Source organism: Arthrobacter sp. PsM3 (assembly GCF_030433895.1).
Lineage (GTDB): Bacteria > Actinomycetota > Actinomycetes > Actinomycetales > Micrococcaceae > Arthrobacter.
This window is the reverse complement of sequence record NZ_JARUXE010000011.1, coordinates 56,391-114,061: the sequence shown is the minus strand read 5'-3', so window position 1 is coordinate 114,061 and position 57,671 is coordinate 56,391. Positions and strand designations below refer to the sequence as shown.

General features: G+C 64.8%; 54 protein-coding genes, 1 pseudogene and 2 riboswitches (2 of these 57 cut by a window edge). Of the genes and pseudogenes, 30 read left to right on the top strand and 25 right to left on the bottom strand.

The genetic code is table 11. The annotated features are described in order from the left end of the window. The 7 genes from lgt to QCD75_RS08105 all read right to left on the bottom strand — a co-directional run. Positions 1-194: the beginning of a prolipoprotein diacylglyceryl transferase gene (lgt, locus tag QCD75_RS08135; protein ID WP_301227435.1), read on the bottom strand. The gene continues 712 nt to the left of window position 1, outside the view; 194 of the gene's 906 nt are visible here — the first part of the coding sequence; its start codon is at positions 192-194; its stop codon lies beyond the left edge, outside the window. Positions 195-205: 11 nt separating this feature from the next. Continuing rightward, positions 206-1,798 (bottom strand): multicopper oxidase family protein, encoded by a 1,593-nt coding sequence (locus QCD75_RS08130; RefSeq protein ID WP_301227433.1) that lies wholly within the window; start codon positions 1,796-1,798, stop codon positions 206-208. A gap of 41 nt (positions 1,799-1,839) precedes the next feature. After that, positions 1,840-2,589: a cytochrome c biogenesis CcdA family protein gene (locus QCD75_RS08125; protein WP_301227431.1), complete on the bottom strand. Its 750-nt coding sequence runs from the start codon at positions 2,587-2,589 to the stop codon at positions 1,840-1,842. A 4-nt stretch (positions 2,590-2,593) separates the two neighbouring features. Further along, a complete protein-coding gene (locus QCD75_RS08120; RefSeq protein WP_301227429.1) occupies positions 2,594-3,463 on the bottom strand; it encodes a F510_1955 family glycosylhydrolase in 870 nt (289 codons plus the stop codon). 71 nt (positions 3,464-3,534) lie between these two features. Further along, positions 3,535-4,131 carry a DUF305 domain-containing protein gene (locus QCD75_RS08115; protein ID WP_301227427.1) on the bottom strand — a complete coding sequence of 199 codons (597 nt, stop codon included), beginning with the start codon at positions 4,129-4,131 and terminating at the stop codon, positions 3,535-3,537. 142 nt (positions 4,132-4,273) lie between these two features. Continuing rightward, on the bottom strand, positions 4,274-4,741 hold the full coding sequence (locus QCD75_RS08110; protein ID WP_301227425.1) for a hypothetical protein: 468 nt from the start codon (positions 4,739-4,741) through the stop codon (positions 4,274-4,276). A 277-nt stretch (positions 4,742-5,018) separates the two neighbouring features. Then, positions 5,019-5,336 (bottom strand): heavy-metal-associated domain-containing protein, encoded by a 318-nt coding sequence (locus tag QCD75_RS08105; protein ID WP_301227423.1) that lies wholly within the window; start codon positions 5,334-5,336, stop codon positions 5,019-5,021. Positions 5,337-5,611: 275 nt separating this feature from the next. Then, positions 5,612-5,777, top strand: a riboswitch (cyclic di-AMP (ydaO/yuaA leader). A gap of 4 nt (positions 5,778-5,781) precedes the next feature. Here QCD75_RS08105 and QCD75_RS08100 point away from each other — a divergent pair. Beyond that, positions 5,782-6,555: an NlpC/P60 family protein gene (locus QCD75_RS08100; RefSeq protein WP_253033834.1), complete on the top strand. Its 774-nt coding sequence runs from the start codon at positions 5,782-5,784 to the stop codon at positions 6,553-6,555. A 106-nt stretch (positions 6,556-6,661) separates the two neighbouring features. Here QCD75_RS08100 and QCD75_RS08095 read toward each other — a convergent pair whose 3' ends face one another. From QCD75_RS08095 to QCD75_RS08085, 3 genes are read right to left on the bottom strand one after another with little or no spacing between them, the layout of a single operon-like run. Then, entirely contained in the window at positions 6,662-8,989 is a 2,328-nt protein-coding gene (locus tag QCD75_RS08095) for a heavy metal translocating P-type ATPase (protein ID WP_441005449.1), read from the bottom strand. 2 nt (positions 8,990-8,991) lie between these two features. Beyond that, a complete protein-coding gene (locus tag QCD75_RS08090) occupies positions 8,992-9,219 on the bottom strand; it encodes a heavy-metal-associated domain-containing protein (RefSeq protein ID WP_301227419.1) in 228 nt (75 codons plus the stop codon). A gap of 20 nt (positions 9,220-9,239) precedes the next feature. Beyond that, complete coding sequence (locus QCD75_RS08085; RefSeq protein WP_301227417.1) at positions 9,240-9,563, bottom strand: metal-sensitive transcriptional regulator; 324 nt, start codon at positions 9,561-9,563, stop codon at positions 9,240-9,242. 314 nt (positions 9,564-9,877) lie between these two features. On the opposite strand from QCD75_RS08085, the gene QCD75_RS08080 reads away from it, so the two are divergent. From QCD75_RS08080 to QCD75_RS08015, 14 genes are all read left to right on the top strand, one after another. Beyond that, entirely contained in the window at positions 9,878-10,327 is a 450-nt protein-coding gene (locus QCD75_RS08080; RefSeq protein ID WP_301227415.1) for a hypothetical protein, read from the top strand. A 421-nt stretch (positions 10,328-10,748) separates the two neighbouring features. Next, a complete protein-coding gene (gene glgX / locus QCD75_RS08075) occupies positions 10,749-12,896 on the top strand; it encodes a glycogen debranching protein GlgX (RefSeq protein WP_301227413.1) in 2,148 nt (715 codons plus the stop codon). 786 nt (positions 12,897-13,682) lie between these two features. Further along, a complete protein-coding gene (locus QCD75_RS08070) occupies positions 13,683-16,157 on the top strand; it encodes a heavy metal translocating P-type ATPase (protein ID WP_253033830.1) in 2,475 nt (824 codons plus the stop codon). A gap of 49 nt (positions 16,158-16,206) precedes the next feature. Further along, positions 16,207-18,639, top strand: coding sequence for a phosphoketolase family protein (locus tag QCD75_RS08065; RefSeq protein WP_301227411.1), 2,433 nt, complete (start codon positions 16,207-16,209; stop codon positions 18,637-18,639). A 1-nt stretch (position 18,640) separates the two neighbouring features. Then, the gene (locus tag QCD75_RS08060; protein WP_301227410.1) at positions 18,641-21,901 is read left to right on the top strand and encodes a beta-phosphoglucomutase family hydrolase; all 3,261 of its coding nucleotides are present in this window, start codon (positions 18,641-18,643) and stop codon (positions 21,899-21,901) included. After that, complete coding sequence (locus QCD75_RS08055) at positions 21,894-22,958, top strand: type II glyceraldehyde-3-phosphate dehydrogenase (RefSeq protein WP_301227408.1); 1,065 nt, start codon at positions 21,894-21,896, stop codon at positions 22,956-22,958. The genes QCD75_RS08060 and QCD75_RS08055 overlap by 8 nt, the downstream gene beginning before the upstream one ends. Next, positions 22,955-23,254, top strand: a complete 300-nt coding sequence (locus tag QCD75_RS08050) for a DUF2933 domain-containing protein (protein WP_301227406.1) — start codon at positions 22,955-22,957, stop codon at positions 23,252-23,254. Before QCD75_RS08055 ends, QCD75_RS08050 begins: the two co-directional genes overlap by 4 nt. After that, entirely contained in the window at positions 23,244-23,927 is a 684-nt protein-coding gene (locus QCD75_RS08045; RefSeq protein WP_301227462.1) for a methyltransferase family protein, read from the top strand. The genes QCD75_RS08050 and QCD75_RS08045 overlap by 11 nt, the downstream gene beginning before the upstream one ends. Positions 23,928-24,244: 317 nt before the next feature. Then, on the top strand, positions 24,245-24,445 hold the full coding sequence (locus QCD75_RS08040; RefSeq protein ID WP_301227404.1) for a hypothetical protein: 201 nt from the start codon (positions 24,245-24,247) through the stop codon (positions 24,443-24,445). Positions 24,446-24,492: 47 nt separating this feature from the next. Continuing rightward, on the top strand, positions 24,493-25,353 hold the full coding sequence (locus QCD75_RS08035; protein WP_301227402.1) for a DMT family transporter: 861 nt from the start codon (positions 24,493-24,495) through the stop codon (positions 25,351-25,353). Between the two features lie 78 nt (positions 25,354-25,431). After that, entirely contained in the window at positions 25,432-27,117 is a 1,686-nt protein-coding gene (locus QCD75_RS08030; RefSeq protein WP_301227400.1) for an ABC1 kinase family protein, read from the top strand. 136 nt (positions 27,118-27,253) lie between these two features. Beyond that, positions 27,254-29,419 (top strand): NUDIX domain-containing protein, encoded by a 2,166-nt coding sequence (locus tag QCD75_RS08025; protein ID WP_301227398.1) that lies wholly within the window; start codon positions 27,254-27,256, stop codon positions 29,417-29,419. A 201-nt stretch (positions 29,420-29,620) separates the two neighbouring features. Continuing rightward, the gene (locus QCD75_RS08020; protein WP_253033820.1) at positions 29,621-30,094 is read left to right on the top strand and encodes a universal stress protein; all 474 of its coding nucleotides are present in this window, start codon (positions 29,621-29,623) and stop codon (positions 30,092-30,094) included. Continuing rightward, positions 30,084-30,530: a hypothetical protein gene (locus QCD75_RS08015; protein WP_301227394.1), complete on the top strand. Its 447-nt coding sequence runs from the start codon at positions 30,084-30,086 to the stop codon at positions 30,528-30,530. The genes QCD75_RS08020 and QCD75_RS08015 overlap by 11 nt, the downstream gene beginning before the upstream one ends. A 244-nt stretch (positions 30,531-30,774) precedes the next feature. On the opposite strand, the gene QCD75_RS08010 is transcribed toward QCD75_RS08015, so the two are convergent. The 9 genes from QCD75_RS08010 to QCD75_RS07970 form a co-directional block, all read right to left on the bottom strand. Next, positions 30,775-31,008, bottom strand: coding sequence for a heavy-metal-associated domain-containing protein (locus QCD75_RS08010; RefSeq protein WP_301227392.1), 234 nt, complete (start codon positions 31,006-31,008; stop codon positions 30,775-30,777). A 459-nt stretch (positions 31,009-31,467) separates the two neighbouring features. Beyond that, positions 31,468-31,632: an ATP-binding protein gene (locus tag QCD75_RS08005; RefSeq protein ID WP_274708203.1), complete on the bottom strand. Its 165-nt coding sequence runs from the start codon at positions 31,630-31,632 to the stop codon at positions 31,468-31,470. A 600-nt stretch (positions 31,633-32,232) separates the two neighbouring features. Next, a complete protein-coding gene (locus QCD75_RS08000; protein WP_301227390.1) occupies positions 32,233-32,454 on the bottom strand; it encodes a hypothetical protein in 222 nt (73 codons plus the stop codon). A 112-nt stretch (positions 32,455-32,566) separates the two neighbouring features. Next, on the bottom strand, positions 32,567-32,902 hold the full coding sequence (locus tag QCD75_RS07995) for a DUF202 domain-containing protein (protein WP_301227388.1): 336 nt from the start codon (positions 32,900-32,902) through the stop codon (positions 32,567-32,569). A gap of 3 nt (positions 32,903-32,905) precedes the next feature. Beyond that, positions 32,906-33,304, bottom strand: a complete 399-nt coding sequence (locus QCD75_RS07990) for a YidH family protein (RefSeq protein ID WP_301227386.1) — start codon at positions 33,302-33,304, stop codon at positions 32,906-32,908. Between the two features lie 198 nt (positions 33,305-33,502). Continuing rightward, positions 33,503-34,948 (bottom strand): MFS transporter, encoded by a 1,446-nt coding sequence (locus tag QCD75_RS07985; RefSeq protein ID WP_301227384.1) that lies wholly within the window; start codon positions 34,946-34,948, stop codon positions 33,503-33,505. Between the two features lie 79 nt (positions 34,949-35,027). Then, positions 35,028-36,314: an MFS transporter gene (locus QCD75_RS07980; protein WP_301227382.1), complete on the bottom strand. Its 1,287-nt coding sequence runs from the start codon at positions 36,312-36,314 to the stop codon at positions 35,028-35,030. Between the two features lie 44 nt (positions 36,315-36,358). After that, positions 36,359-37,285, bottom strand: a complete 927-nt coding sequence (locus QCD75_RS07975; RefSeq protein ID WP_301227380.1) for an MBL fold metallo-hydrolase — start codon at positions 37,283-37,285, stop codon at positions 36,359-36,361. Between the two features lie 30 nt (positions 37,286-37,315). Further along, a complete protein-coding gene (locus QCD75_RS07970; protein ID WP_301227378.1) occupies positions 37,316-38,695 on the bottom strand; it encodes an aldehyde dehydrogenase family protein in 1,380 nt (459 codons plus the stop codon). 158 nt (positions 38,696-38,853) lie between these two features. Between QCD75_RS07970 and QCD75_RS07965 the strand changes: the two genes are divergently transcribed. From QCD75_RS07965 to QCD75_RS07950, 4 genes are all read left to right on the top strand, one after another. Further along, on the top strand, positions 38,854-39,654 hold the full coding sequence (locus tag QCD75_RS07965; RefSeq protein WP_301227376.1) for an SDR family oxidoreductase: 801 nt from the start codon (positions 38,854-38,856) through the stop codon (positions 39,652-39,654). Between the two features lie 137 nt (positions 39,655-39,791). Beyond that, positions 39,792-40,634 (top strand): IclR family transcriptional regulator, encoded by an 843-nt coding sequence (locus QCD75_RS07960; protein WP_301227374.1) that lies wholly within the window; start codon positions 39,792-39,794, stop codon positions 40,632-40,634. Between the two features lie 166 nt (positions 40,635-40,800). Next, complete coding sequence (locus QCD75_RS07955; RefSeq protein WP_301227372.1) at positions 40,801-41,766, top strand: PDR/VanB family oxidoreductase; 966 nt, start codon at positions 40,801-40,803, stop codon at positions 41,764-41,766. Between the two features lie 92 nt (positions 41,767-41,858). Then, positions 41,859-43,058, top strand: a complete 1,200-nt coding sequence (locus tag QCD75_RS07950) for a cytochrome P450 (RefSeq protein WP_301227371.1) — start codon at positions 41,859-41,861, stop codon at positions 43,056-43,058. A gap of 115 nt (positions 43,059-43,173) precedes the next feature. Here QCD75_RS07950 and QCD75_RS07945 read toward each other — a convergent pair whose 3' ends face one another. After that, positions 43,174-43,566 (bottom strand): hypothetical protein, encoded by a 393-nt coding sequence (locus tag QCD75_RS07945; protein ID WP_301227369.1) that lies wholly within the window; start codon positions 43,564-43,566, stop codon positions 43,174-43,176. 366 nt (positions 43,567-43,932) lie between these two features. Here QCD75_RS07945 and QCD75_RS07940 point away from each other — a divergent pair, with 366 nt between their 5' ends. The 3 genes from QCD75_RS07940 to QCD75_RS07930 all read left to right on the top strand — a co-directional run bounded on the left by QCD75_RS07940 (position 43,933) and on the right by QCD75_RS07930 (position 46,619). Continuing rightward, complete coding sequence (locus QCD75_RS07940; RefSeq protein WP_301227367.1) at positions 43,933-44,733, top strand: TIGR04255 family protein; 801 nt, start codon at positions 43,933-43,935, stop codon at positions 44,731-44,733. 37 nt (positions 44,734-44,770) lie between these two features. Then, the gene (locus QCD75_RS07935) at positions 44,771-45,631 is read left to right on the top strand and encodes a hypothetical protein (RefSeq protein ID WP_301227365.1); all 861 of its coding nucleotides are present in this window, start codon (positions 44,771-44,773) and stop codon (positions 45,629-45,631) included. A gap of 175 nt (positions 45,632-45,806) precedes the next feature. Then, complete coding sequence (locus tag QCD75_RS07930) at positions 45,807-46,619, top strand: hypothetical protein (RefSeq protein ID WP_301227363.1); 813 nt, start codon at positions 45,807-45,809, stop codon at positions 46,617-46,619. A gap of 581 nt (positions 46,620-47,200) precedes the next feature. Here QCD75_RS07930 and QCD75_RS07925 read toward each other — a convergent pair. Beyond that, positions 47,201-48,358: pseudogene (locus QCD75_RS07925) on the bottom strand (MFS transporter); the annotation flags it as partial. Positions 48,359-48,360: 2 nt separating this feature from the next. Beyond that, positions 48,361-48,909 (bottom strand): Chromate resistance protein ChrB, encoded by a 549-nt coding sequence (locus QCD75_RS07920; protein ID WP_441005448.1) that lies wholly within the window; start codon positions 48,907-48,909, stop codon positions 48,361-48,363. A 131-nt stretch (positions 48,910-49,040) separates the two neighbouring features. Here QCD75_RS07920 and QCD75_RS07915 point away from each other — a divergent pair, with 131 nt between their 5' ends. Continuing rightward, a complete protein-coding gene (locus tag QCD75_RS07915; protein ID WP_301227359.1) occupies positions 49,041-49,889 on the top strand; it encodes a hypothetical protein in 849 nt (282 codons plus the stop codon). Between the two features lie 145 nt (positions 49,890-50,034). On the opposite strand, the gene QCD75_RS07910 is transcribed toward QCD75_RS07915, so the two are convergent. Continuing rightward, a complete protein-coding gene (locus QCD75_RS07910) occupies positions 50,035-50,715 on the bottom strand; it encodes a plasmid pRiA4b ORF-3 family protein (RefSeq protein WP_301227357.1) in 681 nt (226 codons plus the stop codon). A gap of 327 nt (positions 50,716-51,042) precedes the next feature. On the opposite strand from QCD75_RS07910, the gene QCD75_RS07905 reads away from it, so the two are divergent. Beyond that, positions 51,043-51,756, top strand: a complete 714-nt coding sequence (locus tag QCD75_RS07905; protein WP_301227355.1) for a hypothetical protein — start codon at positions 51,043-51,045, stop codon at positions 51,754-51,756. Positions 51,757-51,848: 92 nt separating this feature from the next. Here QCD75_RS07905 and QCD75_RS07900 read toward each other — a convergent pair whose 3' ends face one another. Further along, positions 51,849-52,151, bottom strand: coding sequence for a DUF4193 domain-containing protein (locus QCD75_RS07900; RefSeq protein WP_301227353.1), 303 nt, complete (start codon positions 52,149-52,151; stop codon positions 51,849-51,851). 217 nt (positions 52,152-52,368) lie between these two features. Continuing rightward, positions 52,369-52,590, bottom strand: coding sequence for a hypothetical protein (locus QCD75_RS07895; protein WP_301227351.1), 222 nt, complete (start codon positions 52,588-52,590; stop codon positions 52,369-52,371). 383 nt (positions 52,591-52,973) lie between these two features. Here QCD75_RS07895 and QCD75_RS07890 point away from each other — a divergent pair, with 383 nt between their 5' ends. From QCD75_RS07890 to eno, 6 genes are all read left to right on the top strand, one after another. Continuing rightward, the gene (locus tag QCD75_RS07890) at positions 52,974-54,080 is read left to right on the top strand and encodes an ATP-binding protein (protein ID WP_301227349.1); all 1,107 of its coding nucleotides are present in this window, start codon (positions 52,974-52,976) and stop codon (positions 54,078-54,080) included. A 280-nt stretch (positions 54,081-54,360) separates the two neighbouring features. Next, positions 54,361-54,753 carry a hypothetical protein gene (locus QCD75_RS07885; RefSeq protein WP_301227347.1) on the top strand — a complete coding sequence of 131 codons (393 nt, stop codon included), beginning with the start codon at positions 54,361-54,363 and terminating at the stop codon, positions 54,751-54,753. 3 nt (positions 54,754-54,756) lie between these two features. Next, positions 54,757-55,374: an RES domain-containing protein gene (locus QCD75_RS07880; protein ID WP_301227345.1), complete on the top strand. Its 618-nt coding sequence runs from the start codon at positions 54,757-54,759 to the stop codon at positions 55,372-55,374. A gap of 391 nt (positions 55,375-55,765) precedes the next feature. Then, positions 55,766-56,551, top strand: a complete 786-nt coding sequence (locus QCD75_RS07875; protein WP_301227343.1) for a hypothetical protein — start codon at positions 55,766-55,768, stop codon at positions 56,549-56,551. A 42-nt stretch (positions 56,552-56,593) separates the two neighbouring features. Further along, a riboswitch (Fluoride riboswitch) is annotated at positions 56,594-56,683 on the top strand. Positions 56,684-56,704: 21 nt separating this feature from the next. After that, positions 56,705-57,460, top strand: a complete 756-nt coding sequence (locus QCD75_RS07870) for a 2,3-bisphosphoglycerate-dependent phosphoglycerate mutase (RefSeq protein ID WP_301227341.1) — start codon at positions 56,705-56,707, stop codon at positions 57,458-57,460. A gap of 30 nt (positions 57,461-57,490) precedes the next feature. After that, a protein-coding gene (eno, locus tag QCD75_RS07865) for a phosphopyruvate hydratase (RefSeq protein ID WP_301227339.1) crosses the window boundary here: on the top strand, positions 57,491-57,671 show its 5' end (the start). Its footprint extends 1,115 nt past the window's final position; the window shows 181 of its 1,296 coding nt (coding positions 1-181); it begins with the start codon at positions 57,491-57,493; its stop codon lies beyond the right edge, outside the window.

The window sequence follows — 57,671 nt, the reverse complement described above, 5'->3', positions numbered from 1 at the left end:
GCCCAGGCGATGATGTCCAGGGTCTGGGACGTGGTGCCGCCCCGGAACCGGAGCCGGCGGGCGGTGAGCCAGACGCCGACGAGGATGCCGGCCAGGATGGCGAGGGCGTAGAAGCGTATGGTCAGCGGCCCGAGCTGGAAGGCACTGACGGCCGGGGAGGGGAAGAACAGTTCTGTCGCGACAGGGGCGTTCATGGTCGTGTCCCTTATTTGACGTAGGAGAAGACGCCCATCATGCCGCGTTCGGCATGGTAGGCGTTGTGGCAGTGGGTGAGCCACTGGCCGGGGTTGTCGGCATCGAAGATTACCGTGACGGTTTGTTTGGCACGGACGATGACGGTGTCTTTGCGTGCCCCGCCGTCCCCGACCTGGAACGTGTGGCCGTGCAGGTGCATGGGGTGCCACATGTCGGTGTCGTTGATAAATTTCACCGCGACGCGTTCGCCGGCTTTGATCTCAAAAGCGTTCTCGAACGGCTTGTCCATGTTGAAGCGGTACCCGTTGATGCCCCAGTCGTACTTGGCCATGCCGCCGGTGAGGTGTAGTTCGTGGGTGCGGTCCGGGGTTTTAGCCGCCAGGGTGACGGCGGGGTCAGCTTTGAGCTGCCCGCCGTCCACGACGGTGCCCTCCAACTTGCCCGGCAGGGTGGCGGGAAGGGGCTGTTTGCCGGTACCGGTGCTGATGAAGCCCAGTCCCTGCCCGGCTTTGCCTTCGGGGAGCGCCATCACGGGGGTGAAACCTTTTTTGACGGTGAGGAGGGCGTCGATGCGTTCACCCATGCCGAGCACGACAGCGTCGACGTCCTGGTGTAGGACCGGGAACCCGTCGGTGTGGGTGAGGGTGATTTTCTGGCCGGGGATTCCGACGCGGTAGGCGGTGTCTCCTGCGGCATTGATGATCCGCAGCCGGATGACCTGCCCCGCCGTGGCCGTCAGGATCTCCGCTTCGTCCGGGGCCTTGGCGTTGAAGAGGTGGAACGGGTAGCTGACGTCGCCGGCGTCCCCGCCGAGGAAGTCGCTGCGGGAGCCCATCAGCATATGCTTCATCCCCGTCCCCATCGATCCGCCGGAGGGGGAGGGAGACGCTGATCCCGCGGACCCGGACATGGACCCGTTGTCCATCCCGGGCATGGACATTCCGGACATCGACATGCCACCGGAGAGTTCCTTCAGGACTTCATCCGGGGTGCCGGTGATGCCGTCCATCCAGTCGTCGAGCACGATGACCCAGTCCCGGTCGTAGACGAGTTTTTCTGCCGGGTCCTCGATGATCAGGGCCCCGTAGAGTGCCCGTTCGCGCTGCATTTCCACGTGGGAGTGGTACCAGTAGGTGCCGGGGTGGGGGAGACGGAAATCGTAGCTGAACCCGGCGCCGGCTGCGACGGCGTCCTGGGTAACGTTGGGGACGCCGTCCTGATCGTTGCGCAGCGCGAGTCCGTGCCAGTGGATACTCGTCGGGTCCTTGAGCTGGTTGGCCAGCGCAACCTGGAGCCGGTCACCTGCGGTGGCACGGATGGTGGGTGCGCTGATTCCTCCGTTGTAACCCCATGTGGAGACGGGCTTCCCGGCGACAGTTGCCTGCAAGGATCCGGCGGTCAGGGCCTGGGAGACGGTTTTTCCGGTGAACGCCCTGCCGGCTTCGTGCTCGGCGACGAGCGGGTCGGTGGGCATGATCCTGTCGGGCATGCCGGGGGCGCTCTGGGTGTTCGAACACGCGGCGAGGCCCGCAGCGGCGGCCGTGGCCAAGGACAGTCCTAAGAAGCTGCGACGGTCAAGGTGGTGGCGGGTGTAGGTGGTCATGTTGGATTCCTTAATGAGTGGCCGTGAGCCGGCTGAAGGTTTCAGATGGGGGTGAGGAAGGTGCCGGAGAGGTTCTGGAGCTGATAGATCCACTTCACCCAGAGCCCGGAAACCATGAGCACGCCCAGGATGATGAGCATGGAGGCACCGGCAACGTTGACGACGCGGATGTGGCGTCGGACGAGGGCCAGAGCTGAACTGACCCAGTTCAGGCCCATGGCCGTCAGGGCGAAGGGGATGCCCAGGCCCAGGCAGTAGGCAAAGGCCAGCAGCGCCCCGCGTCCTGCGCTGGCGGTCGTGACGCTCAGGGACAGAACAGCACTGAGCGTTGGACCCATGCAGGGGGTCCAGCCGAGTCCGAAGACGACGCCCAACAGGGGGGCGCCGGCCAGCCCCGTCCTGCGGCCGAGGCTGAGCTTACGGTTCTGCTGCAGCCAAGGGACCATGCCCAAGAGAGCCAGTCCCATCAGGATCACCACGGCACCGAGGCCGCGCATCAGGACATCCTGGAAGCGCAGCAGCCAAGAACCGATCGCGCCGAACGCGGCCCCGTAGAGGGTGAACACGGCGGCGAAACCCAGGACAAAGAGCCCGACGCCGGCGAGGACCCGGCGGCGGTTGTGCGGCTGGGTCGGGTCGGTCAGTCCGGACACGAAGCCCAGGTAGCCAGGCACCAGCGGCAGGATACAGGGCGAGAGGAATGACACCAGCCCTGCCGCCATGGCCAAGGGAATGGCGATAAGCAGGGCCCCGGAGGTAACCGTGGACGCAAAGTACCCGCCGATATCCACCGGTTCAGTCCGCGCTAGAGGGCCGGAACGTGGCCCCGCCGTCGGTGGAGACCTGGATTTCAGTCGAGGTCGCGGCCCAGATCCAGGGGTTACCGTTCGACCCTTCCGTCGCCGCGACGGCTTGGACCGCGCCGCTGATCTGGCCTTTCCGAATCCAGGTGGCGCCGCCGTCAGGGGAGTAATGCACGGCGCCGCCGGGTTCGACCCCGACGGCTTCCCTGGCGCTGGCAAACGCGGCGAACTGGACCACCGGGGCAGCCTTGTCCAAGACCCAGGTGGCGCCGCCGTCGGTCGAGCGCTGCACGCCCTCCTGGGTGGTGGCGAGAACGGTATCGCTGTAGGGGTTTCCTGCCAGGACGGCCGGCACGAAACCGGCGTCCACTGTTTTCCAGGTTTTCCCGTCGGTACTGGTGCGCAGGGCCCCGTCGAAGGCCACAATCCCCGACTTGGTCGTCGTGAGCGCATGGAAGTCGGACTCACCCTGCCGCGGAAGCTGCTCCCAGGTTTTGCCGCCATCCCCGGTCCTGATGAGCCCGAGCGGGTTGGGCAGCGTTGAATCACTTCCCGGGTGGCCGGAGGCATAGAAGACGCCTTCATCCATCTCGGCGGTGAATCCCATGAGGTCGTTGGTGGGACCGATTTTGGCGGCGGTCTTTTTGGACATGTCTAACAGGCCCGCGTGCGTTGCCAGGAGCACCTGACCGGTTTCGCCGTTGACGCTCAGCCCGTGGACGTGGACGTGGGCGCTCGGCAGACCGGCCGCCGCGCTACTTATCGAAGGGGAGGCCGGTGTGCAGGCCGAGAGGGCCAGGATCAGGGCGGCCGCGGTGGTGGCTGCGGCTAGACGCGGACGCGGGATGGGGGGAAAGGGCATGGATGGCTCCAGGTCAGGGGAGGAAGGCGGGTCCGGACCACGGGACCGGTCCGGTGCCGTGGGAGTGCTGGCTAGAGGGTCGCCAGCAGGTTCTTCATTTCCTGGATTTCCGCTTCCTGGGATGTGACGATGTTTTTGCTCAGGGTGACCGTGTCGGTGTTTTTGCCGGTGGCTTCCTCGGTCTGGGCCATCGTCACGGCCCCCTGATGGTGGGTGATCATCTGGCTCAGGTACAGCTTGGCCGCTTCGGCGCCCTGCGCAGCGTCCAGTTTCGTCATGTCATCGCTGCTCATCGCCCCGGACATGCCGCTGCCGGACATCTGGCTTGGCTCGTTCCATTGCTTGAGCCAGCCGGTTATGGTGGTGATCTCCGGGGCCTGTTCGGCTTTGATCTTGACGGCCAGGGCTGTCACTTTCGGGTCGATGCCCTGCTTCTTGAGTATCAGGTCGCTCATTTCCACGGCCTGGGTGTGATGGGGGATCATCATCTGAGCGAAGGTGGTGTCCGCGCCGTTGTGGTCTCCGGCAGCTATCGGTGCGGAATCTGTGGACGTGCCGGAGCCGCCCATGTTCATGGCGGGCATGCTTCCTCCGGAGCCGGCGGAGCATCCAGCCAGGGCGATGGCAGCAGCGAGGGCGGTCGCTGAGATTGTCAGAAATTTCTTCATGTAAATCGGGGTCCTTCAAGGCATCAACCGGCGCATGGAGCCGGTGGCTGGTGACGCGCACGACAATGAGGCCGGAGTCCCGGCAGGGGCACGTCAGGGTAAGGGCTTATGCGCCGGGCAGGACACGGCGCAACTCAGCCGTCTACGTCCGGCTGATGCAGAGGTCGCCCGGGGAAGGACTTCCGGGCAGGTATGCGTAGGGGGAGAAGCCAGCCGGCAACGTGGGCGGAACGGTAGCCGCGAACGGTGTGACCCCTGGCAGCGGGACCGTCAGCGGTGGGTTGCCCGTGGAAGGGATGCAGACGGCGTCCATGGCGGACATCGTCGCGCATACGCCCGCGTCCGCGCACGAAAGCCCTGACATGGAAGGCGGACTCTGGGGGGCCGGGGTGCTCTGCGCTGCGGCGCCACCCGGCGCTGCCGTGACCGCGACAGAAGGCTGCCCGTCCTGGGCCATGTCCGTTCCCAAGCTTGTGGCGGCCGCCGGCATGCCGTGGGAACCGGTCAGGATGTGCATCCCGAGAATCCCGGCAATAATGGCCAGCAGACCGGCCAGCATGCCCGCGCGGCGGAGGAATGCCGCAGCTCGGTGGGGTAAAGCGCCGGTCATGAGGATCCTCCTTCCATGCGGGTTGCCTTCGTTAAAGGGTACCGGGCCGGGCGGGCAGCGGCGTCTGCCGGGTTTAGCGGACCTGTGACGGGTTGAGTTTCATCCGGCGCAGTAGCGGGGCATTCAGGGTCACGACGACAGTGTTGTAGCCGGGCCCCGGATGAGGTTCGGCCACATTCTGCGTGCAGTAGCCGTCGTCAATTGTGGCTTCCCCGCAGGGAAGACTTCCATCAGCGCCCGCTGGTGAAGGGGTTCCCGTCGCCAGCGGGACGCTGGATTAGTTGTTGGCGGCGAGGCTGTATCCGGCGCCTGTCACCGCATTCCGCACCGCAGTTGCGGCAACTTCGCCGGTCACCGTCAGACGGGATTTAGCTCCCGCGGCGAGATCCACGGTCGCCGACTCCACACCGGCCACGGCGTTGACCGCCTTTTCTACAGTTTGAACGCAGTGCCCGCAGGTAAGTCCTTCGACCCAGTACTCGGAGCCCTCAACCGGGGTAGGGGTCTGGGTTCGGGCGCCAGGTGTGCAGCAGCTGCAACCGGAGAGTTCCGTAGCGGCAAGGGGAAGTTCAGTCCGGATTTCAGTTCCACACATGTCAGTTCAATCCTTTACAAAAAGTCGAGATGGGGACGCTGGGGTTGAACGGCTGTGACGGCCGGCGGTTCCGCAGGCCTGGACAAACCACTTCACTGACAACAACCCAAATATACCCCCAAGGGGTATGTAGTGCAAAACGCTGGGGACGTCTGCGCAGCCGGCCCCATCGTTACCTGAATGTGACAATCCTTCCGGTTTAACGTACGGTCGAAACCGTGCCGATTTCTCCGAATCGGCACTCCCGTGCTGATTGCCTAACTCTGCCGCTGCCCGGGATTCGTTCGCAAAATCGTCCGGCAGAGACGGGGAAACCACATTTTGGTCCGCCTTTTCGGGCAGACCTTGGGGTGAAGCCGCGCCCTGCAGTTATGCAGACCGCAGCCGGGTGTCTCCCATCCGAATCCGACAGCTCACCCCGCAGGCATTGGGAGAGGCTCCTTTCATGTCCGCACGTAAAAATCCCGGACGCCACCGCGCGGTTACTGTCCAGACCAGCACGCTCGCGACAATTTCCCGGACTGTCGCCGACAACGCCGGTGGCGTGGGCCGGCAGGCCGCCGTTATCGCCGCCGCATCGGGGCTTGTACTGACCAGCGGGATCGCCGCCCAGGCCGCAGACGCTCCGGCGCAGCGGGAATCGGCCCCGGCCTCAAACCTTGAGGTGTCCGGCCAGACGCAGGCTCAGCTCACCGCTGACTCCAGCGTCCGGATTTCCTTTGAACGCCCCGCCGTTGCCACTACCCCGGCGCCGGTCATCGAAGCACCAAAACCTGCAGTCACAGCGCCGGCTCCCGCCGCTGTGGCGACCCGGCCCGCCCCGGCCGTCCAGGCGCAGCCCCGCATCGCTGTCCAGTCCCAGGCCGCGACCCCACCTGCTGCCGCCTCGGCGGCAGGTGGGGTCAACGCCGCCATGGTTTCCGCCGCTTACGCGCAGCTTGGCATGATCCAAGACTGCACACGCCTGGTGGAAAAGGCTCTGGGGTCCGCGGGTATCCCCGTCGGGGACCTGGCCCCGATGCAGTTCATGAGCTACGGAAAGGTCGTTGGTGACGCGCAGCCGGGCGATATGGTCATCCAGCCGGGCCATATCGGCATCTATGTCGGCAACGGCCAGGTGCTCAGCTCCGGCATGAACGGCAAGAACCAGACGGTCGTGCATCCGCTGTCGTGGCTGACCGCCACCGGCCCGGTCACGTTCGTCCGCGCAGGCGCCTAGAGGGCTCGTGCCAAGGGCCGGTGAGCGACCGCCTTGGGGGCAGCCAGCTCACCGGCCCTTGGTGTGTCCGACGGTACTTTCCGATGTGGGCTCCGGCGCTGGTTCCTCAGGTCCGCCCGACCGGAACCGGCAGCGCGGCCGTCGGGTCCGGCGCAAGATCCCGAGGGGCCGTCCCGGTGAAACGGCGCAGGCGAAGGGAGTTGCTGACGACCAGGACCGAGCTGGCGGCCATGGCTGCGCCGGCGATCATCGGGTTCAGGAGGCCCAACGCGGCAACCGGGATACCGATGGCGTTGTAGAAGAAAGCCCAGAACAGGTTGGTTTTGATGGTTGCCAACGTCCGGCGGGACAGCTCGATGGCCTGTGCCACCTGGCCGAGGTCGTTTCCCATCACCGTCAGGTCGGCCGCTGCGATCGCGACGTCCGTGCCGCTGCCCATCGCGATACCCAGGTCAGCCTGTGCCAGGGCGGCGGCATCGTTGACGCCGTCCCCTGCCATCGCCACCGTCGCCCCGGCTGCCTGAAACTTCCGGACCACGTCAACTTTTCCTTCCGGCAGAACCCCCGCCAGGACATCCTTGGCCGGGATGCCCACCTGGGCGGCAACGATCGCCGCGGCGGCGGCATTGTCGCCGGTCAGCAGGACTGGCCGTAGCCCCAGGGCTTTCAGCCTGGCGATGGCGGCCGCGGAGCCGTCCTTGACCGTATCGGTGAGGCTGATGATCCCGGCAGCCTGGCCGTCGACGCCGACCAAGATGACGGTGGCGCCGGTGCCCTCCTGGCTTTGCAGGGCCGCGTGATGGTCCTCGTGCGGCATGATGCCGTTCTCCTGAAGCCACCCAGCCCGCCCGGCAACGATATGGCGGCCGCCGACCGTTCCCCGGACGCCTCCGCCGGGTGCGCTCTCAAATCCGGTGACAGGCCTCAGCGGTCCTTCGCCCTTGGCCTTGCGGGCGATAGCACGGGCAATGGGATGTTCACTCGCGGCTTCAACGGCGCCGGCCAGCGCCAGGATCTCCTCATTGGCGGCCCCGGAGAAGCTGTGGATGCCCGCGACGGAAAGCCGCCCGGTGGTCACGGTTCCGGTTTTGTCCAGCACGATGGTGTCCACTCTCCGGGTGTCTTCAAGGACCTGCGGGCCCTTGATCAGGATGCCGAGCTGGGCGCCGCGGCCGGTTCCGGTCAGCAGAGCCGTCGGTGTGGCCAGACCGAGCGCGCAGGGACAGGCAATGACCAGGACCGCGACCGCGGCGGTAAAGGAGGCCTGCAGGTCGGTCGTGGAGAGCATCCACACGGTAAAGGTGGCCGCGGCGATGGCGAGGACGATCGGGACGAAGACCGCACTGATCCGGTCCGCGAGGCGGGCAATCGGCGCCTTGCCGCTTTGTGCCTGGCTAACGAGTCGCCCCATCTGGGCCAGTGTTGTTTCGCTGCCGACACGGGTGGCCTTCACGAGCAGCCGTCCGTTGGTGTTGATGGTGGCCCCGGTCACCGTGTCGTCAACGCCGACCTCCACCGGCAGCGACTCACCGGTGATGAGCGAGGTGTCAACCGCGCTGTTCCCGTCGAGGACGAACCCGTCGGTGGCAATCTTTTCGCCCGGGCGGACGAGGAATTCATCGCCGGGCGCCAGCCGGTCGGCCGGGATTTGAAACTCGACGCCATTGCGGAGGACGGTGGCTTCTTTGGCCCCGAGGTTCAACAATTCCTTCAAAGCGTTGCCTGCGCGTTGTTTGGCGTTTGCTTCAAGATACCTGCCCAGCAGCAGGAAGGTGGTGACGACGGCGGCGACCTCGAAGTACAGGGTGGGGGCACTCATCTCCATGCCGGGGTGTTCCGTCAGTGAAGGGTCGGTAAACAGCTGCCAGGTGGAGAATAGGAAAGCTGCCCCCACGCCGATGGAAACGAGGGTATCCATCGTCGAGGCCAGGTGCCGGGCGTTGATGGCCGCGGCGCGGTGGAAGGGCCACGCTGCCCAGGTGACGACGGGCAGACTGAGTGCAAAGACCCACCAGCCCCACTGTGGGAATTGGGCGGCCGGAACCATGGAAATTATGACGACCGGCAGGGTGAGGACCGCGGCCAGCAGCAGCCGTGGGCGCAGTATCGCCGATGCGGCGGGTGCGTCGTGGGATTGTTCCGGCGCTGTCCCGGCCGTATCCTCTTCCGGCACGTCGGCGTGGGCGGCAGGTGCGGCGGGTGCGGCCCTAAGCCGGGCCGAATATCCGGTCGCCGCGACCGTGTCAAGGATCTGCTGGTCGGTGATGGCATCCGGCACTGTGACCTGGGCGGATTCAAGGGGCAGGTTGACGCTGGCCTGGACTCCGTCGAGTTTTCCGAGTTTTCGTTCCACCCGGGCAACGCACGAAGCGCAGGTCATCCCCTGGATGTCCAGTTCAATAATGCGCGAATGGGTCAAGGTGGCGGGGTCCATACTCAGGCCCCGGCAGCCACGACGAGGTAGCCGGCTTCTGCGACGGCTTCTCCGATTTTTTTCGGATCGAGCTCGACGGCCGATGTGATGGTGGCTACGGAGATGCCGTCCTTGTTCAGCTCCACGGTGACCGCCTGGACCCCATCGAGTTCCTGGAGTTCCTCGGTGACGGAGACGACGCAGTGGCTGCAGTCCATGCCGGAAATATTGACTGTGGTGGTGATGCTCATGATGACTTTCTCCTTCGTTCCTAGCGCAGCAGACGGGCGATGGCGTCGGATGCTTCCCTGACTTTGGCATCCCCGGCTTCGGACGATTCGGCCGCGGCGCTGACGACGCAATGGCCGATATGTTCTTCGAGGAGCCCGATGCTGACCGCATGCAGTGCCTTGTTGACGGCCGCGACCTGGGTCAGGATGTCGATGCAGTAGGAATCCTCGCTGACCATCCGGGCAATCCCGCGCACCTGGCCTTCGATGCGTTTGAGCCTTCGCAGGTACGCCTCTTTGTCCGCGGTGTACCCGTAAGGCGGGGCAGTCCCCGAGACAGCGGTATCTTCGACAGTATGGTTCACAGTAACTCCTTACGATATAGGTAAAAGTATACCCCCTAGGGGTATCTAATCAAGTACTTTCAGGGCTGAGGAGGACCAATCGGCAGGGAGGGACTAATCTGGCCCTCGCGCCATCCGGCAGCGACGCGGGGGAGGCGGGCTGATGGACCGACCGTCCCGCCAGGGATGCAGATGTGCCGAACGCGATGCCACCCCGATGCCGTCGCCTCTGTAGTGTTTGTGCATTGGAACGATGAGCCGTGATGTCTTCTTGAAGGCCGGTAATCCGAAAGGAAACCCGGCAGGACTCACCACAACAGAGGACCCGAAACGTCATGAAACACCAGAACGAAACGCTGCGCGGCTCACAACAGCCTGCGAAGGAGACGCCTGGCGGCGGTGCCCGGATGCCACTTGGACCCCGGAGATTCGTCTTGGTCGGAAGCCTCTGCGTCCTGGCCGGAGTCCTGGCCGGCCGTTACTTCGCGGGCGGCCTTGTCCTCGCCGCCGCCGGCGCCGCTGTACTGGCCACGGCGCTCTCATATCGGGTGGAGAGCCCTTGGTTCTCGCCGCTGTCCTGGCTGGTCAGCGTCGCCGGTGCTGCCTGGACCACAGTGACCGCGGGCTACTGGTGGTCGATCAGCGCGGCCGCCGATTCCTCCTCGGGCCCGCCGGAGTCAGCGGCTGTGCTTTTCTATATCGGCTTCGCCGCGCTCATCATCATGAGCAGCGGGAGCCTCGCAGGGATAACAATAAGGATGATCAGGCGCCGTCGCACGCCCTGACTTAAGGTTGTTCCTGCCGAGCCCGGGCGCCCTCGCGGAATGTCGCGTGTTGGCTCTCCTGCCCATGGGATCCGGCTTGGCAGCGCATGGCGTTCGGCCACAGCATCAGGATTCCGGCGTCACGACCCGCTGAAGGAGAAGTCTGAGGACCTTTCAGTATGGTCAACCGCAGAGGGGGAAGAGCGATGTCGCCCAGGGATGTTCCCGTCACGCCCCCGGCTGGATGGGATCGGAGGCGGCACCGAGGTCCGGGTCTTCCAGGTACCGCTGGGCACCTGGAAGATCACAGAGTACTGTTCCTCCGCAGAACTAGCGGGTACCATTCGTCCCGGTGCAGCCGAGGCCGATACCCCTTCGTCGGGCCGTCGTCCGGTGCGACGCGTGCGCATGTCCATAGGTCTTTAAGAGCGGGAGACGAAAGATGCAGGTCTGGCCGGGGGCCCCCTATCCGCTGGGGGCAACTTTTGACGGAAGCGGCACCAATTTCGCCCTGTTCACCGAATCAGCGACGGCGGTGACATTATGCCTTGTGGATGCCTCCGGCGCCGAGATCCGTGTCCCACTGGCCGAAGTTGATGGTTACATCTGGCACGGCTACCTGCCGGGGATAGGGCCCGGTCAGCGATACGGATACCGCGTCGACGGCCCCTATGAGCCCGCCGCTGGGCTCCGCTTTAACCCGGACAAATTCCTGCTCGATCCTTATGCCAAGACTATGGAAGGAACCATTGAATGGGGCCAGACTCTTCTTTCCTACAGCCTGGAGGACCCGCAGCGGCGCGATGAGTCGGATTCCCTCCCCGGAATGATGACCGCAGTGGTCATCGACCCGGCGTTCGACTGGGAGGACGACCGGCGTCCCAATACGCCTTACCATGACACCGTGATTTACGAGGCCCATGTCAAAGGGCTGACCAAGCTGCACCCCGAAATCCCTGAACGGCTGCGTGGAACATACGCGGGCTTGGGCCACCCCTCAATCGTGGCCCACCTGCAAAATCTGGGGGTCACGGCCATCGAGCTGATGCCTGTCCAGCAGTTCATTCACGACAGCCAGCTCCAGGAGCGAGGGCTATCGAATTATTGGGGATACAGCACCATCGGCTTCTTTGCCCCGCACAACGCCTATGCATCCGCACCTGAGGCTGCGGGTGCCGTCACGGAATTCAAGACAATGGTCCGGACCCTCCACAAGGCCGGGATTGAAGTCATCCTGGATGTCGTTTATAACCACAGCGGTGAGGGGAATCATCTTGGTCCCACCATCTCCTTCCGAGGCATCGATAATGCCTCATACTATCGGCTCGACGAGTCCCGGCCGGAGTTCTATGTTGACTTCACGGGCACCGGAAATTCGCTGAATGTCCGTACCCCGCATGTTCTTCAGCTCATCATGGATTCGCTGCGGTACTGGGTGACGGAAATGCACGTTGACGGCTTCCGATTTGATCTTGCAGCTGCCCTGGCGCGCCAATTCTACGAGGTGGACAGGCTCTCGGGTTTCTTTGATCTGGTCCAGCAGGACCCCATCGTCTCCCAGGTCAAGCTCATTGCCGAGCCCTGGGATCTGGGCCCCGGCGGATACCAGGTAGGAAATTTCCCGCCCAACTGGAGCGAATGGAATGGCAGATACAGAGACACCATCCGGGACTTCTGGCGCGGCGAACCATCCACCCTCGGTGAATTGGCTTCCCGGCTGACCGGGTCATCTGATCTGTATGAGCATTCCGGCCGGCGGCCCGTGGCCTCGATCAATTTCATCACAGCCCACGACGGGTTCACGCTGGCTGATCTCGTGGCGTACAACCACAAACACAACGAGGCCAATGGCGAGAGCAACGCGGACGGCGAGGGTAACAACAGGTCCTGGAACGGCGGAGCCGAAGGCGCCACTGACGACCCGGCCATCCTGCGGCTCCGGTCCAGGCGGCAGCGCAGCCTTATCGCAACGCTGCTGCTGTCCCAGGGGATACCCATGATTCTGCATGGGGATGAAATGGGGCGGAGCCAGCAGGGCAACAACAATGCTTATGCCCAGGATTCGGAACTGAGCTGGATCCACTGGGAAGATGCGGACAAAGACCTTCTGGACTTTTGCGCGGCTGTCAGCCGGCTGCGGGCCGCTCATCCCACGTTTCACCGCCGCCGGTTCTTCAGCGGGCGACCGGTCAGACAACCCGACGGAGGCCAGGTGCCCGATATTGTATGGCTGAAGCCCGATGGCACGCCGATGGAACCTTTGGACTGGACCCAGGGGACGGAACGTGCGCTGGGGATGTACCTGAACGGCAGTGGCATCCGCTGCTCCGATCGCACCGGTAGCCAGATGACCGACGCAGATTTCATCCTCTATTTCAATGCCGGTGCCGAGCCGCGGAAGTTCACCTTGCCGCCGGCCCGCTACGCACTCCATTGGCAGCTGGTTCTCGATACCTCCCGGGAGGTGACAGCAGCTGCCCTGATCGCCGGTGGGGCCCTCGAGGTTCCTTCACACACACTCCTTGTCCTCCGGGAACCGGGAACGGTGGTCCATGCCGAAGATCACGACGATGACCCGGGTCATTTGTGACAGGGATTTGAATTTCCCTGCACCCGGCCCGGTATGATCGCTGCAGAGGGCGAAACCTCTTGGGTTTCGCGCGAACACGGGGGTGGGAGTGCGTCATTTGATGCGGCGGCACCAGGGTGTTTCCTCCGCGGCTGCAATTACCGCAGTCCTGTCGTTTCTCGTCGCCGTCACGGGAATTCTTGGTCCCGCGTTGACGTCTACGCCGCAAGAAACCAGCCCCGGTGCCGTCTCGCTCACCATCGCCCCGTCATACACGGCGGCCGCTAACGCTGTTGGCATCCGGCCCACTGTTTCGGGTGACACCGCTCTCGCGGCGGTTAAGAGCCCGGGGGAACACCCCGTTCCGCCCCGCCCCGCCCACTGCCCCCTGAACCTGGGCTTGACTGTGGCGTGCCCAGATGTGCTGTCTTCAGCCGTCCTTGCCTCAGCGGTCCCGGCTCACCCCGGCAGCACTCCCGTTGCCGTTGCGGCGGCACCGCACGCCCGGGCGCTGCCCGAGCTACCGGCAACGCCCCTCTACGCTGTATCGCTCATCCGGCTTTCCGTCAGCCGCGTATAGGAGACCTCTGCCCTCCGGACCCTGATTCGGCGTGGGCATCGTCGTCCCGCCGCAGCGCCCAGACGACCGAGGCCCGGCAATAACCAGGCCGTCGGGGCAGGCAGACCCTCATTTCCAGGCCCGTCACCACCGTGTTATGCCCGTGTTTCGCGCCACGAGAGCGACGGCTGGGCATTTCTTCAATCACCAATTTCAACTACTAACCAGTCCCGAGAGGAATTTCCGGCATGAGTAATAGGACACAAACCGCGGTCATGGAGGTGGCAGGAGTCCACTGGGCATCGTCCAAGAGCATCGCTGAAGCCACGCTCTCCCGCCGGCCGGGCGTGCTCACGGTGGAGGCGAATCCGGTCTCACAGACCGCGAACGTCACGTTCGACCCGGACAAGACCTCAATCGCCGAGCTGGCTGGCTGGGTGCGAAAATGCGGCTACCACTGCGCCGGGCTCTCCGTCCCGGACCACATCTGCGATCCAATGGCGGGCGTCAGCTTGGCCCCGGCGACGGATCAGGGCCATGTTCACGGCGACCACACGGCGATGTCCCACACCGATCATCCCGGTCACGGCACCACAGCCGACATGGAACCCCCGGCCCACACCGGGCACGCCGGGCCCGTCACCAGGAATCCGCAGGAGGTCATGGGGCATGGCGGCGGCCATGGCGGCATGTCGATGGCCTCGATGGTCCGTGACATGCGCAACCGGTTCGTCGTGGCAGCCACACTGTCCGTGCCGATTACCCTCTGGTCACCGATCGGCAGGGATGTCCTGGGGTTCACGGTGCCGGCGCCCTTCGGGCTGCGGGACGATGTCTTTGCCCTGGTTCTGTCCCTCCCGGTCATCTTCTATGCGGGCTGGATCTTCTTCGACGGCGCCTACCGGGCCCTGCGTGCCCGGACACTGGACATGATGGTCCTCGTCGCCGTCGGTGTCGGGGCCGGCTGGGTCTACAGCCTGATCGTCACCCTAACCGGCGGCGGCGACGTCTTCTACGAGGCCGCCACTGTCCTGGCCAGCTTCGTCCTGCTGGGGCACTGGTTTGAAATGCGAGCACGGGGCGGCGCGAACGACGCCATCCGGACGCTGCTGGAACTGGCACCGGCCAAGGCGCTGGTGATTCGTGACGGGGAACCGGTGGAAGTCCCCACCTCCGACGTCCTGCCCGGGGACCTGCTCCTGGTTCGCCCGGGATCCAAAATTCCCACCGACGGAACAGTCGAAGACGGCGAATCCGATATCGATGAGTCCATGGTTACCGGCGAGAGTCTTCCCGTTGCCAAGACCGTTGGTTCCAAAGTCATCGGCGCCACCGTCAACACCACGGGAACGCTAAGGGTCCGCGCCACCAAGGTCGGCGCCGACACGGCGCTGGCACAAATCGTCGCGCTGGTCCAGGAAGCCCAGAACTCCAAAGCCCCGGGACAGCGGCTGGCTGACCGGGCAGCGTTCTGGCTCGTTCTTGTCGCCCTCATCGGCGGCAGTGCCACCTTCGCCGTCTGGCTATTGACCGGCGCAAGCCTCCAGACCGCGCTACTCTTTGGCATCACGGTTGTTGTTATCACCTGCCCCGATGCTCTGGGGCTGGCAACCCCGACTGCGATCATGGTCGGCACCGGCCTGGGCGCCAAACGGGGCATCCTGTTCAAGAACGCGACCGCACTGGAAACGGCTGCCCGTATCGACGCCGTTGTCATGGACAAGACCGGAACCCTGACCCAGGGCAAGCCGGAAGTCACCGACTTCATCGCCGTCGGCATTGACGAGGAAGAACTGCTGGCCCTCGTGGCCGCCGTGGAACGGGATTCCGAGCACCCCCTCGCCGCCGCCGTCGTGAACTATGCCACGGGCAGGGGCGTGCCCACCCTGGATGCCACGGCGTTCCGCAATGTTCCAGGACACGGCGCAGGAGCGACGGTCCGGGGACATCAGGTGTTTGTCGGTAACCGCAAGCTCATGACCGCCCAGGGCATTGACATCGGCCCGGTGGCCGGGAAGCGGCAGGAACTGGCGTCGACGGGGCGGACTGCGGTCCTGGTTGCCGTGGACGGCCGGGCGGCAGGGGTCATTGCCCTCGCCGACGCAGTCCGCGGGACTGCCGCTGCGGCTGTCGCGGCGATGCACGAAGCCGGCATCGAAGTCATTATGCTCACCGGGGACAACGAAGCAACCGCCAAGCGCATCGCCTCGCAACTGAACATCGACACCGTCATCGCCGAAGTGCTGCCAGGGGACAAGACGGCAAAAATTGCAGAATTGCAAGCCGCCGGCAAGCGCGTTGCCATGGTCGGGGACGGCGTCAACGACGCTCCTGCCCTGGCACAGGCTGACTTGGGCATCGCCATTGGCGCGGGAACCGATGTCGCCATCGAAACCGCCGATGTGGTCCTGATGCGTTCGGATCCGCTGGACGTTCCCGTGGCCCTGCGCATCGGCAAGGGCACCCTGCGCAAAATGCGGCAAAACCTCGGCTGGGCCATCGGCTACAACGTCATCGCCCTGCCCATTGCCGCCGGCGTCTTCTTCACCACCCTGGGCATCCGGCTCAGCCCGGAGATCGCGGCGATTTCGATGTCCGGTTCCAGCGTTATCGTCGCCGTCAACGCCCTGCTGCTCAAGCGCCTGCGCCTGCCCGAGCCCGGCGAGCCTGCCGGCACCGCGACGGCCTCCGAACCGGCTCCGGCCCCAAGCGCCGCCCGTTAACCCGTTAGGGGTTGCGGCGCAATTTCCGACCAAAGGATGGCAAAGCCTTATGAATGACGACCAGCTGTCACACGATCCCGACCCCGTCCTCAGCCCTGACCAGCTGGAACGCATCCATGCCTGGTGGCGGGCCGCGAACTACCTCTCCGTCGGCCAGATCTACCTCATGGACAACCCGCTGCTGCGCGAACCGCTGCGTCCGGAGCACATCAAACCCCGGCTCCTCGGGCACTGGGGGACCACCCCGGGCCTGAATTTCATTTACGCCCACCTGAACCGGGCCATCACGGACCGGGATCTGGACATGATCTACATCATGGGCCCCGGGCACGGCGGGCCCGGCCCGGTGGCGTCGGCCTGGCTGGAAGGCACCTACAGCGAAACGTACCCGGATATCTCCCAAGACCTTGCCGGGATGAAGCGGCTGTTCCGCCAGTTCTCCTTTCCCGGCGGCATCCCCAGCCATGTGGCCCCGGAGACACCGGGCTCCATCCACGAGGGCGGGGAGCTTGGCTACGCGCTCTCCCACGCCTACGGCGCAGCGTTCGATAACCCGGACCTCATCGTGGCGGCCGTGATCGGTGACGGGGAAGCAGAGACAGGTCCGCTGGCCGCCAGCTGGCACTCCAACAAGTTCGTGGACCCCGGCCGGGACGGTACCGTGCTGCCGATCCTGCACCTGAACGGCTACAAAATCGCCAACCCCACCGTCCTGGACCGGATCAGCCATGAGGAATTGGACGCACTGCTGCGCGGGTACGGCCACACACCGTATTACGTGGAAGGCTCAGACCCGGAACAGATGCATCAGGACTTCGCCCGGGCTCTGGACGCCTGCTTGGATGGGATCCGTGAGATTAAACGCGGCGCCCGGGAGGAGGGCCGGACGGAACGGCCGCGCTGGCCCATGATCGTCCTGCGCTCTCCCAAGGGTTGGACGGGACCGGCTGAAGTGGACGGGCTGAAGGTCGAGGGAAGCTGGCGTTCGCACCAGGTGCCCTTCACCCAGGCCCGCGAAAATGACAGCCACCGAGCCGTGCTCGAGCAGTGGCTGCGCAGTTACCGCCCCGAGGAACTTTTCGACGTAAACGGAACACCCGTGGCGGCGGTCGGCGGTCTGCATCCGGCAGGGGAACGGCGCATGAGCGGCAACCCGCACGCAAACGGAGGGTTGTTGCTGCGCGACCTGCGCATGCCCGACTTCGCCGACTACGCCGTGCCCGTGGCGGATCCCGGCACCGGAGCCGTGGAATCCACCCGCGTACTGGGCACGTTCCTGCGTGACATCATGGCTGCGAACATGGACAATTTCCGGGTCTTCGCCCCGGACGAAAACAACTCCAACCGGCTGGGGGCCGTACTCGAAGCGACCGACCGGGCCTGGAATGCCCGGACCGTTCCGGAGGATGACCATCTCGCCCGCGACGGGCGGGTCATGGAAATCCTCTCCGAACACACCTGCCAGGGCTGGCTGGAAGGCTACCTGCTCTCGGGCCGGCACGGATTCTTTTCCTGCTATGAGGCGTTCATCCACATCGTCGACTCCATGTTCAACCAGCACGCCAAGTGGCTGACTACGACCAATGAGATCCCCTGGCGCCGGCCGGTCGCCTCCCTGAACTACCTCCTGACCTCCCACGTGTGGCGGCAGGATAATAACGGGTTCTCGCACCAGGACCCTGGGTTCATTGACCATGTGATCAACAAGAAGACCGACGTCATCCGCGTCTACCTGCCACCGGACGCCAACACGCTCCTGTCCGTGGCCGACCACTGCCTGCGCAGCCGCCAGTACGTCAATGTCATTGTCGCCGGTAAGCAGCCGCAACTGCAGTACCTGGACCTGCAGCAGGCCATCGAGCACTGCACCAAAGGCATCGGCATCTGGGACTGGGCCAGTTCGGACGCGGACGGAGAACCCGACGTCGTCATGGGCTGCGCCGGCGATGTGCCCACAATGGAGACCCTGGCCGCCGTCGACATCCTCCGCGGACGGTTCCCGGATCTGAAGATCCGGGTGGTCAACGTAGTTGACCTCATGCGACTGCAGGATGACACGGAACATCCCCACGGCCTGTCCGGGCGGGACTTCGATGCCCTGTTCACCACGGACACACCGGTGATCTTCGCCTACCACGGCTACCCGTGGCTGATCCACCGGCTGACGTACCGGCGGACCAACCACGGCAACATCCATGTCCGCGGCTACAAGGAGGAAGGGACCACCACGACCCCGTTCGACATGTGCGTGCTCAACCAGCTCGACCGGTTCAACCTGGCCATCGACGTCATCGACCGCGTGCCCCGGCTGAAGGACATTTCGGCGCATGTCCGCGAGGAGCTCAAGAACAAGCTCATCGAGCACCGGCAGTACATCCGGGTCCACGGCGAGGACATGCCGGAAATCCGGAACTGGGAGTGGACGTCCGCACCGGGTCCAGCCAATGTCCCGGCCGATGAAGCAGTGGAGGAGCCGGCTTAGCATGGCGCAGGTCCACGCGGGCGGCCGCCGCCCCTCCAGTGATCCCCGGCATGGCGCAGCACTGCCGTATCAGGCGGTGCTGTTCGACATGGACGGAGTCGTCACACAAACCGCCGCCGTGCACGCGGCGGCCTGGAAGAAGCTTTTCGACGCTGTCCTGGCCGACCCGAGGCTTAATGGCGGCGGGGCTGAGCCCTTCGACGAGGACGCGGATTACCGGCGGTACGTCGACGGCCGGCAGCGCGAGGACGGAGTCACTGCCTTCCTGGCCTCCCGCGGCGCCGGGATTCCTGCCGGCAGCCCGGATGACGGGCCGGATGTCTGGTCCGTCCACGGACTCGGCGCCCGAAAAAACGCCCTGTTCCTGGAGGCCGTGGCCCGCGAGGGCATCCGGGCCTACCCCGGGACTACCGCCCTGCTGGCGCGCTTGCGTGCCGCGGGCATCCCCGTGGGCCTGGTCACGGCCAGCCGCAACGCCCGCGCCCTGCTCAAGGCTGCCGGTCTCGAGACAGGATTCGACGTCATCATCGACGGGCAGACCGCCGCCGAACAGAACCTGCCCGGCAAACCCGACCCGGCCATGTTCCTCGAGGCGGCCAGGAAACTCGGTGTGGCACCCCGGCATGCCGCGGTTGTCGAGGACGCCGCCGCCGGGGTGCAGGCAGGACGCCGCGGCGGCTTCGGACTGGTCGTCGGCATCGACCGAGCCGGGCACCGGGAACAACTGGAGGCGGCCGGCGCCGACATCGTCCTCGGCGACGTCGCCGAGCTGGACCTGGGGGTCTCACGCACCGATCCCTGGACGCTCGTCTACGACGGGTTCGACCCTGCCCACGAAGGCCACCGGGAGGTCCTGACCGCCCTGGGCAATGGATACATGGCAACACGAGGCACCCAGCCGGAGCATAAGGACGACGGCGTCCATTATCCCGGAACCTACCTGGCCGGCGTCTATAACCGGACAACAAGCACCATTCACGGCCGTGACATGGAAGAAGAGCACCTGGTCAACGTCCCCAATTGGCTGCCGGTGGACGTTCGCATCGGCACCGGCCCTTGGTGGTCAACGGGAGAGATTCCTGTCGCCGATGAGCGAAGCGAGCTGGATCTGCGCCGGGGCCTGCTCACACGACGGGCAACCCTGACCGGGCCCGACGGCGAACAACTCACCGTCGTGCAGCGGCGGCTGGTCTCCATGCGCAACCCCCACCTGGCCGCGCTCGAGACGAAACTGACGGCCCACGGCTTCAATGGCACTGTGAGCATCCGTGCAGGCATCGATGCCGGGGTGGCCAACACCAACGTCCGTGACTATGCCGGCACCGGCCAGCGGCACCTCACCGACGCTGACTTCACTGAAGTGGACAGCTGCACCGTCCTGTGCGCGGTCCAGACCAGCCAGAGCAGGATCAGCATCGCCCTGGCCGTCCGGACGGTGTTCGACGTCGACCCGGCTCCAACGCCCCGCGACGCCGGGCGCGACGGCGGACGGCACGTCCGGCAATTCGACCTCCGGCTGGCCGAGGGAGAGCCGGCCACCATGACCAGGACAGCGGCAGTGGCGACCTCCCGGGACGGTGCCATTTCCTCCCCCGAGACCGCAGTCTGGGCCGAAATTTCCCGCAACAGCAGCGGCTTCACCGCCCTGCTCAAGGACCATGAAGCGGTCTGGCGGCGGCTGTGGGCCGAGTTTGGGATCAGCCTTGACGGCGACCGGCAGTCCCGGCTGGTACTGAACCTGCACGTCTTCCACCTGCTGCAGACAATCTCCGTCCATACCGCATCCCTGGACGCCGGGGCGCCGGCGCGTGGGCTGCACGGGGAAGGCTACCGCGGGCATGTCTTCTGGGATGAACTTTTCGTTTTTCCCGTCATCGGGCTCAGGCTCCCCGACATCAGCCGGGCCCTGCTGGAGTACCGCTGGCGCCGGCTGGATGCGGCGCGGGCGGCCGCAGGGGCGCAGGGCCTGCACGGGGTGCTGTTCCCGTGGCAGAGCGGCAGCGACGGACGGGAAGAAACGCCTCGCCGGCTCTACAACGCCCGGTCTGCCCGGTGGATGCCCGACAACTCCAGCCGCCAGCGCCACGTCGGCCTCGCCGTAGCCTACAACGCATGGCAGCACTACCAGGCCACGGGGGACCGGGATTGGCTAGCGGCCCGCGGCGGGGAACTGATAATCGAAACGACCCGGATGTTCGCCTCTCTGGCCAGCTATGACCCTGCAGAGGACAGATTCCATATTTCAGGAGTGATGGGACCCGATGAATACCACGACGGGTACCCTGACGCGCCCGGGACCGGCCTTCGCGATAACGCCTACACCAACGTGCTGCTCTCCTGGCTCTGCGACCGCGCCGCCGATGTGCTGCGCGAACTCGCGGGCCATCCCGGCGATGACCTCACGGACCGGCTCCAGGTCACCGAGGAGGAGATCAACCACTGGTCCCGGATCAGCCGCAGACTCGCCGTGCCGTTCCATGCCGACGGAGTCCTCAGCCAGTTCGACGGTTACGAAGACCTGGCAGAACTGGACTGGCCGGCCTACCGGGCCACGTACGGAAACATCGGGCGGCTCGATCTAATCCTCGAAGCTGAAAACGACACGACCAACCGGTACAAACTCGCCAAGCAGGCTGATGTCCTGATGTTGATCTACCTCCTGGGGCCCGCAGGCGTGATCACGCAGCTGCACCGGCTCGGCTATCCGTTCGCGGAACCCGATCTGGAACGCACTGTGGAGTACTACCTGGCCCGAACCGCCAACGGATCGACGCTCAGCCGCGTGGTCCACGCCTCGGTCCTCGCCCGGATCGACGAAACCCGGGCCTGGCAGGTCTTCCGTGAAGCCCTGGTCGCCGACCTGGACGACACCCAGGGCGGCACCACCCGGGAAGGCATCCATCTTGGCGCCATGTCCGGGACGGTCGATGTCGTCGTCCGGGCTTTCGCCGGCCTGCAGACGGAGGCCAACGCGCTGACCTTTTCCCCCCGGCTCCCGGCCCCGCTGGGCAGTGCAGGGTTCCAGATCCGGTACCGGGGCCACCACATCGAGGTGTCCCTGAGGGCGGAAAACCTCCGGATCAGGCTGCAGCCCTGCAGCGCACCCGCTGTGCGGATAGGTGTCGAAGGAATCTATGCGCAACTCGCCGGCGGGGAAGACATGGACTTCCCCTTGGTACCGAAGACCGCAAAACCATCGGGGCTGAGGACCGCCATCGAAGAAACAATGCAACCGCACGTGGAAAGGCATACCAATGACTAAGACCAGAGTGGCCGTCAACGGATACGGGGTCATCGGCAAGCGGGTAGCCGACGCGGTCCTGTTACAACCGGACATGGAACTGATCGGCGTCGCCGATATCATTACCGACTGGCGGATCCGGTCCGCTGCGGGACGCTTCCCGCTGTTCGCATCCACCGCCGAAGCGCGGGACGCCATGGGCCAGGCAGGCCTGACAATCTCCGGGGACTTGGCCGACCTGCTGGCGCAGGCGGACGTCGTCGTCGATGCGACACCCAAACACGTGGCCGCCGGCAACCTGCCCCGGTACCGCGCGGCAGGAGTGAAAGTCGTCCTGCAGGGCGGTGAATCCCATGACACCACAGGGCATTCATTCGTAGCCCAAGCCAACTATGACAGCGCACTGGGCCGGGACATGACCCGTGTCGTCTCGTGCAACACAACCAGCATCGTCAGGGTACTCGGTGCCCTGCAGGACGCGGGCCTGCTGGCCAAGGCCCGCGGAGTCCTCATCCGCCGCGCCACCGACCCTTGGGAATCGCACCTGGGCGGGATCATGAACACGATGGTCCCGGAACCGAAAATACCCTCCCATCAGGGCCCGGACGCCCGGACCGTCCTGCCCGGTCTGGACGTTGTCACGATCGCGGCCAAGGGCGCCCACACCCAGACCCACAACCATTACTGGACCCTCCAGCTGACCCGGCCGTCGACGAGGGAGGAGGTCCTCACGGCGCTGCGCGCGGCCCCGCGCATCGCGTTCATCCGGATGGCTGACGGGCTCGTCGCGCTGAACTCGACCATCGAACTGATGAAGGATCTCGGCCGGCCGCGCGGGGACATGTGGGAAGTCGCAGTCTGGGAGGAACTCGTCACAGTCGAAGGAGACGAGGCTTACCTGACTTACCAGGTCTATAACGAGGCCATCGTCGTGCCCGAGACCATCGACGCCATCCGCGCCCTGACTGGCTCCGCCCCGGACGCAGTGACGTCCATGACGATGACCGACTCAACCCTCGGCATGAGGCAGGACTTCCTCGTCGACCATCTGCCCGTCCTGCCGGGGGACCAGCCATGAACCACGACCACGAGCACCCCGACCAGTCAGCCGGGACCCCCGTCCCGGATGGCAAACCGTTGGACCGGCGATCCTCCCCGCTGACCTTCGGACCCGGCGCCGGTGGAATTAACCTGCGCCGCACACTGACCGTCCTGACCGTTGCCGTCGCCGTGTTCTACCTGCTGACCAGCCATTGGGTGCATGTGCTCGATGCATTGCCCTACGTTTTCGTCGTGGGGATGCTGGGAATGCATCTGTTCGGTCACGGAGGCCATGGCGGCCATGGAGGCGGGGGTGGAAATCATGACAAGTGATGATTCCGGGTACAACCTGTGGTTCCTGGTGATTCTGAACTCCGCCATATTCATTGTTTTCGCGTTCAGCTTCGTCAAACCGAAAACGAAACTCGACTGGCGGGCCTTCGGCGGGTTCGCCGCGTTCATCGTCGCGTTGTTCACGGAGATGTACGGTTTTCCGCTGACCATCTACTTCCTCTCCGGCTGGCTGGGCAGCCAGTTCCCGAATCTGAGTCTTCTGACTCATAATTCAGGGCATCTGTGGCAGGACCTGATGGGATGGCAGGGAGATCCGCATCTGAATCCCCTGCACCTGCTGAGCAACGTGCTCATAGCTGCCGGCTTCATCCTGCTGTATCAGGCGTGGCGCGTTTTGTATGCGGCACAGACGGAGCACCGGTTGGCGGTCACTGGGATCTACGCCCGGCTCCGCCACCCGCAGTACCTGGGGTTCTTGACGATCATGTTTGGTTTCCTGCTTCAGTGGCCCACCCTCCTGACCCTGATCATGTTCCCGATCCTGGTTGCCGTCTACCACCGCCTTGCCAGACACGAAGAGAGGAACATGGCGGCCGAATTCGGGGAGGACTACCTCGCCTATGCCCGCAGCGTTCCGGGTTTCATCCCCCGGTTCGGCAAAAACAAAAGCGCACCGCGCATTCAAGGCCCCGGACCTGGCCAGGCTCAGTAGCGGTGCCTCAGCCTGCCGGGCGCCCCCGGCCAGACACACCATGCAGAAGTCGTCCATGTCAGGAGCCATCTATGGGAACGAAACCGGGATTGGGAAAATCCTGCAAACACGAAGCCAGGCATCCAGTGTCGCGGCCGCTCTGTGTCGGAAGAGCATGTGCGGCTGTCCTGCTGGCCTGTCTCTTCCTCGCCGGAGGAGTTCTATCGGCCCCGGAGGCTTCCGCCGATGAGGAAAATCCTTCGTCAGAGGGGTCTCTGCTGGTCCAGCAGGCGCTGGGGCACCTGGTCCACGATCTGTCCGATGTTAGACCGGCCCTGGTGAAAATCGACGCGGCCCTCGCCGCGCCGGACCAGGCCGGCGTCTCCGTAGCTGAACTCCAACAGGCCAAGGCGAATCCGCCGGTGGGTGCCCGTTCCCTCATAATCAAGAAGATGGCTAAGCCGTTAGCTGTGCAAGCCGAAAGACTCTCCGGGACCCCGCCGACGAAGGAGCTGCTGTGCGCGTACCCTCAACAGTAATCAGTTCCGAAGAGGTCGGAGGCCTCCGTCGGCCGAAGCCGCTGCGGATGCTGTGGATAACCTTTGCCTGGGGCTCGTGCTTTCTAGCGATCAGCATCGGTCTGAAGGATGCCCCGCTGCTGTGGTTCGCCGCGTTGCGCGCGCTCATCGCCGGCGGGGTGCTTCTAGCAGTTGCGGGATTCCGTCGGGAACCGACGCCACGCGGGGCACGGACCTGGACTTTGATAACGGTGATGGGAATTGTCAATGTCACACTGGCATTCAGTGCCATGTTTGGCGGTCTGGCCGGTCTATCGACTGGAGCTGCCTCCGTCCTGGCCAATGCACAGCCCTTGCTCATAGTGCTTCCGGCCTGGTGGATATACAAGGAGCGCGTGTCGGGCCGCACGCTGGCGGCGATGGGGACAGGCTTCGCAGGGCTATTGGCAGTCGCCTTACCCAGCGGGACTGGCACCGGTGCGTGGCTGTCAATCACCGCAGCTCTCGCGGTTACCGCCGGAACATTGATTTCGAGGCAGATAAAGGCCGATATCCTGCAGGTGATTGCATGGCATTTCCTGGTCGGGGGCGCATTTCTTGCCGTCATCGCCGGGCTCACCGAGGGGGCGCCGGCCATCAACTGGGGCGTGCGTTTCATCGGCATTCTCCTTTATGTTTCCCTCGTGGGCACCGCTGCGGCCTTTCTCGGCTGGTTCACAGAAGTCCAGCACTGCCGCCTTGACGCGGTCTCGGCTTGGACCTTCCTGGTGCCGGTGTTCGGCATCCTGTTGTCCATGGTCGTCCTGGGGGAACGCCAGAATGCGTGGAGTTTGGCCGGCATGGTCCTGGTTCTGGCGTCCATGGTTGTCCTTGTGCTGCCGCGAAGACAGCCCGCCCTGCAAAGGCCTGAAGACCTCCGTGGAAAGTAGTCCGCGGACACGCTGCATGGAATGCCAAGCCGTGCAGGAGCGTGCGGCCCGCCGTTCCACTTCGAAGACTCCCGCACCGTGCAGAAATCAGAACCGGCAATGACAACGAACTTACGTGTACACCGCTATCAGGAAATCAGCGAGGTTCTGGCCCGGCACGGGCTGGGCTTCCTCGTGGGTATCACTGGCCTCGAGCGGTGGGTCCCGTTCCATCAGGGGCTCATGGGCCACGAACGAAGGGCCGAGCCTTACACGAATCCGGACCACTTGCGGTTGGCCTTCGAGGAGCTGGGGCCGACGTTCATCAAGCTCGGCCAGCTCCTCTCCACCCGGCCTGACCTGTTGCCGCCCCAGTATCAGACGGAGTTGGCTAAACTCCAGGACGGTGCCCCGCCTGTGCCAGGGGCAACGATCCGTCAGCTTATTCGCGAAGAGCTGGGGTCCGAGCCGGACGAGGTGTTTGCGGATTTCACCCTGGACCCCCTGGCGAGTGCCTCTATCGGCCAGGCCCATGCAGCAACTCTCCACGACGGGACACCCGTCGTGGTAAAAGTCCGGCGGCCCGACGTCATTCCCACGATCGAGGCAGATCTGGATATTCTGCAGAACCTCGCGGTCCAGATCAGCCACCGGTGGGAGGCGGCGGCTGACTATAATCTCCCTGGCATAGCCGCGGATTTTGCACAGACTTTGCGGGCAGAACTCGACTATCTGCAGGAAGGGCGGAACGCGGAGCGATTCGCCGAGAACTTTGCCGCCGATCCCGGCGTACACATTCCCCGCGTCTTTTGGGAGACGACTACGTCCCGGGTGCTGACGCTGGAGCGGATCGTGGGGATGAAAGTCAATGACCTCACGGCGCTGGACCGCGCAGGGATCGACCGTGAGGCGCTGGCCCTCCGGTCCGCAGCCACAGCAGTTAAAATGGTCTTCGAAGACGGGTTTTTTCATGCCGATCCGCATCCAGGCAACCTGTTCATCGAATCCGACGGTCGCATAGGTCTCATCGACTTCGGCATGGTTGGCGAGGTGAACGACAAGCTGCGCGGCCAACTCGGCGTCCTGCTGACTGCATTGGCCCGCAGCGACCCCGGCCGTGTCGGCTCCGCTTTGCTGGACCTTTCCGTAACCCGGCAGCCTGTGGACCGCAGCCGGCTGCGCGCGGACGTCACCCGGTTTATTGCCCTCTACGAAGGCCGCCAACTCAATCAGATCGAAATCGGGCCGCTGATCACCCAAGCCGTCGCGCTGATGCGCACTTACCACCTGCAGATGCCGCAGGAACTGGCGAAGCTCCTGAAGATGATGATCATGGCCGAAGGCATCGGAGTTGAATTGGATCCCGGCTTTAATCTGGGCGTGGTGCTGGCCCCCTACGCGAAGAAGCTGATGTTCAGCCGATTTGCGCCGCAGGCGTTGGCCAGGCGCATGGCCGCAGCCGGTACTGACGCAGCGGAACTGGCCGCGGACCTGCCGGACATACTCCGTCGAGTCGTGGATACCCTCGACACGGGCTTGGAAGTCCATTTACGGGCCGCGGAGCTCGAACCCCTGGTCGGGCGGGTGGAACGCATCGGCAACCGTCTGATAGCAGGCATGATCGCTGCGGCGCTGATCGGAGGTGTCGGAGCTCTAACGGCGGGGGACAAGGAACGTTGGGGCAACTGGGAGAAACCACTGATGCGCGCCGGCCTGGGCGCGGGCGGTGCACTTGGCGCCTATCTGGCCTGGACTTCACGGCGCCCGGGGGGCTCATACCGATGAGGAGTCAACCTTCCGCACGCCGCACCGGATCCCGCTGCGCCCCCATGCCGCCGGCTGTCCCGGCCAGGATGCCTCCACCGTCAATCCGACCCTGTCGGGCTAAGCGAGATGATACTGCAACTGCGAAGGATGCATTGTGAACGATCCAGACAGCGATGCTGAAGCGAAGGACAGCGGCGGCCCCACCATTGCCCGGCACGGCGATCCCGCGACGGTCAACGCCAGCGGGCGTGCCACGCCAGCATCCATGAAGGAATGTGCCGCCTGCGTTGCCCGGCCATCACCGCTACCACAGCGAGTCGCGTCGATCCAGGCGGCCATCGCCGCCGAGAGGGAACCGCTGGTCGCTCTCACTCATCTACTGCAGCTGTGCCGGGACGAGCACCCAGTACTGCAGGAGCGAATGCAGGATGCCGGCTGCCGCGCCAAAGCGGAACTGGTCACCTCCGGCGTCAGTGCCTTGCTGCCCGCCCCATCGACCGGACTTATGCTGGGCGCTGAGGTGGCCAGCGCCCTGGCGGCGGCACTGACCGCAGACGACGGCCTTCCCGCCGTAGCGGTCGCGCGGCTGCTAGCCGAACTGCTGGACGAACGGTACTGCCAGAGCTTCCGCGAGTCCTTTCGACGCCGCAGCCCATACCAGCCGGGCGTGGGCGATCCTATCCCGCTGGACAGTCCGGACCTCCGGCAGGTGACCGCAATGCCGGCGACCTCCCCGCCGTGGCGGCTGGCCAACCGCCTGGACGAGACGCGCCACGTCCGGCTTGCCGGGGAATGGGTTACTCAGTTCCAGGTCATCTTCGACTACAGCCTTGCCCGGGAGCTCACTGGGATCATAGATCGTGACACCGTCGTGGCGACCTGCCATCCCAACCGCACCCTGACTGAGTTCAATTTCCCGGCTGACGCCTTCGGGCGGACCTTCCCGGTCCGCCCGAAGGATGAAGACAAACAGCATCAGGAGATAGACCGGCTGATCCATGCGGCCGTCGCGAACGGCGCGAGCATTGTTGTGCTGCCCGAGTTGTGCGTCACCGAGTCGCTGGCCGCCCAACTGCAAGGCTGGACCTGCCGGGCCGGCGGCCCCAGGATGCTCGTCGCCGGAAGCTACCATCACGAGGACGGGCACGACGGGTCGCCGCGGCGCCGTAACACGGCCGTCGCGTATTTGCGCGGCGTGGCGGCTCCGTTGACCCAGGACAAGCATTCCCCGGCCGACCTGCCGGTCAACGAAGACATCCATCCCCAGGGCTGGCCCGAGCTACGGGTCCATGTCAGCGATGACGGATGGCATCTGGTGCTGGCGATCTGCCGGGACCTGCTTAACCCTCACGCAGTGCACGCCTTGGCCGAGGCCGGCGCCAACCTCCTGCTGGTGCCGGCGATGAGCGAGACCCTCGTTGCCTTTGGCGGACCGGTGGCGAACCTCGTGGGATCCGGCCAGGCCTTGGTGGCGGTCGCGAACAACCCCGCTGATTTCTCAGGGCCGACTGACCTGACAGTCCGCCGTCCCGCGCGTGCGTTGTTCGGTCATCCGGGTTTTGGGCAGTTGACCCGGATGGTTCAGCCGGCCAACTCCGCTCCCGGGGTGGGGCTGCTGCGTGTACAAACCGGACAACTGCAATGGCTGGACTCCGATGCCGGCCCGACCAGGCTGAGCCGTGGAACGTCCGTGCGGCCGCCATGGGCCGACACCTTGGCCCGGCTGACCGGGCGGACCCCCCTCGGATTGGACCGGCAGCCGACACACGTGACCCTGAGAGCGGCGGCGGTGCTTGTGCTGCTCACAGACAGCCCTCACGGCCCGTCAGCGCTCCTTACTGAACGTGCACCCGATCTGACCAACTACCCCGGGCAGCTGGTCTTTCCCGGTGGCGCTGCTGAAGCCGGCGACCACGGGCCGGCAGCTACGGCACTGCGCGAGGCCTCTGAGGAAACGGCATTGGACCCGGGCAGCGTGCGCATTCTGGGGACTCTGCCAGCCATCGCCCTTCCCGAAAGCGGCTTCCTGCTCACGCCCGTACTCGCATGGTCCGCGGGACCCGTGTTCACCGGAACGCCCAACATCGCGGAGGTCAGCCGTATCACCACCATTCCGTTGTATCGGCGGACAGGTGCAGGACAACCGGGGCCGGATCCTGCACCCGACGAAGGAGCCTTGACAGGCCAACAGCCTGCAGCGCTTGGATCTGTCAGCGGTATGATACTTGACCTGCTCCGGGGCATGCTGTGCGGGCACCGTGAGTCGACAGGGATCAACGGAGATGGGGCAGAACCGAAGAGACACACACCGCAGCCGTGAAAGCTGTTTCCAATCGCCAAAGGTATCCCCGTCTGCCTTGACAAGGATTCCTCAGACACTGCAGCCCCGCCGACAGCCACTTCCACTAGCGCCCTGACATCTTCATTGAAGGGTCATCTTCATCACGTAACCTTGCGGCTGAAGTCGAGCATGGGAGACTGAGGGCAACCAGCAGGCAGGACCTCTAGGACGGCGGAACTCATGAGCGGGGAAGACAGGTTCAGGATCGCGGTCGGAGTGGACGGCTCGGCGGAATCGCAGATAGCTCTCGAGTGGGCTGTCACAGAAGCCCGTCTCCGTCACGGACAGGTACGTGCCGTGACGGCCTGGGAGTATCCGCCCCAGACGGCCGGCATGGAAGCGATGATCTGGGATCCTCAGGTCTTCGAGCCGGCCGCGCGAAAAATGCAGACGGCCGCCTTGAAGAGTGTGGACACCGAGAGTGTGCCTGTCATCGGTGACGTCGTGCAAGGACCTGCCGTAACGGTCCTTCTGAGAGCTTCCAAGGATGCGGACCTTCTAGTAGTCGGCTCCCGCGGATATGGAGGATTCACCGGGCTGCTCCTCGGGTCTGTGTCCACACAGGCCGTCCATCACGCCGACTGCCCCGTGCTCGTCGTCAGGCCCAGGCCGAAAGCGCACGCGCATGAGACGGACGGCCACCATGACCGATGATCACTCCCACCAACTGCACCGGCCCACGGTATCGCCTTCCGGCGCAGAGGCTGACCAGGAAGAGCAACAGACCTGGCGGGGCCGGTTGCATGCCCTGTGGCACTCGGTCGTCGCCGTTCTAGGTTTCGTCGTGGGTCTCCTGCCGCACATCCTGCATCACATCGGACTCCTCGCGGGCACTGCGCTCGTTGCCGGATCGGGGGGCACCGCTTTGTTCGGTGCGTTGGGACTACTCGCTTCCATTCCGCTGCTCTTGCGCCTGTACCGCCGGTTCGGGACGTGGGTCGCTCCCGCCATAGGACTGCTAATCTTCGCCGCGATGTTTTCACTCTCGGCCTTTGTCATCGGCCCGGCGATCAGTGGCACCGGAGGAGACATAAACCCCGCACCGGGGCCGGGGATTGAACACCCAACGGACCATCCTTCGGGTCACTGACCGTGCCCCGTTCAGAGCCAGGTTCACTGCTGTCGGTAGGCGGATTTCGGTGGCCCTGACCGAAAGCGGGGGTCGCGGTCCCACGAAGAGTCTTTCCTCGGCGGCGGTTGACGGCCCCGTCGCCCGCAGGGGCCGACCGGTCTCGGGGACTGATGAGGGGTTAGTTGCTGCCGGCAACGACATATTCGGAGGATCGCACGGCCCCTCGCACAGCGGATGCGTCCGGGCTGCCGGCGACGGTCAGTCAAGACGTTCCGCCGGGGACGAGGTCCACTGAAGCGGACTCTACGCCGACCAGGCCGGAGACCGCCTTTTCAACAGCGTCGACACAGTGACCACAAGTCAGGCCCTCCAGGGCGTACTCCCGTCCGGAGGCCGGGCCGTTGCCTTTTGCCGGTCTGGGTTGAGCAACAGCTGCAGCTGACGACGACGCGGTTACCTGATCACCAACCGGCTCCGCGTCCTCGACGCCATACATATCCGTGTGTGGTGCCAGTGATTGTATTTCGTCAACTTTAAGTCGGCCATTTCGGCGCTATGCATCAGGCCACGTGGGCTCGGTTTCCTGCCATTGCGGCGGTGGGCCTATTTCATTAGGGCATTTTGACTCTGTAGGACTCCCCGCCGAACTGCAGGAGCCGTCCGTGGTGCACCAACCGGTCGATGACGGCGCGGCCATGTTGTCGTCCCCGAACACGGTTCCCAGCGGGAAAACTCGAGGTTGGTGGTGGTGATGAGTCTGCATTTCTCCTAGCCGTCCGCGATAATCTGGAACAGGAACCTGGCTCCTTCGGAGTCGATCGGCAAATATCCCAGTCCATCGATCAATTGCAATTTTTGGCCAGGGATGCGAGCTCCTTATCCAGCCGGTCCTCGTCCGTGGCTATGCGTAGCATCATGACTAGGGCTGACGTAGTGAAGAAGCGGGCCGGGATGCCTATCGGCATGCGGCTGCCACGAGTGCGGTGGCCACGTGCGTTTTGACGGTGCCGGGGTCCGCGTAGGGGACCAGGTCCTGGGCCCGGGTGATGAAATGCAGGGATTCGAGGGGCCCTACCGGCGCCTTGCCCGAAACGAGGAGCAAGCCGAGCTGGCGGTGCATTCGGTGAGGACTACGTAACCTCCCGCCCGCAGGTTCCCGGGTTCATCCCGCACTTCGGGCGTCGGCCCTACGGTCCCGGGCGGAAGCTCTAGGACCCCGCTGTTGGAACGGCGGCGTGGCTCACAACCCGGCCGCATGGCCCGCTCCGCAGATCTCCCAGGATCAGAAAAAATTGCGGTACCGAATTTTCAGGCGCGGCCGACAGGTTCACGGCGACCGAATTGAAGAACCGGCGTCGGACAGATCCAACGCGAAAAGTGACACTTTAAATGAGACGGGAGACGACCCGCGCGCGATGGAACTTCGATTCGCCGGGTTCAGGTTTACGTAATCGCGGCTATCGGCCAAGTTGAGCCAGACCAACAGTGGAACCGGCGCATAGTTAGGGCAAGTGGTCGCTTGGATTCACTGCTATTCAGGCGGACGCCTGGCTAGCGAAATGGCTATGGTCCGCGGAGTTGCCGGGACCGTCTGCTCGGCTTCAGCGAGGCCCGACGGAGTGGTCCTCGTCGGTTTCTTCGGAGCCTTTGACGGAGAATTAGTTCAGGGCTCTTGCGCGTCTGTTCCTGGATAGCGCGCGGGTACGGGAATCTGATCCCTCTAGAGGTGGCCCCGCGCGGGAGGGCCGTCTTTGAGGTTTTGCCCGCGGGGACCGTTCATCCACGGTCCGGGCTTGCAGCTGTTTCCGGAGATCACGGCCCGCGTGAGCTGGTTCCAGAACGTGGCTGCGCCGTCGACCCAGTCCAAGTCGAGGATACTTCGTGCATTTAGCGTCGTCGCCCATTTCTGCACGAGATCGTGATGGAAGACGAATTCTTCCATCGCTGTGGCGTCGGGCAGGGATAGGGGTGTCAGACCCGGCATTTGTGGAAGGGCCTCAGATGTCTCACGATAATTGTCGCATCCCCGGTCAGAGGCATCATGGTGTGCCAACTTAGATGAGCAAGACGGTGAAGATTCCGAGACCGGCGAGGACGACGAGGCTCGCTGCGGCGGCAGCGGTTGAAGCTATGTCCGGTGTGATGGCATCCTGGTTGATGCCGTGGATGGCGCGGTGGAATCGCCGCTTGCGGGTGAAATTGATACCCAGGGCCGTGACGGCAGAGGCCGCTACGAGGGTGCCGACGAACCAGCCGTGGTGTGGCATCCAGCGAAGGAAGACGGCGGCCGCGACCGCCATGGACAGGGTAGTGCGCCCCCAGGCCATGTCCGTGCGTTCCGGCTGGAGTCCGGGGTCGCCATGGGTTGGCGTGTAACGTCGGGAAGGCACGGATCAGAGGGGACGGGCGAGGACGAAGACCACCATGATGGCGGTGACGAGGGCCGCGCCGATCGCCAGGATGGGGGCAGTCCAAGGTAACGGAAGCGGGACTTTGCGGCGCATGGAGCGCTCGACGTTGAGCCAGCGGAAGAATGAGCCGCCGCCTACGAGGAGTGCGAGCACGAGCAGCAGGACGGCGAGCGTTTTGCGCAGTTCGGGGCCGAAGAGGTCGGCCATGAAGGCTTCCACGGCGACGCCGCCGGCGAGCAATGCCAGCGAGGTGCGGATCCACGCCAGGAACGTGCGTTCATTTGCCAACGTGAACCGGGGGTCGGGTTCGGTGCCGCCACGCAGGATCCGTCCCGAGAAGCCGGTGCGTCCGCCGCCGCTACGGGACTTAAGATCCTCCATGGGTGGTTCCTTCCAGGGTCAGTCGTGTGTTCTTCAGCTCAGGCGATGGTGCGGAGGCCGCAGTTTGCCGGGGAAGATTCTGGTGTATTTGAGGTTCGGGCTGCAATGCGGTCTTCAAGTACATGCCGATTGTCAGGAGCCAGCGGCCGTCGAAGACGGCCGCTGGCTCCTGACGCCTACCTGCCGTCCGGGCTGGGCTCAGGCCCTGGTGACTGCCCCAAGGGAGGCAGGATCCGCTCCGGCGGTCAGGGCGGAGTCAATCGGGGTGGTTGCAGCCGGCGCGGGGACAACGGCTGCGTCAAGGCCAAGCCTGCCGCGGTCGCGCTGCTGGTTGACGAACACCAGGGCCAGGACGCCGAAGGTCAGCATCAGGCCCCCGGCCAGGGCGAATGCCGCGCGGTAACCGTCAGCAGGGGTGGCCGCGCCGCCGATCAGGAAGCCCGAGACTGCCGGCGCGAACACGCCGCCGGTGGTGAGGACAGCGTTGGCGATGGAGAGGTTGGCGCCGCGCTGGCCGATGGTGGTCAGTTCTGCCACCACGAGGTAGGTGATGGCGAAGAGCGCGGGTGCGGTGCCGAAGCCGAAGACCATGAGAACGATGGACAGGACCGGGGAGGTGGTCATGGTTGCCCCCACCAGGCAGGCGCCGGCGAAGGTTCCGGCACTGCCGAGTACCCAGCCGCGGGCCTTGCGTGTGGGGACGCCCTTCAGGTGCAGGCGCTGGGTGAGTGCGCTCAGGCCCACGGTGGCGATGGTGCCCCAGGCGGCGGGCAGGGCGATCATGGTGCCGGCCTGCTGCCCGCTGAAGCCCAGGACGTTCTGGAAGTACGCCGGTCCCCAGGACATGGCCAGGGTGAAGGTCCAGTAGCCGAAGAAGGAGGCCAGGACCGCGAAGATCCAGCTGGGGGAGAGGATGGTGCGCCAGTAGCGGACCTTGGTCTCCACCACCACAGGAGCTTCTTCCGGGGCGATGCCGTCGATGTCCTGCTCTGCCTGCCGGCTGGTGTAGGGGCCTTCCTTGCCCACGATGAACCAGAAGACGGTCCAGACCAGCCCCACGACGGCCAGCACTGCGAAGGCGGTCTGCCAGCCGAACTGCCCGATCACCCAGGCCAGGACGGGGGCGAACGCCACAATGCCCAGCGTCACGCCGGAGGACGCCAGGGCGGCCGGGGTGGCGCCCTTCTTCTCCGGGAACCACTTGTAGATGCCGTGCATCAGCACCGGCGCCAGCGGGCCCTCGCCGGCGCCCAGAAGGAGGCGGCTGGCCCAGAGGGCGGGCAGCGACGCGAACAGCAGGATGGGGGCCTGCGCCAGGGACCACAGCAGGCACAGGACCAGTAGGATCCATTTGCTGGAGACCTTGTTGGCGATGGGTGCTGCCACGATCTGGGCCACGCCGAAGGTCAGGAACATGGCGCTGCCCACCAGGCCGAACTGCTCGGGGGTGATGCCCAGCTGCTTCATCAGCGGCACGGCGGCAATGCCCAGGACTGCCTTGTCCGCCCAGCTGAGCATCATCAGGAAGAGCAGGCTGCATGTGATGAACCAGCCGTAGCGGTTACGTTTAGCCGGGGACCAGGTCCGGGGATCGCGGGAGTTCGCGGAGCCCGGCGCCACGCCGGAAAGTGGAGTTGCAGACACAGTATGCCCAATCGTTGATGAGGGAGCCCTTGCTGGATTGCAGCGGCATTTCCTTGACTCTAGGTGCGTGTGATCGACCTTACATTTTAGCTTTCCGTTGGATGGAAAGCCGCTTTCCCGGGCGCCGTGCACCCCCGGCGGTCACGCCGTCGGCTGCTCCCAGGAACGCCAGCAGGGCCATTCCCAGGACGCTCAACCCGCACGTCAGCCACCAGGCGGTGCCCCAGCCGCCGGTGCGGGTGGCGAGCAGGGCGAACAGCATGGGCCCGAGGAAATTCCCCACGTTGAAGATCTGCTGTGTCAGACCCAGCACCGCCGTGACAGACCCGTCCGCGGGGGCGATGCGCACCGAGTAGCTGGTCACCGCGGCAGGGATGAGGCCGCCGACGGCGGAAAACACGGCGATGAGGACAAACTGGGCAAGGATGCCGTTCTGGATGTTTTCCCAGCCGACGGCGAACGTGGCGACGGACGCGGCGGACATCGCCAGGAAGGTCCAGAAGATGATTTTCCGCTCGGACAGGCCGCGCTGGATGAGCGGGCCTGCGCTGAGTGCTCCGATGGCGTTGACCCCGCCCACGATGGCGCTGAGGATGCCGGGCCACGGGCCGTCCAGGCCCGCTGACCGGTAGATGGACGGCAGGAATCCGAGCACGGCCATCCACTGCGCCGTGTAGCAGGCGAAGACCACCCCGGTGATCCATGGCCTGCGGGTGGCAACCGTGCGGCCCACCCGGCGCAGCGCAGGCCGGAGTCCGGCGTCGGACGGGAGCACGTCCCTGGGCACCAACCGGAGCAGCAGCGGCACCGGGAGCAGCGTGACAACGGCCATCACCAGCCACCACTCGCGCCAGCCGGCGGCCTGCAGGAAGAGGGCACCCGCGGACAGGCCGATCAGCGTGGCCATGCCCTGGAACATGGCCCAGCCCGCCAGCGCAACGTTCAGCCGCCGGGGCGCGGCCACTTTGCGGATGAGGGCAGGGGCGACGACGACGGCCAGCAGGAAGCCGATGCCCTCCAGGGTGCGTGCCGCCATCAGCAGTTCCGTGCTGGGGGCGGCCGCGCCGAGCGCGGAGGCGGCGCTGAGCAGGATCAGTCCGGCGACCAGGAGGCGGCGCAGGCCGGCCATCTCTCCGCCCACGGCGGTGGCCAGGCCACCCACCACGCTGGCCACCTGGATGATGCCCAGCAGCAGCCCGGCCTGTACCAGTGTGGTGCCCAGGTCCGCCTGGATGCCGGCCAGGGCGGCAGGCAGCTTCCAGATATGCATGGCTGCCGCGGTGCCCGCGGCCAGCACGGCAAGCCAGGCCCCGTCCGTCGTGGTCCGTCTGTCATCAAGCGCTGTGGTGGGTGAGGGCAGTGCCAAGAGCTGTCCTTGCTGGAGTGCCCGGGTTCCTTCGGCCGGATTTCTTATGCGGATGCCAGGACCGGGCTGCCGATGCGGAAGCGCTGGCCGCTGGCGGCCACGTCTACGGGGCCGTCAAAGGTGGAGGCGGCACGGCTGCGCCACCACTGCGGCTCGGCGCGGCCGGCCAGGTGGGAGAGCACCAGGCGCCCCACGCCGGCGGCTGCGGCTACGCGGCCGGCGCCCTCGGGCGGGGTGTGCGCGATCCGCTGGTGGTTCAGGAACTCCGGCGCGAAACCCTTGTCCGCGTAGAAGTCGAGGTTTACCGCTTCATGGACCAGGACGTCCGCGCCGCTGGCGAGCACGGCCATGGCATCACATTCGGCGGTGTCGCCGGAGAACACCACCGATCCGGCCTCCGTGTCGAAGCGGAACGCCAGCGCGGGCCGGACGGGCGGGTGCTCCACCAGGATGCCGGTGACCTTGACCCGGTCATCCTCGTAGACGTCAAACGGGTGTGCAGCCTCCGGTGTCCCGTGCGGGGGTGTGGTGAGGTCCAGGGTGTGCAGGAGGGAGGCCAGGTCCGGTCGTGCCTCGTCATGGACGCGGATGTCGATGTCGTAGGAGAAGGCCTCCAGCGCGTGGGACACCAGCTCGCTGGTGCCGGACAGCCGTGCGCCGCCGGCGCGGGTGGCGTCCTTGCCCGGGCCCACCACCGAGACCGGCCCGGTGAAGCCCTCCACCGGGTTGCCCCAGTTCCACAGCAGGAAGCCGGGCAGCTCCACCACATGGTCCGAGTGCAGGTGGGTGATAAAGCCCGCCGCGAAGTCCTTGCCGCGGAGTCCTGCCTCGTGGGCGGCGCGGGAGCAGCCCAGGCCGAAGTCCACCATGTAGAAGGCGTCGCCCACGACCAGTGCGCTGGAGATGCCGTTTTCCGGTCCGCGGATGGCCGGGCCGGCGGCGGTGCCAAGGGTGATCAGTTCGACGCTCACGGGAAGTCCTTCTGCAGGGTTGGTGCGGGATCAGGAGTGGGGGCGGGCATTGATGACGCGGGTTTCCAGAAATTCCTCCAGGCCCCAGCGGCCGCGTTCACGGCCGACGCCGGAGGCCTTCCAGCCGCCGAACGGGGCGTCCGGTTCCACCAGGGTGTGCTGGTTGACCCAGACTGTTCCGGCCTCGATCCGTGAGGCGGTGGCATAGGCACGGTCCCGGTCGGGGCTCCAGACGGATGCGCCCAGACCGAATTCCCCGGCGTTGAGACCGGCGATGGTTGCATCGAGATCGTCGTAGGCGACGATGGGCAGTGCCGCGCCGAACTGTTCCTGCTCCACCAGGTCCATTCCCGGTTCGGCGCCGATCACCACGGTAGGGGAGAGGAAATAGCCGGGCAGGTCGCAGCCGGGGGTGCCGCCGGTGATGATGCGGGCGCCGGCGCCCACGGCGGAGTCAATCAGGCCGTGGACCAGCTTGAGCTGGGATTCGTTGTGCATGGGTCCCATGGTGGTGCCCTCTGCGATGCCGTGGCCCAGCACATGGCGGGATGCCTCAGCGGCGATGGCCTCGGCCAGTTCCGTGCTGCGGCTGCGCGGGACATACACGCGCTTGACCGCCATGCACACCTGGCCGGCGTTGCGGAAGGCGCTGCCCACGATCCCGCGGGCGGTGACGGCGATGTCCGCGTCGTCCAGCACGATGGCAGGATCGTTGCCGCCGAGCTCCATGGTGACGCGCTTGACCGTGGGGGCGGCCTGCTGTGCGATGGAGATGCCCACTTCAGTGGAGCCGGTGAAGGAGATCTTGCGGATGCCGGGGGAGGTGCTCAGCGCAACGTTCACTATCCTCCGCGAACCGGTCCGGGCCTGCAGCACGCCGGCGGGGAGGACCTCGTTGAGCAGGGTGACCAGGGCGAGGGTGGACAACGGCGTGGAGGGGGAGGGCTTGGCGATCACGGTGCAGCCGGCCAGCAGGGCAGGGGCGAGTTTCACGCAGAGCAGGGAGATGGGAAAGTTCCACGGCGTGATGGTGCCGACGATGCCCACCGGCCGGTACTGGACTTCAAGGGTACGGTCGGCGCGGGGTTTCAGATGTTCGGTTTCGTCCCAGGCCAGGTCCGCGTAGTACTCAAAGAGGCCTGCTGCCACGGTGAACTCGCCGGCGGCATCTGCCTTGGGCTTGCCCTGCTCCCGGGAGAGCAGGGTGGCCAGGGCATCGAGGTCGCGGCGGATCAGGGCAGCGGCGGCACGCAGGGCGCTGCGGCGTGCTTCGCGGTCCGCGGCCCAGCCTGGTGCGGCGGCGTGGGCGGCCGCAACCGCCAGCTCAACATCGTGCTCCGTGTTTTCCGGAGCGTGTCCCACGAGTTCGAGCGTCGCCGGGTCCAGGATCTCGTAATGGGCTGCCGTCATGGTCTGTCCTTTCGGCCGGGAGGGAATACTTATCCCAGTGTCTTGGCACCCGTCACAATCCGCCCGGACCTTTCCATCCAACGGAAAGCCCGTCGTGATGGGCGGAGCAGACTTGCCACTATGGAGTGAAGCACATCACGCACCAATGAGGAGTCCCCATGTCCCAAGAGCAGCTGCCCATCGTCCTCACCGGGGTTTCCTCCGGCATCGGCGCCCGGACGGCGCAGATCCTCTCCGGACGCGGGGTGCCGCTGATCGGCATCGACCGCAACGCTCCCACGCAGTTCAGCGGCACCTTCGTGCAGGCGGACCTTTCCAGCCAGGCCGGTATCGACGCCGCCGCAGCGGCAGTCTCCGCCGCCGCTCCGCACGGCATCGCGGGCCTGGCCAACATCGCCGGCGTCCCCGGCACCGCACCCTGGCGGACGGTGCTCTCCGTCAACGTCTTCGGGGTCCGCGGACTGGTCAGGGCTTTGGCCCCGCTGCTCGGCGAGGGGACCGCCGTCGTGAACCTGGCCTCCAGCGTTGCCGTGCAGTGGCGTGATGTGAAGGACCGGTGCTCCGCTTTCGCACTCGCCCAGGACCAGGCTGCCGCGCTGGATGCTGTTGCCGGCGACGGCGGCATCACCGGCGAGTCCTACCTCTTCTCCAAGCAGTGCGTCCGGCTCCTCACCGAACACCTTGCCGCCGAACTGCTTCCGCAGCGCATCCGCGTCAACAGCGTCAGCCCGGGACCCGTAGCCACGCCCATTCTGGAGGACTTCAAGAAGGACCACGGACGCGACAAGGTCGAGGGCGCAGGCGCCCTGCTGGGCCGCTTCGGCGACCCGGACGACATCGCCCCCGTCATCGACTTCCTGCTCCGCCCCGAGTCGGCGTGGGTGAACGGCTCGGACATCCGGGTGGATGGCGGCCTGGGTGCCTACCGAGGCTCGGCCCTCGCTTCCGTGGCCAGCTGAGCACCCCCTTAAACGCACGACACCGGGACCTCATCTTCCGCACAGTAGGAGGCACCGGCGCCGGGCCTTAAAATTGCACAAACGGGACGGCGTCAACGGCCGCGGTCCTCAAATGTTCAGCTCAGAAGGGGTGATGCATGGCAAACGCTGCCCCGAACGGACCCACCGTCCGCCGGCCGGCGTCGACGGTGCGGCCCCGGACGCTTCCGGCTGCCGACGGCGGTGCTGCCGCCCGGCACGCAGCGAGCGTGACGTCCCGCGCACTGGCCCTGCTGGGCACCTTCGATTCCGAACACTCCGTCCAGAGCCTCAGCGCCATGGCCCGCCGTGCCAACCTTCCGGTGGCCACCGCGCACCGGCTTGCCGGCGAACTGGTGGCCTGGGGCGGCCTGGAAAAGCTCCACGGCGAATACCGGGTGGGGCAGCGGATCTGGCGCCTTGGCCTGCTGGCCCCCGCGCAGCAGAACATTGCCGAGGTGGCTGCCCCCTTCATGCAGGACGTCCTCTTCGTCACGCACAACGTGGTGAACCTGTTCATCCTGGACGGGGAGGAGGTCCTGCTGGTGGAGCGGATGTCCGGCACCGGCGCGGGCCAGCCGTTCCGGCGGGTGGGCGCGCGCCTGCCGCTCCACGCCAGCGCCGCGGGCAAGATCATGCTGGCCTACGGGGCCAAGGACCTGTTTTCCGCCGCTGCCCGGCGGCTGGAGCCGCACACGCCGCGGACCATCACCAGTCCGGCGGTGCTGGCCGCCGAGATCGAGCGGGTCCGGAACTCCGGTTACGCCACCACTGAGGAAGAAGCGGGGCCGGACAACTACGGCCTGGCCGTCCCGGTCTTCCTGCCCAACAACCAGCTGGTGGCGGCGCTGGGCATCGTCACCAGGGGCCGTCCCGTTCCGGTGGGCAGCGTGGTTCCGGTGCTCAACATCGCCGCGCGGGGGATCGCCCGGCGGCTGGGTGTGGAGCATTTGCCGCGGTAGTACCGGTTCCGCCGCTTTTCGCCCGGCGAGTCTTTTCCGTTGGATGGAAACGTGCCCGCCTGATGTGTTGTGGAACACCTAACCTCAAGTAAGACGATATTGAGGCCGGATCTCCGGCCGGGGCCTGCCTGGCAGGCGAGCCTTTCCAAAGGAAGTGAAGACCCTGATGACTGCATCTGCAGGAGCCACCATCGACGCCGTCGTCGACCAGGTGGATATTGTGGCGGACCAGGTGGTCTCCCTGGTCCTGCGGCGCGTGGACGGCCAGCCGTTCCAGCCCTGGCAGGCCGGCGCGCACATCGACGTCCATGTGGGCGATGGCCTGGTACGCCAGTACTCGCTGTGTTCCTCCCCGGAGGAACTGGACCGCCTGCGGATCGGCGTGCTGCATGTGCCCGATTCCCGCGGCGGATCAAAGGCGGTCCACGCCCTGCTGGCCGGCACGCCGCTCACCATCTCCGGGCCGCGCAACAACTTCCCTCTGCGCGAGTCGCGCCGCTACCTTTTCATCGCCGGCGGCATCGGCATCACCCCGCTGATCCCGATGCTTGAGGCGGCCGAGGCTGCCGGCAAGGAATGGACGCTGATCTACGGCGGCCGGAGCCGGAAAACGATGGCTTTCGCCCGGCAGCTGGAGGACCGGTACGGCGCGGACCGTGTCCACATCATGGCCGAGGACGAGGTTGGCCGGCTGGACCTTGACCAGATCCTCGGCATGCCCCGGGCACACATGCTGGTGTACGCCTGCGGGCCCGGCGGGCTCCTCGGCGCCGTGGAAGAACGCTGCATGGGCTGGCCCCCCGGTGCCCTGCACACCGAACGTTTCGTCGCATCGACGCTGGGTGCCGCCGCCGCCAACGCGCCCTTCGAGGTGGAGCTGGCACGCACCGGGACCACGGTGACCGTGCCGAACGACAAGACGATCCTCGAAGCCGTGGAAGAGGTGGGCGTGCGCGTCCTGTCCTCCTGCCGCGGCGGGTTGTGCGGCACCTGCGAAACCCAGATCATCTCCGGCGAGCCCGAGCACCGCGACGCCGTCCTGACCGAGGAAGACCGCGAAGCCGGCGAGATCATGCTGGTCTGCGTCTCCCGCGCCGCTGCCGGCTGCCCGCGCCTCGTCCTGGATCTTTAGCCCCGTCCCTTACCCCCGGCTCCAGCCCAATCCTTCCGTCCCGCCGCTGGCCGGTCCGCCCCAGCCAAGTTTCGTTCCCAGGAGCATTTCCAATGACTGTTACCACCCATGAAGCCAATGTGTTGGGCGAGGACCCCTTCGACACCGCGAACCTCCTCGACCCGTACCCCTTCCTGGGGCGGCTCCGCGATGCCGGCGCCGTCTCCTACCTGGAGAGCACCGGCAGCTACGCCGTGGCCGGCTACCAGGAGGTCTACGAGGTCCTCACCGACTTCGAAACCTACATCTCCTCCGGCGGTCTTGGCCCCCGGGACATCCGGAAAGACTCGGGCTGGCGCCCGCCCAGCATCCTCGAATCGGACCCGCCCATCCACACCGTGATGCGCCGCGCACTGACCGGCGTCATCAACCCCGGTACCGTCCGCGCCCTCCGGGAGCCGTTCACACCGCCGGCTGTGGAACTGACGGAGCAGTTGGCGCGCCGCGAACGTTTCGACGCCATCACGGACCTCGCCGAGAAATACCCCCTGCGTGTCTTCCCGGACGCGGTAGGGATTCCCGACGTCGGCCGTGAACACCTGCTGCCGTACGGCAACATGGTGTTCAACGCATTCGGCCCGGAGAACTACATCTTCAAGCAGGCCTTCGCCCAGGGTGACGAGCACGCCGCCGCGGTCATGCGCAACTGCCAGCGCGAGAACCTGGACGACACCGGCTTCGGCGCCCAGATCTGGGAACGCGTGAAGGACGGCCTGATCACTGAGCAGCAGGCCACCCTGCTGGTCCGGGCTCTGCTGTCCGCGGGCGTGGACACCACCATTTTCGGCATCGGCAACATGCTCTCGGTGCTGGCCCGCTACCCGGAAGCCTGGGCCAAATTGCGGAAGAACCCGAAGATGTCCAAGTTCGCCGTGGACGAGGCGCTCCGCCTGGAATCGCCGTTCCAGAAGTTCCACCGGACCGTAGCCGTAGACACGGTCCTGGGCGGCGTGCACCTGCCCGCCGGCGCGAAGGTGCTGGTGTTCCTCGGAGCCGCGAACCGGGACCCGCGCAAATGGGGCGACAACGCCGACGAGTTCGACCTCGACCGCAACGCCTCCGGCCACGTCGCCTTCGGGATGGGCCTGCACCAGTGCGTGGGGCAGCCGATCGCCCGGCTCGAAATGGAAATCGTGCTGCAACAACTGCTACAGCGGGTGGCCGCCATCGAACCCGACGGCGCCCCGGTGCCGATCCTGCACAACGTGCTCCGCGGGTTCGAGTCCCTGCCGGTGCGGATCACTGCGGCGTAGGCGGCCGTCGGGGGCCCATGCCCAGCCGCTCCAAAGCCCAAGGGTCCGGGCGGAATCCGACACGGCCGACTCTTCCCGCGGCCTCGTCCGCGGTCAGTTGTGCAGGAGCCGCCGGTCAGCTCGCCTCCGCGAAAGCGCGGGCGGCGGCCAGGACCAGCGGGCCCGCGTCGTCCAGCTGACCTTCGCGGAGCAGTCGGGCAGGGGGGACATCATCAAGCTGCGGATTCATCCCCTGGAACCAGGCCTGCACGACGGCCCGGGAATCACCCTCGGCCAGCAGGGCAGCCACGTGGTACGCCGTGCGGAGCCTCTGAATCACGTCGGCGGAGGGTTTGCGCTCTGCATCGGCCCACTGCCGGACGGCGCGGGTTTCCTTCACGGAGCCGATGTGGGCGACGAGCTTTGCGCCGAGCAGATCTCTCAAGTCACGAACCAGGTCAGCGTCGGAAAGCCGGATGGAGTCCTGGTGGGCTTTCAGCCCGCCGCGGGCGACTGTCACTGCTGTCACGCTTGATGGTCGCATGCAAACCCGGGCCGGATCAAGGCCTAAACCCCCTATCAGATCACATTCTGAGTCACCGATAATGGATCTTATGTCGTGTTGTCAGTATGATAGGACAATTCATCGACTGATTCACCGTGCACAGGCTTACTCGCAACTCCACGTTCCAGAGCTTAACGAGGAGATGAGTAGCAGCCGTCTTGAAGGCCCCCCCCATAGGACTCGCTTTCGCGGTGGGGCGGTTGGCGAGCGGGAAATGACGGCCCAGCTGTTCGTGGGTTCGATGGGGTCGAGCAGGGTACTGAGGCAATTCCTCAAAAACGAACTTGCTCACAACTTGCCCAGCAGTTACTCAAAGGCTTACACTCGACCGTGGACAAGAACAAGAAGGATCTCGCGACCATAGTGGAACTTCCGGAGCCATCGACAGAGACGTTAGGGGCTTCACCTCTGGAATTAGTCGTCTTTCAAGGACGACACGAAGGACGCCCCGCGGTGAGTGACCCCGCCATCGCGCTTCGAATTCAGAATGACATTCGACACGACTATCCGACTCTTGAGCAGGCATCCGCGGCCGAGATGGTGGTCGAGGCTGGACCGTCAGGGTTTCAGACTTCCGGCGGCGAGGTGCGCCCCGGGTGGCGCTTGCGCTCGAAGGACCACCAGTGGACCGTCATCCTCATGCCCGATTTTTTTGCGCTCGAGTCCACAGGTTATACGACATGGACCGAGTTCAATTCGCGTCTTGAGGACCTCGTCGAAGTCATCCACTCGGCATATCAGCCGGCGCTCATCCAGCGGATCGGCCTTCGATATATAGACCGCATCGTCTATCGGCAGGCTTCCAAGCCTGGCCACTGGGTTGATCTCCTGGAGCCAAGCCTGCTGGGGCTGGCTGCCAACCCCGACCTCATGGAATCCGTCATCGGTGCGCAGACTTTTTCGCACCTGGACCTCGGCGACGCCCAGGTCGTTCTGCGAAGCAGTTGTACGCCTGATCCTGCCGCGGCAAACGGATACGCTACGGTCTTGGACACGGATTGCTTTGACGGGCGTGCCCGAGCCTTCGACGTCCTGGATATCAAGCAAACGGCTCAAAAACTTCATCGTCGAGCCCTACAGGTGTTCCAGGCCGTGGTGAAACCGGAATTGCTTGAATCTCTAAAGAGTTAGCGTCAGTTTATGCAGTCACGAGAAAAATGGGGACAAGATGGCTGATCTAAGTGGCTCTACGTTAGACAGATACGCAGCCGGTGGCACGTACTATAGCGCCGCTGACATCACGCCGTTCTACAAGGATCCGGGTGTTAATTTTCTCGGCGAATATCCGCCCGCAAATTGGACGCGGGCATGGACTGGAATGACCATAGCAGCGGCGGCCTTGAGCCTAGCCGTCGTTCCGTCTACTCCCGTCTTTGCAGCACCTGAGGTGGGACGCCCGACCGAAACGAGAGTTGTCAAAACGGGGGCGGACTATTTGCCGACGTTGATTGCCTCCGGCACGTCGGCCCTTACAAGAGTGGAAACCCCGGGGATAGAGAGCACCTCAAGGGCTCGGAACTCTGAATCGATTGAATCAGTGCGTGCCGAGCGGGACCGGCGCGTGGCTGCCGCCTCGGTATCCGCTGTGGATGACCTTGGCGAGTGGCTGCAACTCACCGATACCCAGGTTGCTCAGCTATGCAATATTTCTAGGAGAACGCTCGGCAATTGGCGAAATGCAGGAGGAGCCTATGGCGCTTCTTCGCGGCATCTGCTTGCCGTGCATGCCTTCGTATCCCAGCTTGTCGCCGCCCAAGGCGTGGAGAGGACGCGCCTGTGGCTCGCCATGAGCTCGGATGAGGGCACTGACCGCCTCGCGCGACTATCTCAAGGCGCCGATGGGCTCCGGAATGTTCTCACCTTGGCCGAGCCGCTACTGTTCCCAGCCTCGGCGCCGGCGAAAAAGCTCGTCGACGACGATGACCTGGACGCGTACGGCGAGCCACCATTTGATGCCAGCACGCAGAAGGCACATCAAAGCCCGGCAGCTGGATTTGTAGCACGGCCGGTCCGACCTAGAAACACCTGAGCTGACGTCCGGCTGAATTGCCGCGACTCGACAACATACTCTGGTTTGTACAACTAACTACTTTTGGAGGCGCCCGCGGATGTCGGTCCCTGACATTACTGCAGGCCTCCCTGGCGAACGCCAAGATTGGCCGTCAGAAGTTCTGACGGCGGCTGCTAGTTTTACAGCTGGCGACGTGGTGGAAACTCCGCCATTTTTCTACTTCGCAAACCCAAAATACGCAGTCTGGGCGGCGACCCACAACTACGTCCAAGACTCGGCGGGTCCAGAAGTCATTTTGGCGAATCATGTGGCGCCCGCCTATGGCGTTATAACCACACAGACGTGTGATCTGGGAGAAGTCGACTTCGACCCGCCCACACGGCCGTGGATATCCATCTCACCCGCGTACAACATGATCAATCTGGACGGTTCCACCAGAGCCCTCATCAAGAAGGGTAAAGGCCCGCTTCACCTTCTTCACCTTCCTAAGCTTGGAGGAGACGCGACGGAGCTTTGGGTTGTCGACCTGCGCATTGAATTCCCGGTGGAAAAGTCCTGGCTCGTAGGCAGAACACCAATTGCCGGCTTCGCAAACGAGCGCGACCAGCGATCTGTCGTCAGGAGACTGGAACTACTCCGTTGTCGACCCTCTTGGGCGGATGCGGTTGTTGAAGTGGTGCAGCGTGTCCTCATGACCGAGTTGAAGAGCCTCAAAGCTTCAGACAAGAGCAGATATGACGCTGTCGTAAACCAGATTGAAGAAATCGGGGGCCGTTCTAATAGCATGCTTGACCCGTCTTTCATCCAGCTCGCCGCTTTCTGCCACGAGCAGCCAACTGATGCAGTTCGGGATTGGTGGGAGATGGTGAACGATCTAATTCGAGACGCCGGAAGCCAAGTTGGACTCACAGCTCAACAGCCGGTAATTGAACTTCTGCCCGATTGCCCCGTAACGCGGTATCGTCAGTTTGAACCAGTGCCACTAACTAGGTACTCGCCACAATGACTTTCATTAGCTAATCGCGGCGCATGAACTGAACCCTCTCGGGCGTTCCCACATGTCCCGGGCGACGGTTCTTTAACCGGCGGGGCGACATGCCCGCTCATCCTGCAGCGTTGCACCCGAGCGATAAGGGCCGTTATGACAGCCTCCAGGCTTGTTCTGCGTGTCTACCCCTCCCGCCACATGCGGAGCTCGTATCGTCAAGACATGCCCAGGGGGACGAGTGCAGAATAGGCCGGGCGTTCCTGACCTCCTGGCGGGCCAAACCTCTATCGATGACGTCCTCAAGGATCAGTACAACCTGACTCCCCAGCTCCCTCTGCTTTGGGCCGCGTTCGAGACCGCTCCCCCAGTCCGGCGTCCTTCGCCATCGCTTCCAACGAATCCTTCTCCGGATGGACCAGATCCTTCATCGGCCCGCGCCTCTGCGTCGCGACCGGCGACCGGCTGACCTTCAACGGCGCCATCATTATCGAAACCGGCACTCCTGCCGCCTGGCCCAAAGCATCGCCCGAATAACCGGATGAGTAGGGCTGCGAATGGTGGCGTGGCAGCGGCTGGACGTACGGTTCAGGGTTGTGGAGGCTGGGGCGTCGCAGGCGTGGTGCGCTGGCTGCAGTTATGAGCAGGGCCAGCGCGCCAAGGCCCAGTGGCAGTCCGGCGAGCGTGGCAAGGCCTCCGACGATCAAGGGTCCGCCCGCGTCTCCTAGTTCTCTGCCGAGTTCGGCGGAGCCCATGGTCCTGCCCATCCTGTCTTGGGGTGTGCTGTCGGCCAGATGGGCAAAAGCCAAGGGTGTAGCTGTGCCAACACCGGCCCCGATCAGAATAGCCGCGATGAACACGGTGATGCTTCCCGGGGCGAAGGCCACGGTTCCGATGCCGGCAGCGGTGAGCAGCAGCCCGGCCCTCATTCCTGCGGCTTCACTGATCCCGTGCAGGTCACGCCGCTTCCCGACCCATGGTTGGGTGATGACCGAAGCGATTGCCAAAGCGCTGACGACGGCCGTTCCAGCGAGGGGATCAAGACCGTGCCGGGTCGCCAGGGCCGGCAGGAAACCTATCGCCGCACCGAGGGCTCCCGTCGACGCGGCAAGTACCATCGTCGGTACCAGAAAACGCCGCTCGGTGATTTGCCGGGCCAGGTCCAGGACCGTGTATCTGACCCTGGGGACCGGCTCCAGGCGGGGCAGATGCAAGATGACCCACCCTGCGGTGGCAGCAGCCAGCGCCGATAACGCTGCAAACAGCAGCGCGAACCCGCCGACATGGATCAGGCCGGCGCCCAGTAGCGGGCCGATCACATAGCCGAGGCTTTTCCACGACCCGTAACGTCCGAAGTACTTCCCTGAGTTCTTTCCCGCGGCCAGTCTGGCGACGGTGGCCGACGACGCGGGTGAGAAAGCCGATGCCGCCGCGCCCTGACCCAGGCGGGTCAGGCCCAGCATCAGCGGATCCGCGGCCCACAACCCGATCAGCGAGAAGCCCGCGAAGGCCAGAAGACCCCCAACAATGACCGGTTTGGCGCCGATCCGGTCACTCAGTGCGCCGAACACCGGCTTGAGGAAAACTTCTGCCAGGTCATAAACGGCCAGCAGCATACCCAAGTTCAGAAGCGTCAGGCCGATGTTCTCGCTCTGGGCACCCATTCCTGCGGCAATGCTGTGGGCTCCGAACGCTGTCACGAAACCCGCAGCATACAGGGGGCTGGTCGACCCTTGGATGATTCGCGTCGGGCTTGTGATCCTCACTGGTGCACCTCGCGGTAGACGAGTTCTGAGAATTCCTCGAGAACCCTCGCGCACTGGGACAGTTCAGTCTCTGCTTCATCGGCCAACGGGCTGCCGAAGACGCCCTTGTCCCGGTTGGCCCGGAACCACCTGCGCAGCCGTTCCAGGCTCTGTTCCTCTTCGTCCAACTCGGCGAGGGTGAATTTGCGCTTCTCGATTTCCTTGGCGATTTCCGCCGTGAACTTGCCGCAGTCTGCGATGAACTCAACCCATTCATCGGCCCTGGCGGCATCGAAAAGCCGGCGGAGCTCGACAGCACCGGCGTCGTCGGCGTTGGTCGTCAGCAAGACCAGCGTTCCACCGCCGGCCAGGGCAAGCACTTGCGCCTTTTCGGCGCCCATCCTGCACACCGGGACGTCCGGGGCAGTCCACGCACCTTGCCCCACGGGAACCGCGCCGAACCGGCGAAGCTCCCTCCAGACAGCTACCCGGTATCTGGAAGGTTGAGAGGGAACCTGGACGAGCATGACGAGCCAGGGCGCATTCGATTCGTTAGTCACATTCATGACTGTAACGACTGTTACAAGAGATACCAACCGGACAGGGACATGTCTAACAAATGCCCTCCTGCCGGTCTGGCTAACGTCTGGTCTTCGGGCCACAATGACTGCACCGGTTAGTAGGTGGTGATGGTGGCGTGACGCTAATGATTGTGGTTTCGTGCACGCTGCTGCTGGTCATCGGCGCGGGTCTGGTCATTGCCTTTGGAGACCGCCCTGTACGACCGCCGGCCGACCTTGCCCGGCCCGCGTCCGGATCGGAAACTCCGGCTTCGGCGTTCCGTCGCTACGTGTGGGGAGCGAATGTGGCGACGATAGCCGCCGTCGCGTCCGCTTTCCTGGTTGCGTGGCCCGGCGGACGGCTTGTGATGCGCATCCTGGCCCTCACATCACCGGCCTCGGCGCAGGGAAGTCTTACCGAGGCTCAGGCAATCGTTGGTATTCCCACGGTCGAGGGCACGATGGCTTTGTTGATATTCGCGGGCCTCCCGGCGGGCTTCGCAGCAGCATTCATTTACATGCTGATACACCGGTGGCTGCCGGCCGGCCGATGGTCGGGTCCGGCACTGGGTGTAGTGCTTCTCCTGGGCTTCGGAGCGTCCGTGGATCCCCTGCGGCCGGACAATATCGACTTCGACATTGTCGAACCCGGTTGGCTGTCGGTCCTCTTGTTCGCGGCCCTCGCCGTGTTCCACGGTGCGCTCGTCGCGGCAGTGGCCGGCGCGGTCAGTGATTGTCTTCGGTCCTTGACGAGTAAGACCTGGAAGTCCTATCTGCCGCTGTTTGCGGCGGTCCTTTTCCCGCCGACGGGGATCGTGCTCGGACTCGGCGCGCTCCTTGTGATGGCTTGGGCCAAGGTCGTTCCCGGCACCCGGTCGGGGCATCCGCGGGCCGCCCTCTGGGTGGGGCGGGGCATGCTCCTCGTGGCGTCGCTGGCTGTGTTGCCGATGTTTGTCGGCGCAGTGACCTCGATCGTGTCACGGTGAGCCGGTCCGGAACCTGACGGGACCATTCCACAATGGAGGCTTCCCGCGCGTGCGCTGAACTGACATACGGAGCGAAAGGGTCATAGATCGTCCCGATCACCGCCTTTAGGGCGATCTTTCTCTACCGCCGCTATTGACCAATACCTCAGGCCCGATCAGGTTTGGGGGTTGGGCCAGGTCGGCTTTGCAGGACCAGAATAAGCTCCTCGTTTACGGCCTCGAGGTCCAGGAAGCCGGGATCAAAGGGCTCTTGGGCGCCGGTAATCTCGGTGACCCACGCCGATTGTTCAACGTGTTCAGCATGGGCAGGGTCGGCCAGGGCGTCCAGAATCTCCTCGAACCCGGGCATGCCTCCGGAGTCTTCAAGCGGGCCTCGCCGGGCACCGCCGAGCAGAAGCGCCGACGGGGAATTCTTCGTCGCTGGCCGGCTGGAAATCAGTTCGATCCGGTGGAGCCAGCTGTCGCCGAAATCGTACTCATAGAACGCTGTCCCCAATCCGCTCGCCAAAAGTTGATCCAACGAGCAATCCTCCTCAGCCCTGTCCCCCGGTTCCTCGCACCACTGCGTCGGGAGCCACTGCAATGCTTCAGGTAGCTCCCCATCAATCGGCCGCAGTGGCGCGAAGGGATCGCTGTCGGTAAAGCGGTGCAGATGGGCATCCTCCCAGCCAAAGGCCACCTGCAGGACCGCGTGTACCTGATCCAGCGATGTTGAGCCTCGGACCTCCAGCTGACGCCAGATCTCCGGATGACTGTCTACAAGAAGCACCCGCAGCTCCAGGACTGACTCCAGTCCATTCGGGTTCTTGCCATCGTCCTGTTTCATGGCGCCATCGTCTCAAACCACACGCGTTTCCCAGAAATAAGCAAGCCCCGGGGCCCCTGTAGCCGCCAGCGCAGCCTGCGCAGCCTGCGCAGCCTGCGCAGCCTGCGCAACGCTGGCTGAGAAGCTGGATGGTTCGTGGCGTTTGCGTCTACCGGCGCCCACTGTCTGCGAAGCCGGTCCTCGATGGCAGTTGGTCCGGCAAAAGCCGCTACGTGTTGACGCCCCGTGCGAGCCTTGCCGTTTGCCCAAAACGGCCCGCCCACCAACCGGCGCCGGCGGATCCTCTTGAGGCGAGCCGTGCATGGCAGTCGCGATAGCATCTGCTGCATGGACAGGGAACAAGAGCTGATTCTTGCTGAGCTGGACGCTGACGCCGATCGCCTGCAAGGCCTGAGCCTGGAGGACCTCGGCTACGTTCCGGATCCCCGGGATTTCTCCGACGAGGACCTGGGCAGCGTCGACTCCGAAACGATGGAATGGATGGCTGGGATTTCGGCAGAGGACCGCCGGCGGAGTTTGAGCCGGGCACGCCTTCTGGCCGGGGCCATCTGGCACGCCTCCGTAGTTCTCATCGATCAGTTGTTCGAGGACGTCCACACGCTGCATGAAAAAAGGTCGGTCACGCACGAAGACATCGACGACACCTGGATTCTCTCGGGCCTGCCACCGCAGTACGCAGAAAAATACAACGGACTCTTCGCCCAGCGATTCCTGGTGGTGGCCGCTGACATGACCCTGAAACTCACCAGCGGCTGGACCTCTCCCAGTTGCGCGGCCCAGGAGCTCGCCGTCCGGTGCCTCCTGGACCAGATTGAGATCACCGAAGACACCTACGATCTGGACCTTGACCCGCACTGGCGGAGCACTCTTACCGACCGGCTCCTTGAAGACACCGACAGCGACATGCTTTACGACCGGAGTCTCGACGGATTCCAGCACGATGAAGGATTGGCCCGACAGCTCCGCCTGGCACCCATGGCACTGGAATACTGGTTCGAACCTTTCAACGAAGACGGCCAAGTGACCCCTTACGCCCGCTGACCCAATGCCCCGCTCCCCAGGACTGTCAGTCCGCCTAATTCATGCTGACGTGGTTGCTGTAGATCCGGGCAGCAGGAGGCACGGCGCGCTAGCTAGCCTTCACATTCGATGCAGTACGAGTGGCCGTTCTTTTCGCGTGCGAGCTGGGAACGGTGCCTGACCAGGAAGCAGGAGTAGCAGGTGAACTCATCCTCGGCCTGGGGAATCACCTGAACGGTCAGTTCCTCGGCGACGAACTCTCCACCGGGGGTCATCGCGTCATCCAGCGCATCGGCCTCGTCCAGATCGCGGACGACGCTTCTGGCATCCGGGGCGTTGGCGGATTGCAGCGCCTCCAGGGATCGGTCCTGTGATTCCTTGACGTCGGAACGTACTTCGTCGTAATCGGTTGCCACTGCCGTGTTTCTCTTCTCTAACGTTCTTATCTGACGGAAATGCAACCTACACCATTGCTCCGCTGTTCCCCTGCCGCGGGTCGGGACACCGCCTTGATATGACTTTTCTGTCGTTGGGCATTCCCTGAGGTGGAATCGTCGTTCGCAGCCTTGATGGCCAGCAGCCGGACGAATGGTGATGACCCTGAGTCTTGTCACCAGCGACAAACCCGGAGACCTACTCCTGCGGTGTCAGGTCGGGGTCGTGGCCGAGGACTGTGAGCAGATCCCCGAGCGAGATCCTTAATTGCTCATATCCGTGTTGATAGAACAGCGGTGTCATCTCGTGCAGGCCAGTGTCGTCGAGTTCCTGGATCAATTCCACCGCCTCCAGGATCAAGGCTTCGACCTCAGGTGGCATTCGTCCGGGACAGTCACCCGTGGCGTCGCGTCCGGTCACGATGTGGTGCCTTTCTCGTTCAATCTCTTCCCATCTCAGGCGTTCAGGCGGCGGACTGTGTCCGGTTCCTTGTCACGTTTCACGGTCCCTGTGGTGCAGGGGCTGCGCGGACGTGTCCGGGCAAATAATGACCGTCCTTTGCTCTTCGCGGGGCCACGCGTGAAAGGGGGAAACGCCGGGCCTGTGCGAGCTGACTTCCCAGGGAGGGGCAGCTACTGCGCGTTCGTCAGGCTGGTCCCGGGACGATCTCACGTGCGGCCGGCCATTCCTGCAGCGTATCCACGCGATCCGAACGTCACGGGATGAAGGACCACAGTTCACCAAATTCACCTATCGGTCTAAATTCACCAAATTCACCCAAATTCACCTGTTAGGCTGGCTTCATGATTTCCGTGGAAAATCCGTTCCGCCCAACTGCCGGCGCTACCCCGCCTGAGGTCATAGGCCGGGCGGGACTGCTTGACGAGTTCGAGTACGGCCTTCAACTGGGCTCCGGCGCCCCCGGCCTGCTGTCCATCTTCACCGGCGCGCGCGGGATCGGCAAGACTGTCATGCTGGGTGCCGCCCATGATCTGGCCAGGGAACACGGGTGGGCGGTCGTTTCCGAGACCGCCACCGGAGCCTTTATGGGCCGGATCGGTGAGAAGATGCGGCGGCTGGCCGAAGAGCTCGGTGACGGGCCCGACCCCCGACGACGCGTCACGGGGGTTACCGTTGCAGGCTTTGGCGTCACTTCCCAACTTTCGCCAGAACGACAAGTCGATTGGCGCGAGCTTGGGGAGAACCTCCTCAGGCTTTTGGATGATCGGAAAACTGGGCTCCTGATCACCGTGGATGAGATCCATGCCGCCGACCGGGCAGAACTGTCCCAGTTGGCCGCGAACGTCCAACATTTCATTCAGGACCGGCTGCCGATCGCCCTGATCTTCGCCGGGCTTCCCTCCGCGGTATCGGACCTCCTGAACGAGGGCGTCGCGACATTCCTTCGCCGGGCTGACAAGACAGACCTGCACGCCGCCGCGATACGCGATGTCGAAAGATCCTTCACGGAAACCTTCGGCACCGCCGGGATCACCATCGCGCCGGAGCTGATACACCGGGCAGCCGTCGCCACCGGCGGGTACCCCTTCCTGATTCAGCTGGTCGGCTACTTCCTGTGGAGGGAAGCGGAAAACCATGACGGTTCCCTCTCATCCGGCACGGTCGACCGGGCAATAGCAGCAGCGATACGCCGCAACGAACGTGTGGTGATTGAAGCCGCTCTCGCCACGGCGTCCGGGAAAGACCTGGAGTTCTTGCACGCCATGGCAGTGGACGAGGGCCCCTCAACCATCGGCGACATCGTCCAGCGGACCGGATCGCGACCGACCCTCGTCGCCAAGTACCGCACCCGCCTGTTGGCGGCAGGACTCATCGAGTCCACCGGCCACGGCAAAGTCGCATTCGCCATACCCGGCCTGGGCCAGTACCTGCGAAAGAATCCGCAGTAGAACCTGCAGCCCTCAGCGGCTGGGCCCGCCCAGCGCTATTGCTCCGCCGGGCCACACGGAACGTGAAGCCAAAGGAACTCGACTTAGAGATGCAGTTGGGCCAGCGCCAGTAACTGAACTTCTAGGCGAACTGACTTGAGGTCAGATAAAGGTCCCGAATGCATTGCCGCCGACCGAGCATGGACAGCTTGACGAAATCATCGATATCGGCTTTATTGGGTGTGATTCAGGGTGGGATCTGGGTATTGATCCGACCTGTGTTTTCGTGGGAATATGAACCATGACTGCAGTGACAGGCGCCCGTGGCGGGTTGAAGGCGCACCAGGATTCCATCCGGCTGCCCGATGACGTGCTGGTCCGGGATCTGAGGGACCTGCTCGGAGCGAAACTCGTCGCCTACATCGGATCCGTGAAGGAAACCCGGGCCGTCCGGCAATGGGCCGACGGGGAACGGAAACCCTCCGCCGACGTGATGCACCGTCTCCGCACCGCCTACCACGTGGCCGCCCTGCTCGCGGAGCGTGATTCCCGGGCCGTGGTGCAGGCCTGGTTCCAGGGCATGAACCCGCAGTTGGACGATGTCCCGCCGGCGCGCCTGCTCCGCGAAGGCCAGCTGGACGCCGCCGGCCCGCAGGTTCTGGCCGCAGCACGGGCGTTCGCGGCCGCAGGCTGACCGGTGGTTTCTGCACAACTGACCGCGGCCGAGGCCGCCGGTAAAGTCTGGCGTGTCGGCTTCCGCCCGGAACCGTGGGCCTGGAGCGGCTGGGAGTGGGCCACCGACGGCCGGTTCCCGGGACGGTGGGATGACCTCCACGGCAACTTCCGCACCATCTACGCCGGGTCCTCCCTGCTGGCGTGTCTCTTGGAGGTTCTGGCCCATTTCCGCAAGGACGCACGGCTAAGCATGGAGCTGGACGAGATCGTCGAGGACGACGAGGACAAGGTCCTGCATCCCACCATCGCCCCTGGGCAGGTCCCCAGGGAGTGGCTTGATGTGCGCACTGCCGCGTCGGCGCAGCTGTCCGGGCGGTACTGTGCCGTGACCGCCTCGGGCAGCATCGCGGCCCTGTACCCGCACTTCGTCGGCCTGGCCCTGAGCCTGGGCCTGGCTGACTTTGACGCCGCCGCACTGAAGGACGCCCGTCCCCGGCGCCTGACCCAGGCCGTCGCGGCCTGGCTCTACGAGATGACAGACTTCGATGGCGTCACATGTGCCTCCCGCCACGGTGACGAGTCATCGGTTATGGACTCTGTGCCAGTGGCAAGGTGGGCAGTCGTCGCTACGTATGTCTGACCGTTCATCTGGATGACGAATCCAGTGCCACTTAAGTGGTGGTCGCGGATGGCCTTGGGGGCGCTCAGTGGAATCGCCGTGGTTGCAAAGTTCATGACTCGACGGTACTGATTTGACGGTCGAAAAGCTCAGTGAGGCTCCGGCGAGGTACGACAGTGACCGAACCAAGAGTCGGCATGTAGCCCCGAGCAGAGGGGCCGCGGGTTTAGCCTTGTTGTAACGGTGATGGATCCCGCCGGGGCCGGTGATGTGCCGGTTCGGACCGCCGAGGTGGCTGATGGGGCCTGCCCCGATTGTGAAGGGCAGGCGATTAGTCATGGCTGGAAATGGGAACGGGCCCGGAGGCCCGGAGACTGGTGAGCGGGACCGGCTAACAGGTGTATTGGTGCCGGTGGGTCCGCTGGAACTGTCCGCGGAGGAGGTGCGGCAGCTCTGGTCTTTCATCCATGGGGACATCATGGACGGGAGCATGCGCCGGTTGTTGCGCGCCTCGCTCGGGTTGTGTCCCCGCCACACCTGGGCGTATGCCGTGGTGGAGGTCGAGCTCTGGCAGGAAGGCGCCGGGGTACGCGGCGGGCACCAGCCCTTCGACGTCACAGTTTTGTATGAGGATCTCCTGGAACATGTCGCCCACGGACTGGACCAGAAGAGTTCGCTGCTGCACCGTCACCCTGATGAGGTGCTTCTCCCGGTCGGGCCGTGCCGGATCTGCCAGGACATGGCCTCCCCGTCCCTGCCCGGTCTGCGGATGGGTTACGCGAACTCCAACACCGAATCCCTCACCGTTGAAGCGAACGGCCTGGCACACGTGACGGCCTGGTGCAGGGAAACGCAGCCAATCTGGCGGAACCGGGTTTGCCCGGTCTGTGATCCCGGCAGAGCGGAGGGAGACGGTGATCCGGCGATGTTGTGTCGTTTCCATCTGGCGGAACGACGCCCGCTGCCGGATCAACTGCGGCATGCGGTGGCCTTGCGTTTACGGGAAGTCAGGGGACGGATGCGGAACCTGACCGACTCCATGACCGACTACGGGGCGCCGGTCGGGGCCGAGGAGAACGTGTCCTGGATCGAAGCGATCGGGTTTTTCGCCGGCTGGGGCCTGCCGCTGTATTTGGCGGAAGAGCCGGGAACCGCTGAACCCAGGACCGGGCGAGCGGAAACCGAACACGGCGAATGACCGTGTCATATTATGGCGTGGCTGGCGTCTGTGCCTGTAGTCTCTGTTCACGGTGATGGATCCCGCCGGAACAGCCCGCACTGAAGGTGCGGTTGTTCGAACCGCCTCCTGGCTAATGGTTCCTACCTTTGCTGATACGAAGGTAGGTTATCTATGCCCGCACCCGGCTCCCTCGTCCTGCTCCGCCACGGCCAGAGCGTCCTGAATGCCCAGGACCGGTTCACCGGTCTCCTGGACCCGGCGCTGACCCTTGCCGGTCAAGACGAAGCCGCCAGGGCCGGAGCGCTGTTAGCCTCCGCTTCTTTTTCTCCCGGCGCCGTCTACACCTCCACCCTGTCCCGCGCCCGGGAAACCGCCCGCATCGTCCTGGATGTGCTGGGACGCCCGGACGTCCCGGTCATACCTGCCTGGGAGTTGAACGAGCGAAGTTACGGCTCCCTCACCGGAGGATTGCGGCAGGAACTTCTGACTGAGCTCGGGCCGGAGGTCTTCCGTTTCTGGCGGCGCTCCTACTACGGCGCGCCCCCGCCGATGTCATCGGCCCAGTTGGCCGCACTCCGGCGCAGCCCGGCCTTAGCAGGGCTGCCCCCGGAAGCTCTCCTGCCCACCGAATCGTTGTGCGGAGTGGTCAAGCGCGTCCGGATCTTCTGGCACCAGCATCTCCGGACACGGCTTCGGGCCGGGGACGACGTGCTGGTGATCGGCCACGGGAACTCCCTACGGGCACTGTGCTTCGTCCTGGACGGGCTCTCCCATGCCGAGGTCGAGGCGCTGAACGTTCCCACCGGTCACCCGTTGCTCTACCGTTTCACCCGGGACCTGGCGCCCCTGGTGCGGCGCGGGGAGTATCTGAATCCGCTGGCGGCGCGGACCGCCGCCGCCTTGGTCGCTGCCGCCGGCGGGACCTGAGATGAAGACGAGGAAATGGAGAAAAACATCATGAATGAACTTCAGATCACCGGGGTGCGCGCCCTGCAGATTCTGGACTCCCGCGGCTATCCCACGGTCAAGGTCTGGCTCACGGCAGCGGACGGCACTGTGTCGGTCGCTTCCGCGCCGTCCGGAGCCTCCACCGGCGCACACGAAGCTGTCGAACTGCGCGACGGCGGCCAGGAATACT

Coding starts and splice junctions, on each gene's coding strand:
- QCD75_RS08130 (WP_301227433.1), bottom strand. CDS start 1,798: ATGACCACCTACACCCGCCACCACCTTGACCGTCGCAGCTTCTTAGGA.
- QCD75_RS08120 (WP_301227429.1), bottom strand. CDS start 3,463: ATGCCCTTTCCCCCCATCCCGCGTCCGCGTCTAGCCGCAGCCACCACC.
- QCD75_RS08115 (WP_301227427.1), bottom strand. CDS start 4,131: ATGAAGAAATTTCTGACAATCTCAGCGACCGCCCTCGCTGCTGCCATC.
- QCD75_RS08110 (WP_301227425.1), bottom strand. CDS start 4,741: ATGACCGGCGCTTTACCCCACCGAGCTGCGGCATTCCTCCGCCGCGCG.
- QCD75_RS08105 (WP_301227423.1), bottom strand. CDS start 5,336: ATGTGTGGAACTGAAATCCGGACTGAACTTCCCCTTGCCGCTACGGAA.
- QCD75_RS08100 (WP_253033834.1), top strand. CDS start 5,782: ATGTCCGCACGTAAAAATCCCGGACGCCACCGCGCGGTTACTGTCCAG.
- QCD75_RS08095 (WP_441005449.1), bottom strand. CDS start 8,989: ATGGACCCCGCCACCTTGACCCATTCGCGCATTATTGAACTGGACATC.
- QCD75_RS08090 (WP_301227419.1), bottom strand. CDS start 9,219: ATGAGCATCACCACCACAGTCAATATTTCCGGCATGGACTGCAGCCAC.
- QCD75_RS08080 (WP_301227415.1), top strand. CDS start 9,878: ATGAAACACCAGAACGAAACGCTGCGCGGCTCACAACAGCCTGCGAAG.
- glgX (WP_301227413.1), top strand. CDS start 10,749: ATGCAGGTCTGGCCGGGGGCCCCCTATCCGCTGGGGGCAACTTTTGAC.
- QCD75_RS08070 (WP_253033830.1), top strand. CDS start 13,683: ATGAGTAATAGGACACAAACCGCGGTCATGGAGGTGGCAGGAGTCCAC.
- QCD75_RS08065 (WP_301227411.1), top strand. CDS start 16,207: ATGAATGACGACCAGCTGTCACACGATCCCGACCCCGTCCTCAGCCCT.
- QCD75_RS08060 (WP_301227410.1), top strand. CDS start 18,641: ATGGCGCAGGTCCACGCGGGCGGCCGCCGCCCCTCCAGTGATCCCCGG.
- QCD75_RS08055 (WP_301227408.1), top strand. CDS start 21,894: ATGACTAAGACCAGAGTGGCCGTCAACGGATACGGGGTCATCGGCAAG.
- QCD75_RS08050 (WP_301227406.1), top strand. CDS start 22,955: ATGAACCACGACCACGAGCACCCCGACCAGTCAGCCGGGACCCCCGTC.
- QCD75_RS08045 (WP_301227462.1), top strand. CDS start 23,244: ATGACAAGTGATGATTCCGGGTACAACCTGTGGTTCCTGGTGATTCTG.
- QCD75_RS08035 (WP_301227402.1), top strand. CDS start 24,493: ATGCTGTGGATAACCTTTGCCTGGGGCTCGTGCTTTCTAGCGATCAGC.
- QCD75_RS08020 (WP_253033820.1), top strand. CDS start 29,621: ATGAGCGGGGAAGACAGGTTCAGGATCGCGGTCGGAGTGGACGGCTCG.
- QCD75_RS08015 (WP_301227394.1), top strand. CDS start 30,084: ATGACCGATGATCACTCCCACCAACTGCACCGGCCCACGGTATCGCCT.
- QCD75_RS08010 (WP_301227392.1), bottom strand. CDS start 31,008: ATGTATGGCGTCGAGGACGCGGAGCCGGTTGGTGATCAGGTAACCGCG.
- QCD75_RS08005 (WP_274708203.1), bottom strand. CDS start 31,632: ATGCACCGCCAGCTCGGCTTGCTCCTCGTTTCGGGCAAGGCGCCGGTA.
- QCD75_RS08000 (WP_301227390.1), bottom strand. CDS start 32,454: ATGGAAGAATTCGTCTTCCATCACGATCTCGTGCAGAAATGGGCGACG.
- QCD75_RS07990 (WP_301227386.1), bottom strand. CDS start 33,304: ATGGAGGATCTTAAGTCCCGTAGCGGCGGCGGACGCACCGGCTTCTCG.
- QCD75_RS07970 (WP_301227378.1), bottom strand. CDS start 38,695: ATGACGGCAGCCCATTACGAGATCCTGGACCCGGCGACGCTCGAACTC.
- QCD75_RS07965 (WP_301227376.1), top strand. CDS start 38,854: ATGTCCCAAGAGCAGCTGCCCATCGTCCTCACCGGGGTTTCCTCCGGC.
- QCD75_RS07960 (WP_301227374.1), top strand. CDS start 39,792: ATGGCAAACGCTGCCCCGAACGGACCCACCGTCCGCCGGCCGGCGTCG.
- QCD75_RS07955 (WP_301227372.1), top strand. CDS start 40,801: ATGACTGCATCTGCAGGAGCCACCATCGACGCCGTCGTCGACCAGGTG.
- QCD75_RS07950 (WP_301227371.1), top strand. CDS start 41,859: ATGACTGTTACCACCCATGAAGCCAATGTGTTGGGCGAGGACCCCTTC.
- QCD75_RS07935 (WP_301227365.1), top strand. CDS start 44,771: ATGGCTGATCTAAGTGGCTCTACGTTAGACAGATACGCAGCCGGTGGC.
- QCD75_RS07920 (WP_441005448.1), bottom strand. CDS start 48,909: ATGAATGTGACTAACGAATCGAATGCGCCCTGGCTCGTCATGCTCGTC.
- QCD75_RS07910 (WP_301227357.1), bottom strand. CDS start 50,715: ATGAAACAGGACGATGGCAAGAACCCGAATGGACTGGAGTCAGTCCTG.
- QCD75_RS07905 (WP_301227355.1), top strand. CDS start 51,043: ATGGACAGGGAACAAGAGCTGATTCTTGCTGAGCTGGACGCTGACGCC.
- QCD75_RS07890 (WP_301227349.1), top strand. CDS start 52,974: ATGATTTCCGTGGAAAATCCGTTCCGCCCAACTGCCGGCGCTACCCCG.
- QCD75_RS07885 (WP_301227347.1), top strand. CDS start 54,361: ATGACTGCAGTGACAGGCGCCCGTGGCGGGTTGAAGGCGCACCAGGAT.
- QCD75_RS07870 (WP_301227341.1), top strand. CDS start 56,705: ATGCCCGCACCCGGCTCCCTCGTCCTGCTCCGCCACGGCCAGAGCGTC.